This is a genomic window from Kitasatospora sp. NPDC096077 (assembly GCF_040303245.1).
In the GTDB taxonomy this organism is placed as follows: domain Bacteria; phylum Actinomycetota; class Actinomycetes; order Streptomycetales; family Streptomycetaceae; genus Kitasatospora.
The window spans coordinates 56,909-111,922 of the sequence record NZ_JBEOSV010000021.1; the positions used below are offsets into that span (position 1 = coordinate 56,909).

At 70.9% G+C, this 55,014-nt stretch carries 53 protein-coding genes and 1 pseudogene (2 of these 54 only partly in view); 34 read left to right on the top strand and 20 right to left on the bottom strand.

Annotation, left to right across the window (positions count from 1 at the left end; all coding sequences use genetic code 11):
- Positions 1 to 945, top strand: partial view of a hypothetical protein gene (locus ABTZ03_RS19780; protein ID WP_350514300.1) — the 3' portion only. 516 nt of this gene lie to the left of the window's left edge; 945 of the gene's 1,461 nt are visible here — the last part of the coding sequence; its start codon lies off the left edge, out of view; it ends in the stop codon at positions 943 to 945.
- Positions 946 to 1,214: 269 nt separating this feature from the next.
- Positions 1,215 to 2,117 (top strand): NADP-dependent oxidoreductase, encoded by a 903-nt coding sequence (locus ABTZ03_RS19785; protein WP_350514301.1) that lies wholly within the window; start codon positions 1,215 to 1,217, stop codon positions 2,115 to 2,117.
- A 154-nt stretch (positions 2,118 to 2,271) separates the two neighbouring features.
- Here ABTZ03_RS19785 and ABTZ03_RS19790 read toward each other — a convergent pair whose 3' ends face one another.
- The gene (locus ABTZ03_RS19790; protein ID WP_350514302.1) at positions 2,272 to 3,561 is read right to left on the bottom strand and encodes a wax ester/triacylglycerol synthase domain-containing protein; all 1,290 of its coding nucleotides are present in this window, start codon (positions 3,559 to 3,561) and stop codon (positions 2,272 to 2,274) included.
- Positions 3,562 to 3,616: 55 nt separating this feature from the next.
- Complete coding sequence (locus ABTZ03_RS19795) at positions 3,617 to 4,843, bottom strand: macrolide family glycosyltransferase (protein ID WP_502894518.1); 1,227 nt, start codon at positions 4,841 to 4,843, stop codon at positions 3,617 to 3,619.
- Positions 4,844 to 5,057: 214 nt separating this feature from the next.
- Here ABTZ03_RS19795 and ABTZ03_RS19800 point away from each other — a divergent pair, with 214 nt between their 5' ends.
- The 5 genes from ABTZ03_RS19800 to ABTZ03_RS19820 all read left to right on the top strand — a co-directional run bounded on the left by ABTZ03_RS19800 (position 5,058) and on the right by ABTZ03_RS19820 (position 9,289).
- Entirely contained in the window at positions 5,058 to 6,044 is a 987-nt protein-coding gene (locus ABTZ03_RS19800; protein ID WP_350514304.1) for an alpha/beta fold hydrolase, read from the top strand.
- A gap of 534 nt (positions 6,045 to 6,578) precedes the next feature.
- Positions 6,579 to 7,955, top strand: a complete 1,377-nt coding sequence (locus tag ABTZ03_RS19805) for an NUDIX hydrolase (protein WP_350514305.1) — start codon at positions 6,579 to 6,581, stop codon at positions 7,953 to 7,955.
- Entirely contained in the window at positions 7,952 to 8,452 is a 501-nt protein-coding gene (locus tag ABTZ03_RS19810) for an NUDIX hydrolase (RefSeq protein ID WP_350514306.1), read from the top strand. Before ABTZ03_RS19805 ends, ABTZ03_RS19810 begins: the two co-directional genes overlap by 4 nt.
- Before the next feature lie 92 nt (positions 8,453 to 8,544).
- Positions 8,545 to 9,030: an NUDIX domain-containing protein gene (locus tag ABTZ03_RS19815; RefSeq protein ID WP_350514307.1), complete on the top strand. Its 486-nt coding sequence runs from the start codon at positions 8,545 to 8,547 to the stop codon at positions 9,028 to 9,030.
- Position 9,031: 1 nt separating this feature from the next.
- Positions 9,032 to 9,289, top strand: a complete 258-nt coding sequence (locus tag ABTZ03_RS19820; protein WP_350514308.1) for a hypothetical protein — start codon at positions 9,032 to 9,034, stop codon at positions 9,287 to 9,289.
- A gap of 47 nt (positions 9,290 to 9,336) precedes the next feature.
- On the opposite strand, the gene ABTZ03_RS19825 is transcribed toward ABTZ03_RS19820, so the two are convergent.
- Positions 9,337 to 10,326, bottom strand: a complete 990-nt coding sequence (locus ABTZ03_RS19825) for a helix-turn-helix domain-containing protein (protein ID WP_350514309.1) — start codon at positions 10,324 to 10,326, stop codon at positions 9,337 to 9,339.
- Between the two features lie 168 nt (positions 10,327 to 10,494).
- Between ABTZ03_RS19825 and ABTZ03_RS19830 the strand changes: the two genes are divergently transcribed.
- The 6 genes from ABTZ03_RS19830 (at position 10,495) to ABTZ03_RS19855 (ending at position 13,550) form a co-directional block, all read left to right on the top strand.
- A complete protein-coding gene (locus ABTZ03_RS19830; protein ID WP_350514310.1) occupies positions 10,495 to 10,881 on the top strand; it encodes a hypothetical protein in 387 nt (128 codons plus the stop codon).
- 136 nt (positions 10,882 to 11,017) lie between these two features.
- Entirely contained in the window at positions 11,018 to 11,221 is a 204-nt protein-coding gene (locus tag ABTZ03_RS19835) for a hypothetical protein (protein ID WP_350514311.1), read from the top strand.
- A gap of 185 nt (positions 11,222 to 11,406) precedes the next feature.
- Complete coding sequence (locus ABTZ03_RS19840; RefSeq protein WP_350514312.1) at positions 11,407 to 11,622, top strand: hypothetical protein; 216 nt, start codon at positions 11,407 to 11,409, stop codon at positions 11,620 to 11,622.
- A 552-nt stretch (positions 11,623 to 12,174) separates the two neighbouring features.
- Entirely contained in the window at positions 12,175 to 12,438 is a 264-nt protein-coding gene (locus ABTZ03_RS19845; RefSeq protein WP_350514313.1) for a transposase, read from the top strand.
- A 72-nt stretch (positions 12,439 to 12,510) separates the two neighbouring features.
- Entirely contained in the window at positions 12,511 to 12,816 is a 306-nt protein-coding gene (locus ABTZ03_RS19850) for a hypothetical protein (RefSeq protein WP_350514314.1), read from the top strand.
- A gap of 449 nt (positions 12,817 to 13,265) precedes the next feature.
- Positions 13,266 to 13,550, top strand: coding sequence for a LuxR C-terminal-related transcriptional regulator (locus ABTZ03_RS19855; RefSeq protein ID WP_350514315.1), 285 nt, complete (start codon positions 13,266 to 13,268; stop codon positions 13,548 to 13,550).
- Positions 13,551 to 13,702: 152 nt separating this feature from the next.
- On the opposite strand, the gene ABTZ03_RS19860 is transcribed toward ABTZ03_RS19855, so the two are convergent.
- Together ABTZ03_RS19860 and ispH are read right to left on the bottom strand one after the other, a co-directional pair.
- Entirely contained in the window at positions 13,703 to 15,526 is a 1,824-nt protein-coding gene (locus ABTZ03_RS19860) for a 1-deoxy-D-xylulose-5-phosphate synthase (protein WP_350514316.1), read from the bottom strand.
- Positions 15,527 to 15,638: 112 nt separating this feature from the next.
- Entirely contained in the window at positions 15,639 to 16,589 is a 951-nt protein-coding gene (gene ispH / locus ABTZ03_RS19865; RefSeq protein WP_350514317.1) for a 4-hydroxy-3-methylbut-2-enyl diphosphate reductase, read from the bottom strand.
- 513 nt (positions 16,590 to 17,102) lie between these two features.
- Between ispH and ABTZ03_RS19870 the strand changes: the two genes are divergently transcribed.
- Entirely contained in the window at positions 17,103 to 18,014 is a 912-nt protein-coding gene (locus tag ABTZ03_RS19870) for an SAM-dependent methyltransferase (RefSeq protein WP_350514318.1), read from the top strand.
- A 308-nt stretch (positions 18,015 to 18,322) separates the two neighbouring features.
- Positions 18,323 to 19,153 (top strand): methyltransferase domain-containing protein, encoded by an 831-nt coding sequence (locus tag ABTZ03_RS19875; protein ID WP_350514319.1) that lies wholly within the window; start codon positions 18,323 to 18,325, stop codon positions 19,151 to 19,153.
- A gap of 360 nt (positions 19,154 to 19,513) precedes the next feature.
- Here ABTZ03_RS19875 and ABTZ03_RS19880 read toward each other — a convergent pair whose 3' ends face one another.
- Positions 19,514 to 20,761 (bottom strand): cytochrome P450, encoded by a 1,248-nt coding sequence (locus ABTZ03_RS19880; protein ID WP_350514320.1) that lies wholly within the window; start codon positions 20,759 to 20,761, stop codon positions 19,514 to 19,516.
- A gap of 747 nt (positions 20,762 to 21,508) precedes the next feature.
- Here ABTZ03_RS19880 and ABTZ03_RS19885 point away from each other — a divergent pair.
- The 10 genes and pseudogenes from ABTZ03_RS19885 (at position 21,509) to ABTZ03_RS19930 (ending at position 34,830) form a co-directional block, all read left to right on the top strand.
- Positions 21,509 to 22,465 (top strand): polyprenyl synthetase family protein, encoded by a 957-nt coding sequence (locus ABTZ03_RS19885; protein WP_350514321.1) that lies wholly within the window; start codon positions 21,509 to 21,511, stop codon positions 22,463 to 22,465.
- A 78-nt stretch (positions 22,466 to 22,543) separates the two neighbouring features.
- On the top strand, positions 22,544 to 23,698 hold the full coding sequence (locus ABTZ03_RS19890) for a cytochrome P450 (protein ID WP_350514322.1): 1,155 nt from the start codon (positions 22,544 to 22,546) through the stop codon (positions 23,696 to 23,698).
- Positions 23,699 to 23,708: 10 nt separating this feature from the next.
- The gene (locus ABTZ03_RS19895; protein ID WP_350514323.1) at positions 23,709 to 24,605 is read left to right on the top strand and encodes a UbiA family prenyltransferase; all 897 of its coding nucleotides are present in this window, start codon (positions 23,709 to 23,711) and stop codon (positions 24,603 to 24,605) included.
- Between the two features lie 14 nt (positions 24,606 to 24,619).
- A complete protein-coding gene (locus ABTZ03_RS19900; protein ID WP_350514324.1) occupies positions 24,620 to 25,450 on the top strand; it encodes an arylamine N-acetyltransferase family protein in 831 nt (276 codons plus the stop codon).
- Positions 25,450 to 27,594 carry an aminodeoxychorismate synthase component I gene (gene pabB, locus ABTZ03_RS19905; protein ID WP_350514325.1) on the top strand — a complete coding sequence of 715 codons (2,145 nt, stop codon included), beginning with the start codon at positions 25,450 to 25,452 and terminating at the stop codon, positions 27,592 to 27,594. The genes ABTZ03_RS19900 and pabB overlap by 1 nt, the downstream gene beginning before the upstream one ends.
- Positions 27,595 to 27,757: 163 nt before the next feature.
- Positions 27,758 to 28,687, top strand: coding sequence for an AurF N-oxygenase family protein (locus tag ABTZ03_RS19910; RefSeq protein ID WP_350514326.1), 930 nt, complete (start codon positions 27,758 to 27,760; stop codon positions 28,685 to 28,687).
- A 40-nt stretch (positions 28,688 to 28,727) separates the two neighbouring features.
- Positions 28,728 to 30,050 (top strand): annotated as a pseudogene (locus ABTZ03_RS19915) (class II 3-deoxy-7-phosphoheptulonate synthase); the annotation flags it as partial.
- 202 nt (positions 30,051 to 30,252) lie between these two features.
- A complete protein-coding gene (locus ABTZ03_RS19920; protein ID WP_350514327.1) occupies positions 30,253 to 31,845 on the top strand; it encodes a class I adenylate-forming enzyme family protein in 1,593 nt (530 codons plus the stop codon).
- A 95-nt stretch (positions 31,846 to 31,940) separates the two neighbouring features.
- Entirely contained in the window at positions 31,941 to 33,155 is a 1,215-nt protein-coding gene (hemA, locus tag ABTZ03_RS19925) for a 5-aminolevulinate synthase (protein ID WP_350514328.1), read from the top strand.
- Between the two features lie 82 nt (positions 33,156 to 33,237).
- The gene (locus ABTZ03_RS19930; protein ID WP_350514329.1) at positions 33,238 to 34,830 is read left to right on the top strand and encodes a long-chain-fatty-acid--CoA ligase; all 1,593 of its coding nucleotides are present in this window, start codon (positions 33,238 to 33,240) and stop codon (positions 34,828 to 34,830) included.
- Positions 34,831 to 35,217: 387 nt separating this feature from the next.
- Here the strand turns inward: ABTZ03_RS19930 and ABTZ03_RS19935 are convergent, their stop codons facing one another.
- Complete coding sequence (locus ABTZ03_RS19935) at positions 35,218 to 36,570, bottom strand: MATE family efflux transporter (RefSeq protein WP_350514330.1); 1,353 nt, start codon at positions 36,568 to 36,570, stop codon at positions 35,218 to 35,220.
- Between the two features lie 212 nt (positions 36,571 to 36,782).
- On the bottom strand, positions 36,783 to 36,968 hold the full coding sequence (locus ABTZ03_RS19940) for a hypothetical protein (RefSeq protein ID WP_350514331.1): 186 nt from the start codon (positions 36,966 to 36,968) through the stop codon (positions 36,783 to 36,785).
- Positions 36,969 to 37,077: 109 nt separating this feature from the next.
- Here ABTZ03_RS19940 and ABTZ03_RS19945 point away from each other — a divergent pair, with 109 nt between their 5' ends.
- A complete protein-coding gene (locus tag ABTZ03_RS19945; protein WP_350514332.1) occupies positions 37,078 to 37,629 on the top strand; it encodes a hypothetical protein in 552 nt (183 codons plus the stop codon).
- Positions 37,630 to 37,681: 52 nt separating this feature from the next.
- Here ABTZ03_RS19945 and ABTZ03_RS19950 read toward each other — a convergent pair whose 3' ends face one another.
- The 4 genes from ABTZ03_RS19950 to ABTZ03_RS19965 form a co-directional block, all read right to left on the bottom strand.
- Positions 37,682 to 38,443, bottom strand: coding sequence for a hypothetical protein (locus ABTZ03_RS19950; RefSeq protein ID WP_350514333.1), 762 nt, complete (start codon positions 38,441 to 38,443; stop codon positions 37,682 to 37,684).
- Between the two features lie 109 nt (positions 38,444 to 38,552).
- Positions 38,553 to 39,386 carry an SCO4651 family lipoprotein gene (locus ABTZ03_RS19955; protein ID WP_350514334.1) on the bottom strand — a complete coding sequence of 278 codons (834 nt, stop codon included), beginning with the start codon at positions 39,384 to 39,386 and terminating at the stop codon, positions 38,553 to 38,555.
- Between the two features lie 107 nt (positions 39,387 to 39,493).
- Complete coding sequence (locus ABTZ03_RS19960) at positions 39,494 to 40,144, bottom strand: response regulator (protein ID WP_502894519.1); 651 nt, start codon at positions 40,142 to 40,144, stop codon at positions 39,494 to 39,496.
- 5 nt (positions 40,145 to 40,149) lie between these two features.
- Positions 40,150 to 41,448 (bottom strand): sensor histidine kinase, encoded by a 1,299-nt coding sequence (locus tag ABTZ03_RS19965; RefSeq protein ID WP_350514336.1) that lies wholly within the window; start codon positions 41,446 to 41,448, stop codon positions 40,150 to 40,152.
- Between the two features lie 220 nt (positions 41,449 to 41,668).
- Between ABTZ03_RS19965 and ABTZ03_RS19970 the strand changes: the two genes are divergently transcribed.
- The 3 genes from ABTZ03_RS19970 to ABTZ03_RS19980 all read left to right on the top strand — a co-directional run bounded on the left by ABTZ03_RS19970 (position 41,669) and on the right by ABTZ03_RS19980 (position 45,180).
- On the top strand, positions 41,669 to 44,215 hold the full coding sequence (locus tag ABTZ03_RS19970) for an ABC transporter permease (protein WP_350514337.1): 2,547 nt from the start codon (positions 41,669 to 41,671) through the stop codon (positions 44,213 to 44,215).
- Positions 44,216 to 44,380: 165 nt separating this feature from the next.
- A complete protein-coding gene (gene def / locus ABTZ03_RS19975; RefSeq protein ID WP_350514338.1) occupies positions 44,381 to 44,965 on the top strand; it encodes a peptide deformylase in 585 nt (194 codons plus the stop codon).
- Positions 44,966 to 45,000: 35 nt separating this feature from the next.
- The gene (locus ABTZ03_RS19980) at positions 45,001 to 45,180 is read left to right on the top strand and encodes a hypothetical protein (RefSeq protein WP_350514339.1); all 180 of its coding nucleotides are present in this window, start codon (positions 45,001 to 45,003) and stop codon (positions 45,178 to 45,180) included.
- 80 nt (positions 45,181 to 45,260) lie between these two features.
- Here the strand turns inward: ABTZ03_RS19980 and ABTZ03_RS19985 are convergent, their stop codons facing one another.
- Positions 45,261 to 45,893: a helix-turn-helix domain-containing protein gene (locus ABTZ03_RS19985; protein WP_350514376.1), complete on the bottom strand. Its 633-nt coding sequence runs from the start codon at positions 45,891 to 45,893 to the stop codon at positions 45,261 to 45,263.
- A 173-nt stretch (positions 45,894 to 46,066) separates the two neighbouring features.
- Between ABTZ03_RS19985 and ABTZ03_RS19990 the strand changes: the two genes are divergently transcribed.
- Complete coding sequence (locus ABTZ03_RS19990; RefSeq protein ID WP_350514340.1) at positions 46,067 to 47,056, top strand: alpha/beta fold hydrolase; 990 nt, start codon at positions 46,067 to 46,069, stop codon at positions 47,054 to 47,056.
- A 258-nt stretch (positions 47,057 to 47,314) separates the two neighbouring features.
- On the top strand, positions 47,315 to 48,061 hold the full coding sequence (locus ABTZ03_RS19995; RefSeq protein WP_350514341.1) for an acetate uptake transporter: 747 nt from the start codon (positions 47,315 to 47,317) through the stop codon (positions 48,059 to 48,061).
- Between the two features lie 60 nt (positions 48,062 to 48,121).
- On the opposite strand, the gene ABTZ03_RS20000 is transcribed toward ABTZ03_RS19995, so the two are convergent.
- Positions 48,122 to 48,376 (bottom strand): hypothetical protein, encoded by a 255-nt coding sequence (locus tag ABTZ03_RS20000; protein WP_350514342.1) that lies wholly within the window; start codon positions 48,374 to 48,376, stop codon positions 48,122 to 48,124.
- Between the two features lie 198 nt (positions 48,377 to 48,574).
- Here ABTZ03_RS20000 and ABTZ03_RS20005 point away from each other — a divergent pair, with 198 nt between their 5' ends.
- Positions 48,575 to 49,084 carry a hypothetical protein gene (locus tag ABTZ03_RS20005; protein ID WP_350514343.1) on the top strand — a complete coding sequence of 170 codons (510 nt, stop codon included), beginning with the start codon at positions 48,575 to 48,577 and terminating at the stop codon, positions 49,082 to 49,084.
- Positions 49,085 to 49,204: 120 nt separating this feature from the next.
- On the opposite strand, the gene ABTZ03_RS20010 is transcribed toward ABTZ03_RS20005, so the two are convergent.
- The gene (locus ABTZ03_RS20010) at positions 49,205 to 50,110 is read right to left on the bottom strand and encodes an NADP-dependent oxidoreductase (RefSeq protein ID WP_350514344.1); all 906 of its coding nucleotides are present in this window, start codon (positions 50,108 to 50,110) and stop codon (positions 49,205 to 49,207) included.
- A gap of 145 nt (positions 50,111 to 50,255) precedes the next feature.
- Here ABTZ03_RS20010 and ABTZ03_RS20015 point away from each other — a divergent pair, with 145 nt between their 5' ends.
- Positions 50,256 to 50,621, top strand: coding sequence for a winged helix-turn-helix transcriptional regulator (locus ABTZ03_RS20015; protein ID WP_350514345.1), 366 nt, complete (start codon positions 50,256 to 50,258; stop codon positions 50,619 to 50,621).
- Positions 50,622 to 50,725: 104 nt separating this feature from the next.
- On the opposite strand, the gene ABTZ03_RS20020 is transcribed toward ABTZ03_RS20015, so the two are convergent.
- The 5 genes from ABTZ03_RS20020 to ABTZ03_RS20040 all read right to left on the bottom strand — a co-directional run bounded on the left by ABTZ03_RS20020 (position 50,726) and on the right by ABTZ03_RS20040 (position 54,385).
- Positions 50,726 to 51,607 carry a JmjC domain-containing protein gene (locus ABTZ03_RS20020; protein ID WP_350514346.1) on the bottom strand — a complete coding sequence of 294 codons (882 nt, stop codon included), beginning with the start codon at positions 51,605 to 51,607 and terminating at the stop codon, positions 50,726 to 50,728.
- Positions 51,608 to 51,618: 11 nt separating this feature from the next.
- On the bottom strand, positions 51,619 to 52,047 hold the full coding sequence (locus ABTZ03_RS20025) for a hypothetical protein (protein ID WP_350514347.1): 429 nt from the start codon (positions 52,045 to 52,047) through the stop codon (positions 51,619 to 51,621).
- A gap of 162 nt (positions 52,048 to 52,209) precedes the next feature.
- A complete protein-coding gene (locus tag ABTZ03_RS20030; RefSeq protein ID WP_350514348.1) occupies positions 52,210 to 52,443 on the bottom strand; it encodes a DUF397 domain-containing protein in 234 nt (77 codons plus the stop codon).
- Between the two features lie 159 nt (positions 52,444 to 52,602).
- Entirely contained in the window at positions 52,603 to 53,568 is a 966-nt protein-coding gene (locus tag ABTZ03_RS20035; protein ID WP_350514349.1) for a serine/threonine dehydratase, read from the bottom strand.
- 52 nt (positions 53,569 to 53,620) lie between these two features.
- On the bottom strand, positions 53,621 to 54,385 hold the full coding sequence (locus ABTZ03_RS20040; protein ID WP_350514350.1) for a proline hydroxylase: 765 nt from the start codon (positions 54,383 to 54,385) through the stop codon (positions 53,621 to 53,623).
- Positions 54,386 to 54,452: 67 nt separating this feature from the next.
- Between ABTZ03_RS20040 and ABTZ03_RS20045 the strand changes: the two genes are divergently transcribed.
- Positions 54,453 to 55,014 carry the 5' portion of a TetR/AcrR family transcriptional regulator C-terminal domain-containing protein gene (locus tag ABTZ03_RS20045; RefSeq protein WP_350514351.1) on the top strand. 95 nt of this gene lie beyond the right edge of the window, so 562 of the gene's 657 nt are visible here — the first part of the coding sequence; it begins with the start codon at positions 54,453 to 54,455; the stop codon falls past the right edge of the window.

The following is a 55,014-nucleotide window of genomic DNA, read 5'->3' on the forward strand; positions in this document are numbered from 1 at the left end:
GATTCCACCGACCCGATCGCCATGGTCGCGGCCTTCGGGCCGGTGTCCTTCGCCCCGTACTTCACGGACAAGTACCTCTACCTCGAGAACGGGAAGCCCGAGATCGTGAGCCTCACCGTGCTCGCGGCCAGGCACAGCTACGACTACGTCATCACGGTCGAGGGCACGGTCGACGGCAGGCACCGCACGTGGGAGCTGAAGGACGGTGACCGCCCGTTCCACATCTCCGGGGTTCGGATGGAACGCGGCACCTTTCTGAACACGCTCGGCAGGGGCTGGGAGACCGACTACGGCAAGGGGGAGGGTGAACGCGCCCGGTGCAACCCGTGCTACGACGAGAACGAGCTGGAGATCCCGGGAACGACGGTCGCCACCGCACCACCCGGTTCCTCCTTCTCCTCCGCGCCGGGCGTCGACCTCATGGCGCCACAGGTCCCGCCGAAGGAGCGACCGGCCTCGCCGACACCTCCCCTGACGGTCGACCGGCATGACGCGGAGTCCGTCGCGATCGGCTGGGCCGTCACCTCGGGCAGCTTCGACGTGTCCCGCGGCGACACCGGGCCGGCGGCCGTCCTGAACCGGGTCCGCAGATACCTGACGCCCGAACTCGCCGCTTCCGGCGGAGGACTCAACGCGTGCGTGGCCGACGCTGCGGCCTGGCCGGCCGAGGTGACGGCGCGGCAGGGCTGGTCGGTCGTCATGCACGCACTGGCGAGGCCCCAGGAGGGCCACGATCCGCACGAACTCACCGGTGACGTGGTCGGGTTGGAGGCCGACATCAGCTGCGCCTACGCGGCGGCGGGCGGCTGGTACCAGACCCGAAGGGGATCGGTCATCGCGCGGCTACAGCTGAAGCGCCAGCCCGACGGCGGCTACCTGATCTCCGACGTGGAGAAGGTGGAGTACACCTCCCCGGCACCCACCGACCCGATCCCGCAACCCTGAAACACCGGTACCGAGCCACCAGTGCCGGAGGTGGCTCTCCGCCTCCCCGGGCAGGATCATTCGGATGGCCCGACGACGGCCTCGCCCGAACGGACACGGGTCCTGTGTCGAGGCGGCCCCGGAGTAGCTTTCCACCTACGCGTGGCCATGGCGTAAGGTCTGGGCATCGGAGTAGAAACGTGCTCCGGCGCCGAGCGGACAGCCGGACCGGAGCACGCGCACACGCGGTACCGGACGGTCCGCCACTCCTTCCACGGAAGGAATGCCTCATGAAGGCAGTGCGGTTCAGCCGGTTCGGCGGTCCGGAGGTTCTTGAGCTGGTCGAGCTCCCCGATCCCCGTCCCGGTGCCGGAGAGATCCGGATCAGGGTCCGGGCTGCGGGGATCAACGCCAGCGACTGGAAGAAGCGCCGGGGCCTGATGGACCAGGAGCTGCCGCAGACCCTGGGCTACGAGGCCGCGGGGATCGTCGACGAGGTCGGCGACGGCGTCCCGGGCGTCGTACCCGGCGACCGGGTCTTCGGCTTCTCGCCGTACGGCGCCGCCCAGGCGGAGCTGGCCGTGCTCTCCCACTGGGCCCCGGTCCCGGAGCCGCTCGGCTTCGCCGGGTCCGCGGCGATCCCCTCGGCCGCCGAGACGGCGGCACGCTCGCTCGACCAGCTCGGTGTCACGGCGGGCAGCACGGTGCTCGTCAACGGGGCGTCCGGCAGCGTCGGGGGCGCCGCCGTCCAGCTCGCCGCGGAGCGCGGCGCACGCGTCATCGGCACGGGCAGTCCGGGCACGCACGACGCCCTGCGCGCCCTCGGGGCCGAGCCGGTGGCCTACGGGGACGGGATGGCGCAGCGGGTCCGGGCGATCGCGCCGACCGGCGTCGACTTCGCGCTGGACGTCGCCGGCAGCGGCGTCCTGCCCGAGCTCGTCGAGCTGGCGGGCACGCCCGAGCACGTGATCACGGTCGCCGATCTCCGCGGCGCGCAGCAGACCGGCGTCCGCTTCAGCCGCGGCGACGGCGGCCGCGCCACCTACGTGCTCGCCCAGGTCGCGGAAATGGCCGAAGCCGGCCGCTTCGCCGTCCGGGTCGGCCGGACCTTCCCGCTGGCCGAGGTGGCCGCGGCGCACCGCGTCGGCGAGGCCGGAACCGTGCGCGGCAAGCTCGTGCTGCTCGTGGACTGACCGGACGCCGGGGCCGGCTCAGGGGTCCGTCCCGTGCCTGGCGGCGAACGCGGCCGAGCACCTGGTCCCGGCCCGTCGGGCCTGGTCGGCGTCCCGACGGGCCGGTCGACCCGTTGCCAACGACTGGCACCGTCCGACGGCCGGCGGTGACGGATCAAGGTGCGCCGTGGGCCGCGGGAGCGAGGGCGGGGGCCGCCAGCAGGTGGAGTTCGCGCAGCAGCGTGTCGGCCAGCAGGCGGGCGTCGCCCGAGCACGAGTTGGTCGCCACGTTGAGGGTGTATCCCGCGGCGCAGCCCAGGAGCACGAAGGTCGCCGTTCCGTGGGGTGGCACCATGGGAAATCCCCGGAACCGACGGAGCGGGCGGCCGTCGAAGGCGAGGCCCTCCCCCGGCAGGGGAAGTGAGGAGCAGCAGGCCGCGGAGTAGGCGGGGGCGTAGGACGGGGCGAGTACAGCGCTGACCAGGCGGGGTCCCACGGCGGTGAGGGCGTGCAGCAGCGCGTCGGCGAATCGCAGGGTCGCCTGGTGTTCGGTGGGTTTGATCAGGCCCCGGCAGGCGGCGAGCCGTGCGAGGGGATCGTCCGTGCCCGCCGGGACGGCGACGCGGATGGCGCCGAACTCGTTGCCGAGCCGGTGACCGTGCCCTGCGGGACGGGTGTCCATGGGCACCGTGACGAACACGGGGCGCTCGCCGCCACCGGAGGAGGAGCAGGACGGCCAGGGGTCGAGGCCGGCGCGCAGGGTTCCGGCCGCCGCCGCCAGGAAGACCTCGGTCACGGTCGTGGCCCGGCCGGGCAGGGCCGTGCGGGCGCGGCCGAAGACCTCGGTGGGGACCGGGCGGCACGCGTAGGCGGGGGCCGTCACGCCCTGGTCGGGCATCGGGACGGCGGTGCCCGGGACGGACGAGGCGCGCAGCGCCCGCACCACGCTCGTGAACCGCTGCAGCGCCCGCTGTTCGGCAGGGGCCGTGCGGGGCGCGGGTGGCTGCGCCGCAGCGTCCAGGAGGGTCCGCAGGAGTGTGACGAGGGACCGGCCGTCGAGCAGGCTGTGGTGGGTGCGCAGCAGCAGGGTGAACTCGGAGCCGTCCGGCTCGGGGAGCGTGTGGAGGCGCCAGGGCGGCAGGTCCTGGTCGAACGACTCGGTCATCAGCCGGGAGACCAGTTGTTCGAAGGTTTCCGTACCGGACTCGTGGACGATCTGCTGTGCGGCGTCGAAGTCCCGGTGGTGCACCCAGGCGTGCCGGCGGGCCGGGCGGGGCCTGCCGCGCGGGGTCAGGGCCCAGCTGAGGCGCGGGATCGCTCCCCAGCGTTCGCGGACCAGGGCGGTGATCCGCGCCGGGGTGGGGGCGGGCCCCTGGCAGGTGATCGCGAGGCCGGCCGCGCCGGGGCTGAACGGCCAGCGGGTCATGAGTTCGTCGAGGGGGGTCAGCGGCGTGCTGTGGAGCATGGTCCGGTCTCCCACGGGGGTGGCGAGGGTGCGGTGCGGCGGATCGGCTCGGTGGTCAGCTGACGGTGGCGAGGTGGTCCGTGGGTGTCCGCTTGGAACGGGCGGCGGACTCGACGACGTCGGCGGCCGCGGTCGCGCCGCCGCTGGCGCGTACGTCGGCCTGCATCGTGGCCACGGCGGCGGCCACCGCCGGGTCGCAGGACACCTGCCGGACGGCCTCAACCAGGGCGGTGGCATCGGCTCGTTCGCGGGGCAGGTGCACGCCGAGGCCGAGCTGTGCCAGCCTCGCGGCGTTGACGCGCTGCTCGGCCATCTGCGGGACGGCGACCATCGGCACGCCGAAGTGCAGGGCCTCCAGGACGCTGCCCATTCCGGCGTGGGTGACGAAGGCCGATGCGGCCGCGAGGACGTCGAGTTGGGGGACGCTCACGTGGACCTCGACGTGCTCGGGCAGTCGGCCGAGCGTCGCCGGGTCGATGTGGCGGCCGATCGCGATGACGGTGTGCCGGTCGAGCCGGGCGGCCGCGTCCAGGCAGGAGCGGAAGAACTCCGGCTGGTCGGTGAAGACCGAGCCGAGTGAGACCAGCAGGACCGGCCGGCCGGAGGCCGGGGGCTGCCAGGCGCCCTGGAAGGCGGAGCGGTCGCCCAGGGCCGGTCCGACGAAGGCGTGCTCGGGGCCCATCCGGTCGGCGTGGATCTGGAAGGCTCTGGGGACGAAGACCACCTTCGCCTGCGAGTGCTGGATGAAGTCACCGAGTGCGGAGTCGACGCCGTTGACGTCGAGGAACCGCTGGAACCGCGGCGCGCAGGGCATTTCGCTCGCGTCGTCCAGACCGAGGAAGGCCTGCTCCCAGCCCGGGAACAGCGCGTGCGTGGGCGACAGTTCGACCCCCGGGATGCCCCACTTGCGGGCCAGCACCTTGCCGGCGAAGGCTTCGAGGTCGTGCAGCACCACGTCCGGTCGGTCGTCGGTGAAGGCGGCTTCGAGGGCGGGCAGCGCCGTCTCCGCCTCGCCGAGGAACATGTCGACGCCGTCGCTCACGTCCTCGGGGGAGGGCCCGGCGGCGCGCTCCGGGACCGGCACGGCGACCGGGACCGCACCGGCCGCGCGGACCTGCGGCGCGAACTGCTCCGCGACCGCGTAGCTCACCCGCCATCCGCGCGCGACGAGTTCGGTGACCAGGGCGAGGGTCGGGTTCACGTGTCCGTGCTCGGGCACGTTCACCACGAGCGCATGAGGACGCTCCCGTTCCACTGAAATCTCCTGAACCACTTCATTCATGACCAATGAACGACATAACGGTCGCAAAGGTCACAGCGGCGACCGGTGGCCGTGCGACGTCCGCCGGTGTGCCAGCCGGGCGTTACGACCGGATTGCTCTAGATTGCCCGGCATGACGTGCCTCCCACGGTCGGCACCCCGCGCCGCGAACGGCGGTTCGAACCCTGCGGCCCCGCGAACCCACATCAGTCCGGTCCCGAGAGGGAGAGAAACCGTGTCCCAGTCGACCGAGTCACCGGCCGCCACGACGACGGACGGGTTCCCGCCCGTCCTGACCGCCCACACCTGGCACGGCTACCACTACGAGTCCCGCCGGTCGCGCTCGACCACTCCGCGGATCGCACCGGTGGTGCTGGTCGGCGGAGCGTTCCAGACCAAGGAGAACTGGGGCCGGATCGAAACGGAATTCCTCGCGCACGCCGACGTGATCACCGTGGACCTGCCCGGCTGGGGCAAGGCCGACGTCCTCCCCGACCACCACGGTGTGGACTTCCTGGCCGACGCCCTGTGCCGCGTACTGGACGACACCGGACTCACCACCGTCAACCTGGTGGGCAGCTCCTACGGCTCCGCCGTCACCCACGCCCTGGCCCGGCGCCACCCCACCCGCGTCCGGAGAATGGCACTCACCGGCGCCATGACCGCCGTCCCCGAGCAAGCCCGCTCCCACTTCCGACGCGGCATCGACTTCCTCGTCGCCCGGCGGATGGAGGAGTTCACCGAGGTGACCCTCGGACAGCTGATGAACCGCGAGGCACTGGAGCTAACCGTCGACGGCCACCGGATCCACCGCCTGCTGCACCGCCGCCTGACCGGCCTGGGCCCCCTGGAAGCCGAGCAGTTGATGACCAACACCCAGCGCCTCATGGCCCACCAGGACCTCCCCAAGGGCGCCGCACCGGCCATGCCCGTGCTGGTGACAACCGGCGAGCACGACCACTTCACCAGCCCCGCACACTGCCGGGACCTGGCGGCCACCTGCGCGGACGGCTGGTTCACCACCATCACCGGCGCCGACCACATGCTGCCGCTCGAACGCGGCCCGGAGGTCTCCGACCTGTTCATCCGCTTCTTCACCGGCCGGCCCCTGACCGGTCTCGCCTACTGCCTCGACGCCGAACACCTCTCCCGGCACACCCCGACCATGGTCGCGCCACGAACGGGCGGGGAGCCCGCCGAGCGCCGAGGAGGCCACCGGTAGCCCGGCCTGCACCGAGCCGGACACCCCCGACACCCGAAACCTCCTCGCCCAGCCGACCAGCCGAACGAGTGAACTCGGCGACGGCTGCGCGCTGCGTGGCCTCCTCGCCCACGAGGGCGTGCGCCAACTCCTCACCCCGGCCCGGAGGGCGGCACTCGAACGGGCTCCCGCCGCCTGCGCACCGGGCTCCGCGGCCCTGCCGGACACCCTCCGCAACCGCCCGGAGGAGGCGCTGACCGTTGCCCGGAAGGTGCTCGAAACGTCCCCGTTCGACCCGGGCTCGCCCGGTGGGAATCCACTTGAACGCCGGATTCGAACAGCGCCATCATCAGTCGCCTCCACCCCCGCACAGCGGGCCAACTCAGCTGGTTGAAGGCCTACTTGTCGGCTCCTGAGGTTCCTGTGCGGTTCCGTGTGCTCGAACACCACCAGAGTCTGGAGGGTCCCCGTGGAACGCCCCGCCGCCTCGGCCGCCGGCACCGCGCCTCCCGGCCGACCAGCTGGTCCCGCCCGCGAAACCGAGGAGCCCGCCCAGTGATCGACTTCGACGTACTCACGGACCTCGCCGCGCGTGAAGGCATTGAGCGGATCGGCGTCGGCGTCGTGGTCCGCGACGCCTCGGGCCGGATCCTGATGATCCGCAGGTCCCCGCACGACGTCCTTCCAGGTCTGTGGGAGTACCCGGGCGGCGCCCGGGAGGACGACGAGTCGGTGCCCGCCGGCGCGGCCCGTGAGCTGGCCGAGGAGACCGGGCTCATCGGCCTGCCTCTGGAGTACGCGCGGCATCTAGACTTCACCGACCAGCGAGGACGGCGCGTCCGCCAGTTCGTCTTCACCACCGTCGTCCCGGACGCCACCGAGGTTGTGCTCTCACCGGATCACGACGGACACCAGTGGGCGGCCCCGGACGTCCTGCCGCCGACCGGCGACGGGCAGCGCACCGTGATCGAGTGGCTGACCCGGCGCCTGCGGATCCCGCACTGGCGGCCCGTCGGCGGCTACCTCACCACCATCGCCCGGCCCACCTCCTACGGCTGCTTCCTGGTCACGGACCCCCAGGGCCGTGTCCTCGGGATGCGTTCGGCCGTCAACCCGGCCGTGTGGAACTTCCCCGGCGGAAACATGGAGCACGGCGAGACGCCCTTCACCACCGCCCTGCGCGAGGCCCAGGAGGAGTTGGGCCTCGACCTCGCCGCCGAGAACCCCGAGGTGATCGCCCGGCGCCGCCTGGTCGCCGTCATCCACGAGCAGGCCGGCACCAGCTACCCCGTCCCGGTGTGCGGCTACGTCTTCGACGGCGGCGTACTGACGCCCGAGCAGCAGGCCCGGATCGACCTCGATCCGGACGAGCACACCGAGTGGCGGTTCGAGAGCGCCCACGACTGGCGGCGGCTCATGGAGCCGGCCGGCTACCAGCGGCTGCGGCAGGTGCTGCGCGCCCAGCGCTCCGGCGTCCCGCTCTACCTGGAGCGCCCCGCTGCGGACGGCGACGACTTCGAGGGCGTCCTGGTCTTCGTCACCGACCCCGCGGGTCGACTGCTGCTGCACCTGCGCGAGGACGGACCGGGCATGGCCTGGCCCGGCTACTGGACCCCGATCGGCGGCTGGCGCGAGGGGGACGAGACCGCCCTGGAGACCGCGGTGCGGGAGGTCCGCGAGGAGGCCGGCATCCAGATCAGCGGACTGCGGTCCCTGCCCGCCCCGCACGACGACCTCGGCCTCCCGCTCACCCGCGTCCTGCACGCCGTCCGGGACGGAGACGAGAGCGACCTGCGGCTCGGCGACGAGGGCCTGGCCGTCCGCATGGTCCCCCTGACGGAAGCGCTCGACCTGAAGGTCCCGCCCTACCTGCGGCACTACCTGCCGCTGCTCTGCGACGCGGCCGGCCTGCCCTGCGGGAGGACCGTGTGAATCCGCTCGACGACGCCGACCAGGCAGCCGCCATCGTGCCCCGTCGGCCCGGGGCGGACCCGCTGACCCTGGTCGTCGGCGTTCACCTCGTCCTCCTCGACCAGAACGCCGTCCTCCTCGGCCGACGACACAACACCGCCTACGCGAACGGCATGTGGCACCTGCCCTCCGGTCACATGGAGCCCGGCGAACCGGTCACCCGCTCGATGACGCGAGAGGCCGAGGAGGAACTCGGCGTCCTGATCGCCGAGGACGACCTCGAACTCGTCCACACCCTGCACCACCTCGACGCCGACGACGGCCGCAGCCGCCTCCAGCTGTTCTTCCGCCCCACCCGCTACGACGGCCGGGTCCGCAACGCCGAACCGCACAAGTGCGACGCCCTGCACTGGTGGCCGCTGGACGGTCTCCCGAGCAGTACCGTGCCCTACACCGTCCAGGCACTCGCCGAGATCGGCCGCGGCAACGCCCTGTCCACCGTAGGGTGGGCCGCGTGAGCGCCGCAGCCCTCCCGCAGGACGTCGACCTGCTGCGCACCCCGCACATTCCCGAGTGAACTCCCCTTTCCCCAGCACCTGTTGGAGGATTCATGCTGTCCCTGCGTCAGGCCGTGTGCGTCATCGTCCACGACGAGCAGGCGGGCAGGGTCGTCGGCGTCCACTACGCCAACGACTCCTGGTCCACGGTTCCCGCCTGGACCGTCCCCGGCGGAAAGGCCGAGGAGGGCGAGCGCCTCGACGAGGCCGCCGCCCGCGAACTGCGCGAGGAGACCGGGCTCGTCGTCGACCCCGGGGAGCTGCGACTGGTCCACACCATCCAGGTCAAGGACGGGTGGGACGGCCAGGGACCCTTCCTGCTCTCGGCGTTCGCCGCGACGTCCTGGCGGGGCACACCGACGAACACCGAACCCACCAAGCACCTCGCCGTCCGCTGGGTCGACGCCAACGCCCTGCCCACCCCGATGTTCCCCACCTCGCACGCCGCCCTCACCGCCTACCTCGCCGGCGACGGGCGGGGGTTCTCCACCTACGGTTGGGGCGCCTCGGAGGACCTGCGCGCCCTGGTCGGGGCCTGAGATGGCCGGCCGCCACCGCCGCCCGCCCACCGGTGAGCAGGCGGCGCTGCCCGCCGACATCGACCTGCGGCTGCTCGCCATCACCCAGGGCCGCACCGTCGTCGACGAAGGCGTCACCACGTTCCCCGGCGCCGCGCACCCCTACGCCTACCGCACCCTGTACCGGCCCGACGGCAGAGTCGACCAGTTGCTGGAACGCCTGGCCCCCGGCCCGCTGCAGCCGCCCGGCCTGCCGCACGACATCCCGCCCGCCGACTGACCGGCGGGCAGAACGACGGGCCCGACTCACGGCTCACGGGTCACGGGTCACGGGTTCAGCCAGCCCGCCTGGGCGGCCCGTACACCTGCCTGGAATCGGCTGCGGGCGTCCAGACGCTCCATCAGTTCGGTGGCGGTGCGACGGGCGGTGCGGGGCGAGACGCCCAGCCGCTTGGCGATGGCATCGTCGGTGTGGCCCTCCGCGAGCAGCGCGACGGTCGCCCGTTCCTGGGCGGTGAGCCCGTGCTCGTCGAGGCGGGCGGCGGCGCCGAGCGGCTGCGCGCCCGCCCAGACGGTCTCGAACAGCGCGCACAGCGCGGTCAGGATCCCCTGGCCGGTCAGGACCACGGCGCCGGCGGCGGTGTCGTCGCTGAGGGTGGGGATGACGGCGGCGGCGCGGTCGACCACGATCATCCGGGTCGGCAGCGCGGACACGGTGCGGACCCGACCGCCCCGGTCGGTGAGCCAGGTGAGGTATTCGACGGTGTGCGGGCTGTTGCGGACGCTGTCCAGGTAGACGGTTCGCATCCGTACGCCCCGCCGCAGCAGATCGAGGTCGAGGGGCTTGGCCGCCTCGATGTTCTCGGGCCGCTGCCCGCCGTCGGGTGCGAAGGTCATGACCTCCTCCCGCACGTCCCGGGTGAGCGTGGCGAGCCGGTCGCGGATCTGGTCCAGGCCGATCAGCTGCTCGACGCCGGGGTGCCCGGCGCCCGGCCGCAGGTCGGCGAACTCGGCGATGAGCTGGGCGGCCGCGGCCCGGGAGGACTCGATGCGCAGCTGCTGGGCGGCGAGTTCGGCCTGCTGGCGGGCCATCAGGAGTTCCATTCCGACCTCGGGCGGGACGGCCCGCAGTTCGCCCGCGCGCTCCGCGGACGGGCGCAGCAGCGCCAGTTCGCTGAGCGTGTCCAGAGCCTGCCTGACCTGCTGCTCGGTCAGGTCGAGGCGCACCCCCAGGGCGACCACGCCCTCATGCGGGTGGACGAGCATCGCCCGGTAGACCGACTCCGAGACGCTGTCCAGCCCCAGTGCCGTCAGCATGTGTGTTCTCCCCCGTGATGAACCTGTGTTCGATACGTGCGCGATCATTCCACGGCCCGGCGGAGGACCGCCACCGGTCCCTCCTCCTCCGGGCCGGTTCCGGCCAGGGACTGAACCGTCCCGGATCGTCCCCTTCACCCCGATCCTCCGGAACGGCAGGCTCGGTGCATGTACCTCGTCCATGCCGCGCTGCGGCCTCTTTCCCCCGGTCTGCACCTACCGCCGGACGTCCGGGGGCTGCTGTGGGACGCGGTGCGGCCCACGGACCGGATCGAGCACCTGGTGGTGCACCGGGCGGCGCAGCCGCACCCGCTCCTGGGGGTGTTCGTGCTCACGGACTCCCTCCTCGACGCGGAGGAGCGGGTGGCGGCGTTCTGTCGACGGGCCGCGGCGGAGCCGGTGCTGGCGGGGTGGAGCCCGGCGCGGGCGGCGGCGCCACTGGTCGTGCCGTACTACGAGCGGCTGCTGTCCACGCCGGGCGGGCCGGGCGACGCCGGGGTGCCTGGCCGAAACGGTCCAGGGACGATTCCGTCCAGCGGAGAGCCCTTCCGGTAGCCCTGACCAGCGACGAAGCTGGTGATCGCCGGAAGGGGACACCACCTGGACGGCAGACCGGACACGGCGTCACCGCGGGACGCCGACACCGGGACCACCCGCTTCCGTCACGTTCGCACCCACAGAGGACACCGTCATGGTTCGCACCACCACCATCGCCAAGGCCGCCGCGGTCGCCGCTCTCGCCCTGGCCGCCCTGACCCCGGCCGCCGCGGCGGTGGCCGCCGACGCGAACGACACCGCCCGGCCGACGGGCAGCGTCGCCCGGGCCGCCGCGGACCCGAGCACCACCGCCCAGCCGGCCGGCACCGTCGTGGCCTACAACATGATCTGGGGCTGACCTCCCGCCCGGCCGCGGCATCCGCCGCCCGTTCCGCCGGGCCCGCCCCGATCTCTCCGCCCCACCCGATCCCTCCGCCTGACCCGCTCCTCCCGGCGCCCGTCGCCTCCCGCCCCGCCGCCCGCGGATGCCGTGCGAAGCAGCCTCGCCACAGTCTTGCCATGTCCATGCCTAAATCCGGGCCCATGCCCGCCCAGGGAGCGGGCCCGGACGACTCCGCCCAGGTCGTCGCGATCGGCGGCGACGGCGCCGCATACCACACCGTCCGTACGCCCGAAGGCAGTTGGAGCGACTTCGCCCCGATCACCGACAACGTCGGCAACTCGGTCCAGGTCGCCGACGTCTCGATCGCCGCTAACCGCGACGACTCCGCCCAGATCCTGGTCACCGGCCGCCGCTGACCCGCGCCCGACCCCGCCGCCCGTCCAGAGCCCCCCGGCACCCGCCGGGGGCTCTGCCCGTTCCCGGGGCCCGGCCGGACGACTCCCCCGCGCGGGCGTCAGGCTCTGGGCAATGTCGCGACACGCGCACCACGAGGCCGACGGTGCTACCCCCGGCCAGCAGAAGGTGCGTTGCCCGGTTTGGGCGAGCTATATGACGATACGTCAACTCTGCGTGCGAGTTGGCCCGCGATTCCCTCGATCGTGTTGCAACTGCTGCACCACTGTTGCGCGCTACGTCGGCGCAGTGCACTGGAAGATGCTCGCCGACAGCGTGAAGGATGCAAGTCACCGCGTCAGCCGCCCTGGTGGCCCATGAAGGTCCGGTAGCAGTACTCGCCGATCGGCAGGTGTGGCTGGGTGAACTCCTTTTCGACAGACGTGAGTTGAGCTTGCGTCACGCAAGACGGCTTATCGGCCAGGACCCGCTGCGAGGGCGAATACCGCAGATCGATCACAATCCGATACGCGCCCGAGGGCTTTCCTTCGGATCGTCTGATCGCTGGTCGATGTGTGTTGTTGACTGACGCGCAGTGGGCGCGGCCCGAGCCGCTGCCGCCGGAACGAACGCCCGAGCGAGGTCGGCGGTGGCGTGATCATCGGCAGGTTATCGACGCGATCGCATTCAAGTACCGCACCGGGACTGCGTGGACCGACCCGCCAGGACGGTTCGGATCCTGGAAGGGGGGTCTACAACTGGCTACGGACCTGGGCGCGCACGGGCGCCAGGCCGGTGTTCCGGCAATCACCCGCGGCGCCGACTGCCCGCCAGGATGAACCGCCGGACCCGGGTTCTACGTTCTCTCCGGTAGTGGTCAACAGGGATGAGACGTACGGAAAGTGGTGCGCATGACCCAGCTGGAGCAGAACTGCCCAACGGCCCTGCCGCTACTCGGGGGGCCGGTCACCGACACCGCCGCCGTGCTCGCCGCGGCCCGCGGCCTGCACGCCTGGGACCCGCGGCGGCCGGCGGTCGGACAGCTGCCGGAACACCTACTGGACCACGGCGACGACGCCCGGGCCAGGTCTCCGCACCAGGGCCGGAACCAGCTCGCACCGTTCGACGACTCGAACGTCATCCCCGTCCCGACGGCCCGCATCGAACGCCGCCAAGCCGTCACCGGCCTCATCAACGAGTGCCACCGGGCAAGCTGACCATCCGACAAACCCTCGGCTCACAGTCGGTGAAGCCATTGTGAAGCACTACGGGCCACTCGGCCTGGATGATCTTGCAGTGTTAGAATTTTCAGGTCGAAGCAACTCGCCACAGGCCCCAATGCACCCTCGTCAGATATGAACGGAGAGTGTCGTGCCGAAAACCCACACTACTCCGGCGAGAGAATTTTCGCCGACGTTATTATCAGTAGCTTTGACCGGTCCTCACGGCGTCGAATCGATTTGCCCTTCCTGGCCGGAAGCCCAGCTGATACGCGAACGCCACGAGATCCGTTCGAGCGATGACGTCCTTTTGTTCTACGGACCCGGCATACCCCGGGAAGTGAGGCGGTTCTCGATCGAGTCGGACGTCGAGCCGCCGCCTCTCTCGACTCCGGGCTCCGCTTACGGTCCCGGCCCAGCCGGGCCGTACAGAACGGACGAGTGCCATGGACAGTGACCGGAACGGCCGCGAAGTGTCCCAGCCGGTCGGCGACTGCGCTCTCAGCTCGGTCCAGGTCAGGATCCTGGAGGGCGTTGCGGCCGGCTTCTCCAGCGGGCGGCTTTCGAGAGAGTTATACCTCAGCTCGAAGACCATCGACTATCACGTCCGCGTCATGTCCGAAAAGCTGCAGGCGCCGAATCGTGTCGCGTTGGTTTCGAGGGCGTTCGTCCTCCAGATCCTGCGAACGGATTCATGGCCCCCGCGCATTGCGTATGAAGCTGTGGATTAATGCCCGGCGGTTCACGGTGGTCACGACTGCACCGGCTCGACGCCGCCAACCGGCACCTCGTGCCCACCATGATCTGGCGGGAGGTCCGCCGCGTGGCCACCGAGAGGGGAACTCGTCCTTGTGTGGCAAGGGCATTCCCGAATCGATGGTCCTCAGCGTTCCTCCCCTGAATGAACCGGCCAGGTGCCGGGGTCGTCGATGTCTGCTGACGCCGGTGCGGCGTCGAGGCCGGTCAGCAGCCCCACCACGACCCTGGTGATGTTCTGCGCGGTCAGCCCGCAGGCGGCGAGCACCTCGGCCCTGGTGCCGTGGCTGAGGAACCGCCTCGGGATGCCGAACTCGCGCAGCGGGGTGTGCACGTCCGCGTCCCGCAGCGCCTGCGCGATCGCGGAACCGACACCACCCGCGCGGCTGTTGTCCTCGACCGTGATCACGAGCCGGTGGCGGCGGGCCAGGTCGGCCAGCGCGGGGTTGACCGGGGTGACCCATCTCGGGTCCACCACCGTCACCCCGATGCCCTGTGCCCGCCCACCGTCGGCGACGGTGAGCGCGAGCCCGGCCAGCGCACCTACGGCGATGATCAGCACGTCCAGCCGGCCGAAACGGCGCAGCACGTCAATCCCGTTGAACGTGGCAGTGGCGGGCAGGTCCTCACCGGCGGGGCCTTTGGGGAACCGCAGCAGTGTCGGACCTTCGTGCCACGCCACCGCCTCGGCCAGCAGTTCGGCCAGCCTGGTGCCGTCGCGCGGCGCCGCGATCCGCAGCCCCGGCACCACCTGCAGCACCGACAGGTCCCACATGCCGTTGTGGCTCGGCCCGTCGTCGCCGGTCACCCCGGACCGGTCGAGGACGAACGTCACCGGGCGGCGGTGCAGCGCGACGTCCATGAGCAGTTGGTCGAGCGCGCGGTTGACGAACGTGGAGTAGATGGCCACCACCGGGTGCACACCGCCCATGGACAACCCGGCGGCCATCGTGACCGCGTGCTGCTCGGCGATGCCGACGTCGATCACCCGGTGCGGAAACCTGCGCTGCAGCGGCAGGAGCCCGGTCGGCTCGGTCATCGCGGCCGTGATCGCCACGAGGTCGTCGCGCTGCTCGGCCAGTTCGACCAGCTTCTCGCCGAACACCGACGTGAACGACGGGGGCGATGCCTTCAGTGCCTGCCCGGTGTACGGGTCCATCGGTTTGACGGCGTGGCCGAGATCGAGGTCGTTGGTCTCGGTGTGCCGGTATCCCTTGCCCTTGGCGGTGATCACGTGCACCACCACCGGCCGGCCCAGTGCGACCGCGCGGCGCAGGGAGTCCTGGACGGCGGGGAGGTCGTGACCGTCGACGGGGCCGAGGTAACCGAGCCCGAGTTGTTCGAACACGCCCGGCCCGCGCCCGGCGCGCAGGTCGGCCAGGTGCTCGGCCAGCCCGCCGACGGTCGGCGCGTAGGAGCGTTGGTTGTCGTTGAGCACGATGACGAGCGGCCGCTCCGGCCCGCCGGCGATGTTGTTGAGCGCCTCCCAGGCCATGCCGCCGGTCATCGCGCCGTCGCCGATGACCGCGACGGTCGCGCGGTCGCGTCGGCCGAGGTGGGCGTCCGCCCTGGCCAGCCCGTCCGCGTAGGACAGCGCGGTGGACGCGTGCGAGTTCTCCACCAGGTCGTGCTCGGACTCCTCCCGGCTCGGGTAGCCGGCGAGCCCGCCCGACTTGCGCAGCCGGTCGAACCCGTCCTGGCGGCCCGTGAGGATCTTGTGCACGTAGGACTGGTGCCCGGTGTCCCACAGCAGCCGGTCCCGCGGGGACTCGAACACCGTGTGCAACGCGATGGTCAGCTCGACCACACCCAGGTTGGGCCCGAGGTGTCCCCCGGTCGCGGAGACCCGCTCGATCAGGAACGCGCGGATCTCCCCGGCGAGGTCGCGCAGCTCCCCGGCGGTCAACTCACGCAGCCGCGCCGGGTCGCGCACGGTTTCCAGCAGCGCCATGTCGAACAATGCTCCTCACCGGGCGTGGTGGGCGGCCGCGGCCGCCCACTCGGTCAGTTCGGGCCGACTGCCCGGCGCGATGCCGGTTCGGCCGACGATCGGTCCCGACCGGTCACGGCGCGTCCGCCGCTCCGGTCAGCCGCGTGGGCGGGGAGAACACGATGTCCTCGGTCGCCACCCGTTCCACGGACGTGTCCGCGTACCCCAGTTCGGCGAGCCGGTCGAGCAGCTCGTCGACGAGGATCTCCGGCGCGCTCGCCCCGGCGCTCACGCCGACCGTGCTCACGCCGGCCAGCCAGGTGGGGTCGAAGTGCGTCACGTCCGGCACCAGTTCAGCCCTGCCGCCGAGCCTGCGCGCCACCTCGACCATCCGGATCGAGTTGCTGGAGTTGGTCGAACCGACCACCAGCACCAGGTCGCAGCGGTCCACGATGGCCCGGATGCCGTCCTGGCGGTTCTGGCTGGCGTAACAGATGTCGTCCGTGGCGGGCCCGCGCAGGTCGGTGAACCTGCGCTGGAGCACGGCGATGATGTCCCTGGTCTCGTCCACCGAGAGCGTGGTCTGGGTGAGGTAGGCGACTGCCGCGTCGGAGGGAAGGTCCAGTGCCTCCGCGTCGGCAACCGTCTCGACGATGATCGTCTGGTCGGGGGCGTGCCCGTAGGTGCCCTCGACCTCCTCGTGCTCCGCATGCCCGACCAGCAGCAACGTCCGCCCATCGCGGGCGAACCGGCGGGCCTCCTGGTGCACCTTGGCCACCAGGGGGCAGGTCGCGTCGAGCACGTCCAGCCCGCGTGCCTCCGCGTTCTGCCGCACCTGCGGGGAGACGCCGTGCGCGGAGAAGACACACACCGCGCCCTCCGGTACCTCCTGCTCGGAATCGACGAACCGGACTCCCCGGCGCTGGAACTCGCGCACCACGTAGTGGTTATGCACGATCTCCTTGCGGACGTAGATCGGCGCGCCGTGCTGTTCCAGCGCGAGGTCGATGATGGCTATCGCCCGGCGTACACCGGCACACAAACTCCGTGGCTCGGCCAGCAGGACCCGCTTACCGTCACTCATCCCACTCCGTTCCGTGCCATGACGTTTGCGTCGAAACGCCTGGCCTGCGTTGCCGAACAGGGCATCCACGCCGGTCGGTAGAAACCGGGTCATTCCGGGGAAGTCTTGTCTGCCGTTTGGTGCCGGCTTAATAGCCGGACTCGAAGCACGGCCTTGGGTGCCGCCCAGCAGCTACCAATCTGCACAGTACTCCAATCCAGTCCTCACACCGTCTCCGTTTGGGGTTTTTCCTAAAGCCGAAGCTGCGCACGCCGCGTCGTTGACACGAACAGGACTGTCCTCCAGGATGACATCCAATAGCCGCCGCTCAATTTTGGGCGACTCAGGATTCCGGATCGTGAGAGCGGCCCTGCATTTCGAACGAGGCGCTGCTCGTGCCGCAGGCCACGGAATCCGGTCCGGCGATCCTCGTTAAACCACGCATCCTCGCCAAAATTCATGACGAGCGCAGCGCAACGACCGAAGCAGGACATTCGCCAACGTCGCCGGCATCAGAGCCCTGGAGGAGTGACCGTGTCAAATCTGCTGGATGAACTTTCGAGTTCGCCTCAGGCAGCGCTGGAGCCTCAGGACGAGGTAAGAATCGTTGGCCAGTACTACGACGACAAAACAGCCAGGCTTGTCCGCAAATACGGGCCCGGCCCCAAAATTCACTACCACGTGGGTCACTACCCTTCGGCTGAAACCCCGCTGCATCCCGACGATGTGACGCCGGATGCCATTCGCCGCAGCATCCGGGACCACCAAGAGGGCCTGCTGCGGTACGCGGCCAAGATCTGGGGCGCCGAACACCGGCTGTCGGGGCGGATCCTGGACGTCGGCTGCGGCCTCGGCGGGGGCTCGCTCTTCTGGGCGCAGGAGTACGGCGCCGACGTCACGGCGGTCACCAATGCGCCGGAACACGCGCCGATCGTCAACAAGTTCGCGCGGGAATGCGGCGTGGACGAGCGGGTCCGGACCCTGGTCTGCGATGCGATGCATCTCCCCCTGGACGGCCCCTACGACGCGGCCGTGGCGATCGAGAGCAGCGGATACTTCAACCGTCCGCAGTGGTTCGAGCGTCTGGCGCAGGTGCTTCGTCCGGGCGCGAGTGTGTGCATCGAGGAAGTGTTCACTACACGCCCGCACGGGGCCGATGTGTGGGCCGAATACTTCTACACGAAGCCGACCACGGTGCTCGACTACGCGGAAGCCGCGCAGGCTGCGGGCTTCGAGCTGGTCGATGAGGTCGACGCCACGTCAGAGACCCTGCCGTTCTGGGAGGAGAGTGTCGCCTGGACGAAGGCGGTACTGGACACCGACAGCAGCCTCTCCGCAGTTGACCGCAGGAACCTGAGGATATCTCTGCTGGCGAACCAGGCGCTCTGCGCTGAATGGCAAGCAGGAGGCATGCAGCTGGGCTTCTTGCGCTTCGAGCGCAAGTAAGCGCGAAAAGTAGCAGACAGCCGGTTCGTTGACCCGGCAGCACTGGTTACCAGTGGTTTGTCAGTAGATCACGCAGGCGCTGGGCTGGGGTCGCCCAGCCCAGCGCAGCGGGTTTCCGCCGCTTTTCGCTGTGACTGCCGCCTTAGGCGTGTCTGACAATTCTCCTCGACGCGTTCCCCGGCTTGTGGCTCGCGGTCGACCCGCAGGATCTGCGGTGGCGTACCAACACGATCATTCGCGGGCTCACCGCCGGTACGGCTGAACCGCCGCCGACTTCCCGCCACCTTCACGACGATACGGAGTTCCTCATGACGCTCGGACAGTCTCCCGCTCACAGCGACGTCCGCAATGTGTACGACGGGTTCGGTCGGATCTACGGTTCCGTCTGGGGCCCCAATATCCACTACGGCTACTGGGAGAACGAGGCCGACGACAGCTCCGTCGAGGTGGCCACGGACCGCCTGACCGACCTGATGATCTCTGGTCTCGCCGCACAGGCCGGCCAGCGGGTCCTGGACATCGGCTGCGGCATCGGCTACCCCGCGCAGCGGCTCGTCCGCACGTGTGACGTGAACGTGGTGGGCATCTCCGTCAGCCACATCCAGGTGGAGGAGGCCACGGAACTCGCCGCCGAGGCCGGGCTCGCCGACCGGGCCACGTTCCAGTTCGCGGACGCGATGGACATGCCCTTCCCCGACGGCTCGTTCGACGCGGCCTGGGCGTTCGAGTCGATGTGGCACATGCCCGACCGGGCCCAGGTGCTCTCCGAGGCCGCCCGCGTGCTGCGCCCCGGCGGCCGCCTCGCCATCGCCGACGTCATCCAGCGCGACCCGGTCAGCCCTGAGGGACGCGTGGTCCTGGACCACATCTCCGAGAACTACGCGGTGCGCTCCCTGGGCACGGTGGACGAATACCGGGTGGCGTTGGCCGCCAACGGTTTCGTCGACGTGGAGATCCGTGACATCACCGACAACGTCATCCGTACCCTCGGGCTCATGGCCGACGCCTTCGACACCGTCCGCGACAAGCTCGCCGACCTGGTCGGCGAGGAGCACGCCGAGTCGCTCATCCACAACGTGCGCAGGTTCGGGGCCATCCCGGAGAGCGGCTACCTCTTCCTGACCGCGGTCCGCGCCTGACCGCGGGCGCCGTCCCCGGTTCTCGGCTCGGCGTCTCATGGCGCAAGGCCGGGGTCGAGGTACTTCCTGAGGCTTCCTGAACAGGGCCCTCCGGCGGTTGAGCGAGATGTCCGACATCTCGACTCGACGTCCGGAGGGCCTCGTCGTCTGTCCGTCCTGCATCACCGGACCTGCCGCACGGCCCATCAGCGGTCCGAGCGGTCCGAGCGGTCCGACAAGCCGAAACGGCCCGCCAGTTCAACTGGCGGGCCGTCATTCCGTGCTGGGGCTAGCCGGCATCCGGAACTGTGGAACCCAGGGTCCGCACCGCAGGGGTCGGCGTGTCGTCCAGATCCCCGACGGCCGCCCGGATGCCCGTCCTCACTGCCGTACCCGCAACTCGGTCAACGCCCGAAGCGGAAACACCGGCCGGTGATGCGGCGGCTGCCCTGGCGCCAGGGTCAGACCCGGCATCCTGGTGGCGATGGCCTCTACCGCGATCTCCAGTTCCGCGCGGGCGAATCCGGCTCCGAGGCAGAAATGGATGCCGTGCCCGAACGCGAGATGCGTGGCGGACCGGCTGTCCGGACTGAACGCGGCCGGACATGCGCGAGAGCGGCTGTCCCGGCCGGCCGCTCCGTACAGCAGAAGCAGCCGGCTCCCCGCGGCCAGGTGGACGCCACCGACCACTACGTCACGGACCGCGGTCCGGTACATGCCCGCCAGCGGGCTGTCGAACCGCAGCCCCTCCTCGACGAGGTCCCGTACGGCGATCGTCCCGTCGACGACCTCGGCCCAGCCGCCGGGTGACTGGAGCTGCTGGTAGAGGATCGTGCCGAGCGCCTCGGCACAGGTCATGTGCCCCGCGAAGATCAGGGTGGGGACCTGGACGGAGACCTCGTCAGCGGTGAGCGTGCGGCCCGCCTTGCCGTCGTGGAGCAGCTCACTGATCAGGTCGTCCTGCGGTGCGGCCAGCCGCTCCTGCACGAGTGAACGGGCGAACGCTCCGAAGTCCATCAGCCCGCGGGCGAATTCACGCAGCCGCTCGGGATCGGCGTTGCTCTGCGACATCATGAGCTCGATGCGCTGCTCGGACCACGTGCGGCAGCGGTCGTAGTAGTCCTCCGGGACCCCGAGGCGCCGGCAGATCACCTCAAGGGCGTACGGAACGGCGAACGCCGAGATGAAGTCGAACTCCGTCAGGACCGCGGCACGCTCGACGAGGTCGGTGGCGATCGCACGGATCGTGGGTTCGAACGCTCTGACCCTGGCCGGCGTGAACCCGGCGTTGAGCACTTCCCTGACCCTGGCGTGCTCGGGCGGGTCGAGTGAGCCGACGGCCACCGCATCAGCGCCGCGCCAGGTGCGGAACATCCGGCTCACGTCCTCGGGCAGTGCGGCCGCGGGACGAGGGTTGTGGTCACGCGCCGAGAAGCTCTGGTCGTCCCGCAGCACGGCAACCATGTCCTCGCGCCGGGTGACGCACCACGCGCCGAGCAAAGGGGCGTAGAACACCGGTTCCGTCTCTCCGATGTCGGCCAGAAATGAATACGGGTCGTCGCGATGTGCGCCGTACGGGTCGAACGACCTGACTTCATGCAATTGCTCAGAATCAACTGGCATAGCCATTCAGCCTCTCAAGCTTTCAGTGAACCATTCCCGGCGATGATCAGTGACGTCGTGTGATACTGCTCGGCCCGCCGGGGCGACCCAGGGTCGCAACGTCCGCCCGTCGCGGGCGAACCGGCGGGCCTCCTGGTGCACCTCGGCCACCAGGGGGCAGGTCGAGCACGTCCAGCGCGCGCCGTGCTGTTCCAGCGCGAGGTCGATGACGGCTATCGCCAGGCGTACACCGGCACAGAAACCGAGCCCTTCTCAGGAAGTCCTGTCTGCCGTTTGGTGCCGGCTTAATAGCCGGACTCGAATTACGGCCTCGGGTGCCGCCCAGCAGCTACCAATCTGCACAGTACTCCAATCCAGTCCCCGCACCGTCTCCGTTTGGGGTTTTTCCTAAAGTCGAAGCCGCCCACGCCGCGTCGTTGACACGACGGGAGAGGTCGTTCAGGATGACAGGCGGAACGATCACGCAAATTCCGGTGCATCACTCCGGGTCCGGATTTCGCGTAGCTGCGGCAGCCGCCTACGCATTGACCTGCAGTGAGATCGGGTGATCATGAGCTTTGCGCAATCATTTGTCCATCCAGCGCAGCGATTTCCCGTGGTGCAATTCGCGAACGCCGTGCGCGTAGGCTCTGACCACGAATTGGGAAGGCGCGCGACCGAAGGAGAATCCCGATCAGCGCACTCGACACCTCGTCGACCGGGCTCCAAGCCTTCCTGTCGCCGAAGATGGTGCAATCCACGGTACTGCCCGTGATGCGGCAGCAGACTTCCGCACTGCAGCCGGTCCTGGCCCGGATCTGCTCCTACCACCTCGGCTTCATCGACGAACACGGTGACCCCAGCGGTGCGGAGGGCGGCAAGCTGACCCGCGCCGCCCTCATGCTGGCGGCGGCCGATGGCGTCGGCCTACGGCCGGAGGACGTGCGGTGCCAGGCGGCAGCACTGGAGTTGCTGCACAACTCGACCCTGATCCACGACGACATCATCGACGCGGACGAACTGCGTCGCGGCCGCCCGGCCGCGTGGAAGGTGTTCGGCACCAGTCTGGCCATCCTGGCCGGGGACGCGTTGCAGGCTCTCGGGCTGCAGCTGGTCGTCGCCGACCCCGGCCCCGGCCGTGCGGAGATCTCCAACCTGTTCACCGAAGCCCTCGGTCTGGTTCTCGCGGGCCAGGCTCGCGAGCTCACCGTCCGGCTGGGTCCGGGCACCGGCATCGCGGAGTACGACCGGATCGTGGAGGAGAAGACGTCCGCGCTGCTGGAGTGCGCGCTGGTGACGCCCGCATTGCGGGCGGGCAGACCGGAGCACGTCCTGACGGCCCTGCGCAGCGCAGGCCGGCATCTGGGCCTGGCTTTTCAGATCCTCAACGACGTCGAGGACATCTGGGGCGACCCCGCCGTGACCGGCAAGCCCGTCCGGAGCGACATCCTGCGGCGCAACCCTTCTTTCCCCGTGCTGGCGGCCCTGTCCACCGACAGCCCGGCCGGCGAACGACTGCGCCGGCTGTGGCACGCCGACGGCAGCACGGCAGCGGACCTCCAGGAGATGGCCGACCTCGTCGAGGAATCCGGCAGCCGGCACGCGGCCGAGCAGCTGTCCCGCAGCCATCTGGACTCGGCTCTGGAGCACCTCGGACGAGCCGAGCTGTCCCCGGCCGCGTCCGCCGAACTGACCGCCTTGTTCGACCGCATCGTCAATCGCACGCCATGACGTACATCGTGATCATCCTCGACAAGGTGGTCCGAACCTCGATTCCGGCGGAGGCCGTCAGTGAGTACCCCAGCTCAATTGCCTTTCGAGCAGACGAATGTGCTGCAACTCGCGCCAGGACTGCGCACCCTCCGATCCCAGGGCGCGGTCCATCGGGTTCGTACTGCCGAGGACGTCGAGGCGTGGCTGGTCACCGGTCATGCCCAGGTGGCGCAGCTGCTCGACGATGACCGGCTCAGCCGCTCCAATCCCGATCCGGAGGCCGCGGCCAAGGACAGCGGGTCGGCGTTCCTCGCCGGCCTGCTGGGCGACTTCGCCACCGACCACGCTCGGTTGCGTGCGCTACTGGAGCCGCACTTCTCGCCCGAGCGGATGCTGGCGCTGCGGCCCCACGTCGAAGAACTGACCGGGCGGCTCCTGGACGAACTGGCCGGGCAGCAGTCACCGGTGGACCTGCGCCAGCTGTTGGCGCTGCCGCTGCCGCTTCAGGTGATGTGCCAGTGGTTGGGCGTACCCCGGGAGGACAAGGACCGGTTCGGCAGCTGGATCCAGGACGCCGCCAACGTCGGCGACCCGGTCAGGTCCCAGCAGGGACTGGGCGCGTTGTTCGGCTACTGCAGGCAACTCGTCGCGGACAAACGGCGGAATCCCGGCGATGACGTGGTCTCCCGGATCTGCGCGACCGAGGGGATCAGCGACAGCGAGGTCCTCGGGCTGACGGCGTTGTTGCTGTTCGGTGGCTATGAGACCACGGTGGCCCGGATCGGCACCTGCGTGACGCTGCTGCTGGCCAACCCCGAGCAGTGGCAGGCGTTGCTGGACGACCCGGGCCTCGTCCCCGGCGCGGTCGAGGAAACCCTGCGGATGTCGATGCCGAACCCGCACAACGGCGGCATGCCCCGTTATGCGCTGACGGACTTCGAGATCGACGGAGTCACCATCCGGGCCGGCGACTTCGTGCTGCTGAACATCATCGCGGCCAACCACGACGAGACGGCCTTCGCCGACCCCGGCCGGATCGATGTCGCTCGCAACACCGCGGACAGCCTCGTGTTCGGGCGCGGCGCCTACTCCTGCGTCGGCGCGACGCTGGCCCGGATGCAGCTGCAGGTGTTGCTCACCCAGCTCGTCGCGCGATTCCCCGCCATGCGTCTGGCTGTCGGTGTAGAGGAGCTGGGGCTGCGCCACGACACGCTGATCGGCGGGTTGGTCCAGCTTCCGGTGACCTGGTGATTGGATCCTGATGCTGCACAAGATATCTACCGGCGTAGTCACGAAGAGCCCGGATTCAGTCCGCGCATATCTCCTGTTGATGCGACTGGACCGGCCTACGGGGTACGTGCTGTACCTGCTTCCAGGGCTGTGGGCCGTCGTCCTCGCCTCCGGGCGACGACCGGACCTGCAGGCGGTGGTGCTCGTCGCTGTCGCGGCGGTGCTGGTGCGCGGCGCGGCCTGCGCGGTCAACGACGTGGTCGACAGGGACGTCGACGCCCGGGTCGCCCGCACCGTGTCGCGTCCTGTCGCGTCGGGGACGATCAGCGTCGGGAACGCACTCCTGTTCGCCGCCGCACAGGCCGTGGCCGCGCTGCTGGTCCTGGCGGTGGCGAACGTGGGGACGGCCCTGGTCGTCGGGGCCTCGTACCCGTTGATCGTCGCGTACCCCTTCATGAAGCGCATCTTCTTCTGGCCCTCGGCGTTCCTGGCGCTGGTGATGAGCGTCTACGTGCTGATCGGCTGGACGGCGGTGACCGGGAGCGCCGACTACCCGCTCGCGGTGTACGGCCTGTACGCCGGCGGGGCCTTCTGGACCCTGATTCACGACACGATCTACTCCCATCAGGACAAGGAGTACGACCGGAACATCGGTGTCAGGTCTTCCGCCCTGCTGTTCGGCAAGGCCACCAAGGCATGGCTGGCGATCTTCGTCGTGCTCAGCGTCGGCGGCGTGCTGTGGGCCGGTTCCCAGACACCGATGGGGTGGGCGTTCTACCTGATCGTCGTGCTCGCGGGAATCTTCTTGTCCTATCTGGTCGTACATGTGGACCTGGATGATCCGCAATCGTGCTGGGCCGCCTTCGTCGCCAACACGTACTTCGGCTGGATCGTTCTCGTGGCCGCGGTCGCCGGGCAGTTCACATGAAGGATGAGCTACGTATGACGGATTCGATGTGGCAGGGCAGTGGCGTCGACCTGGACGCCTACCTGACCCGCGTGGGCTACCAGGGCGACGTGGCTGCGGACCTCTCCACACTGCGGGGTCTGCACGCCGCCCACGTCGACGCGATCGCCTTCGACAACCTCGACGCGGTGCTCGGGCGGCCGACGGTGCCGTTGGACCTGGACAGCGTCCAGGAGAAGATCGTGCGACAGGGCCGCGGCGGCTGGTGCCTGGAACAGGTCGTCCTGATGGCGGCGGTGCTGGACCGGATCGGCTTCACGTTCTCGGCGTTCGCGGGCAGGACCCGGATCCGCACCGGGAACACGTTCGGTCCGGCACTCCACGTAGCCCTGTGCGTGCAACTCGACGACGAACGCTGGATCTTCGACGTGGGTTTCGGCGCATACGGGCCGCACGTCCCCATCCGCCTCGCCGAGAACTCGCGGCTGGACGGCGACTGGCCCTTCGACGTGGTGCGGGAACCGAGCGGTGAACACGTGCTGCGGTTCCTTCGACCTGAGGGTCCCGCAGAGCTCTACGGCTTCACCACCGACGCGCGCTATCCGTCGGACTTCGAGCTCCTCAACCATTTCTGCCTGACCCACCCGCGCTCGCCGTTCAACCACCGGATGGTCCTCCAGCGCACGCAGCCCGACGTGAGGCACCTCCTCGTCGGCAGCACTCTCACGGAGATACGTCCCGCAGAGCCGGCGACCTTCCGGGAACTCGACAGGGACGAGACGCTCTCCGCTCCCGAGGAGATCTTCGGGATCACCTTGGAACCGGGCGACGTCCAAACGCTCCGGAAGATCTTGGACGGCCCGTGATGCGTACCCTGCTGCTGGACAACTACGACTCGTACACCTTCAACCTGTACCAGTTGATCGCCGAGATCAACGGCCAGGAGCCCGTCGTCATGGTCAACGACGATCCGACGTTGTCCAGCCTGCGGCTGGAGGACTTCGACAACATCGTCGTCTCGCCCGGCCCTGGACGGCCGCAGAGCCCGCGCGACGTCGGCCTCCTCGGCGACCTGCTGCGTCGCGCCACGCTGCCCGTGCTGGGCGTCTGCCTCGGCCATCAGATGATCGCGCACCTGGCCGGAGCGTCGGTGGTCGCCGCGCCCGAACCCAGACACGGGCAGCTCGCCAAGGTCTCCCACGAGGGAGATCCGCTGTTCGCCGGCATTCCGCGGGAATTCGTCGCGGTTCGCTACCACTCGCTGTGTGTGCAGGAGCCCCTGCCCGAGGAGCTCATCGCCACCGCGCGGGCGGACGACGGTGTACTCATGGCGCTGCGTCACCGCGATCTGCCGCAGTGGGGCGTGCAGTTCCACCCCGAGTCGATAGCTTCCCAGTACGGGCGTGAGATCCTGCGGAACTTCGCCGATCTGACCCGCCGGACGCAGCACAGGCGACGGCCCTCCGTCACCGACACCGGAACGGACACCGACACCGGCACCAGCACCGGCACCAGCACCGGCACCGGCACCGCACTGGCCGGCGAGACGCCCGGCGCGGTCGAGGAACTGGGAATCATCAGCACGGCCGTGCCGACCGCCGCCGATTCCGAGGCCATCTTTCTGAAGCTCTTCGACAACACCCCGTACTGCTTCTGGCTGGACAGCAGCCGGGTGGAGGAGGGCCTGTCCCGGTTCTCGTTCCTCGGCGACACGTCAGGTCCGCTCAGCGAGGTCCTGACCTACCGCACCGGCAGCGGGACGGTGGAAGTGCGCGACGCGAACGGCGTCGGCATCGTCACCGGCAGCGTGTTCGACGTCCTCGAACAGCGGCTGCGCGACCGGCGCATCCCCGACTCGGACCTGCCGTTCGACCTGACCGGCGGCTACGTCGGCTACTTCGGCTACGAACTCAAGGCCGAATGCGGGGCCACGGCCGGCCACACCGCCGAAACGCCGGACGCCGTCTGGATGTTCGCCGACCGCGTCATCGCGGTCGACCACCAGGAGGGACTGACCTACCTGGTGGCCGTCCACGACGAGAGGACCCGGCGTGACGCGCAGGAGTGGGTGGAACGGACGTCCGCGCTCCTGACGGGCCTGAACCCGGCCGATGTCGAGCCGCCGCGCGAACCCGCCGCCGGCCCGCCGCCGAATGCCGAGGAGTACCTCGGCCGTGGCCGGAGCCAGTACCTGGCGGACATCACAGAGTGCCAGCGGCAGCTGAACCGGGGCGAGAGCTACGAGATCTGCCTGACCGACAAGTTGCACATGCCGTTCCATGACGACGACACGTCCTTCTACCGGCGGCTGCGCCGGGCGAACCCGGCACCGTACGCCGCGCTCCTGCGCCTGGGCGACGTCACGGTCTTCAGCTCCTCGCCGGAGCGGTTCCTGCGCATCGAGAGGGACCGCACGGTCACCAGCAAGCCGATCAAGGGCACGGCCCCACGCGACGCCGACCCGGTGCGCGACGCCGAACTGGCCGCCGTCCTCGCCTCCAGCGCCAAGACTCAGGCCGAGAACCTGATGATCGTCGACCTGTTGCGCAACGACCTGGGCCGGGTGTGCGAGGTGGGCAGCATCGAGGTCGACCCGTACCTGGCCGTCGAGAGCTACGAGACCGTGCACCAACTGGTCTCCACCGTTCGCGGACGGCTCAGTGACGGGGTCAGCGCGATGGACTGCGCCCGGCAGTGCTTCCCGGGCGGGTCGATGACCGGAGCGCCGAAGCTGCGCACCATGGAGATCATCGACCGCTTGGAGACGGAGGCCCGGGGTGTCTACTCCGGCGCCCTCGGCTACTTCGGCCTCTCCGGCGGCACGGAACTGAACATCGTGATCCGCACGGCGGTCCGTGTCGGTGACCGGTTGACCATCGGAGCCGGCGGGGCGATAGTGCTCGACTCCGACCCGCACGAGGAATACGAGGAGATGCTGCTCAAGGCGGCGGCGTCGCTCCGCGCCTGGCGTGCGCCGGCACTGTCGGACGTGGGCGGCCCCCGACGATGAACACGGCGAAGAGCACGGCCACCGAACGGACGAACCGGTTCCTGCGGGCGGTCGCCGAGTCGCCGCCCGCGCAAGGCCGATGGTCTCCTCGCGTCGAACTCGTGGAGACCGGGTCGGGACGCCTCACTGATTCCTGCGGTGAACCCTTGAAGGAGGTTTCCCGATGACCTCGGCACGTGAAGAGCCCACGTTCGAGCGCGACTTGCTGGTGCAGCTGACGCGCCGCTGGGGGAAGCGAGTGGCCGTCAAGAAGGACGAGCTCGACCTCGACGGTCACTTCGACGCGGCGATGCCGGACTTCCCCGAACGCCTCGTCCCGGTGCTGGGACTGCCGGGTGCCGACCGGCTCGACCAGGACGCTCGCGAGCGCATCCTGTCCGCGGCGTGGATCTCCTACAACGCCAAGACCGCGGCCATCGAGGACGAGATCATCCTGCCGGCCTGCCGGTTGATGCTCCAGGAACGGATCCCCGTCCGCCACAACGACGTCGCCGTCGACGCGCTGCACCAGACGATCATCGATGAGCACTACCACATCCTGATGTGCCACAACGCCGTCGGCGTGACCCGCAGGCGGCGCGACCTGGCGGACCTGCGGTTCGCGCCGGGCGTCTGGTCGGTCGTCCGGGAGCTGAGAGCCACCCGCGCCGGGCTGTCCGGGTTCGACCGCGACATCGTCGACATCGCGTTCTCCCTGGCCGCCGAGACGACGATCAACGGGTTCCTCTCCGCACTCGCCACCGCCCAGGAGATCCAGCCGATGAACCGGATCACCACCGATCTGCACCGGCGGGACGAGAGCGGACACGCGGTGGTGTTCCGTGAGTTGTGCGGCTCGCTCTACCGGAACCTGGACGGCGCACTGCAGCGGACGTTCCGCGAAGCGCTCGTCGCCGGGCTGACCGCGTTCCGCTCCGCGGACCTGGACCCCTGGGTGACCGTGGCGGCCCAGGGCGGCTTCGAGATCGACACCGATCAGCTGAGCGAGTGGGCCGCCTCCCGTCCCGTGCCCGCGCGGGACACCGGACCGTTGCAGCTGCTGCTCGACGACCTGGGCATCGGCCACGATCTCGTCGAGATGGTCCAGCCATGACCGCCCCGCACCGTTGAGCCGTGAGAAGCGGACGGAGATCATGTTGACCCGCACCGGCGAAGCCGCCGCGCACTGGCGCACACGTGTCGCCCATCAGCGGCCGGAGTGGCCCAGCCCGGCTGAACTCGGCGACGTGGTGGATCGGCTGGCAGCCGTGCCCCCGTTGGTCACGCCGCAGGAGTGCGACACGCTCACCGCACGACTCGCCCAGGCGGCAGAGGGCAAAGCGTTCCTGCTGCAGGGTGGCGACTGCGCCGAACGCTTCGACCGCCTCTCCACGCAGGCGATTCACGGCAAACTACGCCTCCTGCAGCAGATGGCCGTGCTCCTGGCGTACGCGTCGGCGGTGCCGGTGGTCACGGTGGGCCGGATGGCCGGGCAGTACGCGAAGCCCCGATCCCGGCCGACCGAGACCGTCGACGGGCGCACGCTGCCGGTCTACCGGGGCGACGCGGTGAACGGCGTCGGCTTCAGCCAGGCCGAACGACGGCCGGACCCGTCCCGGCTGCTTCGGATGTACGACGCTTCGCGCTACACCCTGGACGCCATGCGCGCATTCGCCCGTGTCGGCACCGATCCACGCCAACTGCACGAGGAGAACCAGGACTTCGTCGCACGCTCGGCTGCCGGTGAACGCTACGGCGAACTCGCCGGTCGAATCGGCCGGGCACTGTCCTCCAAGGACGCGCGCGGCGGCGATCCGTCGCGCACCACAGAGTTGTTCGCCAGCCACGAGGGACTGCTGCTCGACTACGAGGCCGCGCTGACCCGTTACGAGCCGCGGTCCGGCCGAAGGTACGCGGGCAGCGGCCACATGCTGTGGATCGGCGACCGCACCAGACAGCTCGACGGCGCCCACGTCGCCTACTTCGCGACCATCGACAACCCGATCGCCGTGAAGCTCGGCCCTGCCACCACGCCCGAACAGGCGCTGGCCCTGATCGACCGCCTCGACCCCGACCGGCGGCCGGGCCGGCTGACGTTCATCGTGCGCATGGGCGCACACCGCGTGCGGCACCTGCTGCCGGAACTCGTGGAGAAGGTCACGGCTTCCGGCGCGCCGGTGGTGTGGGTGTGCGATCCGATGCACGGCAACACCTTCGAGGCGCCCAGCGGGCACAAGACCAGGCGGTTCGACGACATCCTCGCCGAGGTCGCCGGCTTCTTCGAGGTGCACCGGGCGCTCGGCACCCACGCCGGCGGCCTGCACGTGGAGCTGACCGGCGAGGACGTGACCGAGTGCGTCGGCGGCGGCGCAGATCTGGGTTTCGACGACCTGCACCGCAGGTACGAGTCGGCGTGCGACCCGCGCCTCAACGGAGGCCAGGCGCTCGACCTGGCCTTCCTGGTAGCCGAGATGTTCAACCCGGGAGCACCCGGCGTCGTGGCACCGGAGGCACCGGAGACACCGGAGGCAGCCGTGAACGCCGCGGCCCAGGGCGCAGGTCACGGCGACTCTCCGCCTGGTTCGCCGCGTGAAACCGGCAACGTCTTCGAGTGCCCACCCTCTCGCGATCATGTAGTCCTACACCGATCAATCAACGGGTCGGCGGAATGGAGTTCCGATGCCTTCGAAGGAGAATTACGCCCGCCGGGTGCTTGAGGCGCTGTCGTCCGATCCTGACCGGATCGCCCTGTGGCGGGAAGGCGAGGAGTTCACCGCAGGCCGGTTCTCCAAGGCCGTTCTCACCGCGGCGGAAATCCTGCGGCGGCACTTCGCGGAACACCGAGCTCCGATTGCGGAAGGCAAGGGTCCGGTGGTGGCGGTGCTAACCGTCACCAACACCCCGGCGACCGTCATCTTCCGCTACGCGGCCAACCTCGCCGGGGCCACCCTGGTCCACCTGCACTCCACGAACGCGGTGGATCCCACCGATCAGCTGGCCGCCGCCGCCCGGCAGGAGATGCTCAGCAGGACCGGGGCGACCTTCCTCGCCATCGACGAGGAGAACCTCGACGCGGCCCGCGAGCTGTGCGACCGGCTGCCTGAGCCACCGCGTCTCGCCGCTCTCGGCCCCCTCGGTCCCGATGTCCTGGACCTCTCGTCGGGCGACCCGTACGCCTTCGACCTCGACGCCGTCGAGGCCGACCCCGAACAACCGGCCGTGGTGATCTGCACCAGCGGTACCAGCGGCAGCCCCAAGGCCGTCACAATGCCGTACCGCGTCCGCAGCCTCTACCTACAGGTGGGCCCCCGGGTGGGCTTCCAGTCCCCGGAACCCATCGTGTACCTGTCGACCCTTCCGGTGAGCAGCTCCAGCGGTACCGTCGTCGACCTCGCGCTCGCCTCCGGCGGAACGGTCGTCCTGCACGACGGGTTCGAGGCGGGCGAAGTGCTGCGGGCCGTGGAACAGCACCGCATCTCCACGCTGGCGATCACCCCGCCGCAGCTGTACATGCTGGTCGACCACCCCGACATCGCCACCACCGACCGGTCGAGCATCAGGAACATCACCTACGTCGGCTCCCCCGCAGCTCCCACCCGCCTGGCCGAGGCGGTCGAGGTGTTCGGCCCGGTGCTGACCCAGATCTACGGAACCACGGAGACCAGCCCCATCAGCATCCTGACCCCGCCGGACCACTCCGACCCGGCGCTCCGCCTGACCGTCGGGCGTCCGACCGCGGAGGTACGCATCCGCGGCCTGGCCGACGACCGTGACGTCCCACCCGGCGAGATCGGTGAGGTGTGCGTACGGAGCCCGTCCACCATGCTCGGCTACTGGGGCGAACCGGAGCTGACCGCCGTGACCATCCGCGACGGCTGGGTGCACACCGGCGACCTCGGTTCCCTCGACGAGAGCGGCTTTCTGCGCCTGCACGGCCGGATGGGCGAGGTGATGAAGACCAACGGCATCAAGGTCCGTCCCACAGATGTGGAGAACGCGCTGCTGACCCATCAGGAGGTCGCCCAGGCCGCGGTGTACTGCGTGGTCGACGACGACCGCGTGGAGCACATCCACGCCGCCGTCGTGCTGCGGCCGGGCAGCACCGCCGACTCCGGGACGCTGATCGGTCACGTCGCCGCCGAGCTGTCCCCGAGTCACGTACCGGCCGTGGTGACGTTCTACGACGCACTGCCCCTCACCGGTGCCGGCAAGCCGGACAAGCCGACGCTGGTCGCACTGGCCGGCACTCTCGCCGATAAGCCGTTGTCCTAATCGAGTCCCAGGCCGGATCCACCTTCCCGAATTCCGTTCGATCGACAGCCTCGTGATCGATATGACGGCGGCTTCTTCAGAGAGCGAGTGACACAATGACCGCACACCTGGATTTCTTCACTCATGAAATGAAGGAATTCGCCGACCACAGCCGTCAGTTCCTGGAGATCGGTCGGCGTGCCGGACGGTACCCGAGTGCCACTGCCCGGGAGGGGCAGGCAGGCGCCGAGCTGGAGATCAGCGTCTGGTGCAGCAACGACTACCTCGGCATGGGGCAGAACCCGGCCGTGCTGGCCGCCATGAAGGAGGCCGTCGACGCGTTCGGCGCCGGCTCCGGCGGCTCCCGCAACATCGGTGGCACCAACTACTACCACGTCCTGCTGGAGCAGGAGCTCGCCGCGCTGCACGGCAAGGAGGCGGCGCTGCTGTTCAGTTCGGGCTACACCGCCAACGACGCCGCGCTGTCGGTGCTGGCGGGCCGGATGCCCGGCACCGTGGTCTACTCGGACCAGCTGAACCACGCATCGATCATCGACGGGCTGCGGCACAGCGGTTGCGAGAAGCGGATCTTCCGGCACAACGACGTCGCGCACCTCGAGGAGCTGATCCGCGCCGACGGTGACCGCCCGAAGCTGATCGTCCTGGAGTCGGTGTACTCGATGTCCGGTGACATCGCGCCGCTCGCCGAGATAGCCGCCGTCGCCGAGAAGTACGGCGCCACCACGTACATCGACGAGGTGCACGCGGTCGGCATGTACGGCCCGCGCGGTGCCGGGATCGCCGCCCGGGAGGGCATCGCCGACGAATTCACCGTCGTGATGGGCACCCTGGCGAAGGGCTTCGGCACCGCCGGCGGCTACATCGCCGGGCCCGCCGCGATGGTGGACGCGGTGCGCAGCTTCGCCCGCGGCTTCATCTTCACCACCTCGCTGCCGCCGGCCATCGCCGCCGGCGCGCTCGCGGCGGTCCACCACCTCGTCGCCTCCGACGAGGAGCGCGAGCGGCTGCGGAACAACGCGCAGCTGCTGCACCGGCTGCTCGACGAGCAGCGCATCCCGTTCGTCTCGCCGATGTCGCACATCGTCTCGGCGTTCGTCGGCGAGGACGCCACCTGCCGTAAGGCGTCGACGCTGCTGCTGGACCGGTACGGCATCTATGTGCAATCCATCAACGCCCCCAGCGTGCGGGAGGGCGAGGAGATTCTGCGCGTCGCGCCGTCCGCGACGCACACCACGGCCGATGTCGAGAGGTTCGCGAAGGCGCTGGACGCCATCTGGCAGGAGCTCGACATCCCGCGTACCCAGGCGTGAGGCGGGGACGGCGGTCGGGGGCCCTGGCGCGCCCGGCCGCCTTCGTCGCTGCTTTCGACCGCAATCGATCAGCGGAGGTTCGGTGACTCTCTCCTTGGCAGCCGTTCTCGCCGAGTCGGCGGTACGACGTCCGGACCACCCGGCGATCGAGTTCGCCGGAGCTCGCCTGACGTACCGTGAACTATGGTTCCGTGCCCGGCAGTACGCCGCGGTGTTGGACGAACGGGGCACTCGCCCCGGTGACCGGGTGGCGCTGCTGCTGCCGAACGGCCTGGAGTTCCCGGCGGCCTACTTCGCCGTGCTGGCGCTCGGCGCGGTCGTGGTGCCGATGCACGCACTGCTCAAGGCGACCGAGATCGAGTACGTGCTGCGCGACAGCGGGGCCCACGTGCTGATCTGCGCCGGGTCGTTGCTCGCCGAGGGGCGCAAGGGCGCGGCTGTCGCGGAGGTGCCGCTGCTCGCGGTGCGGGCCGACGCGGAGTGCGAAGCGCCGCGGCTGGACGTGCTCGCCGAGCACGCCGAACCGATCGCCGCCCACCGGCCGTGCGCGCCCGGCGACCTCGCGGTGATCCTCTACACCTCCGGCACCACGGGTCGGCCCAAGGGCGCGATGCTGACCCAGCTGAGCATCACCATGAACGTCACCGTCGGGATGCTCTCCCCGTTCGACTTCCGGGCCGAGGACGTGCTGTTCGGTTGCCTGCCGCTGTTCCACACCTTCGGGCAGATCTGCGGCATGCTGACCTGCTTCCGGGCGGGCGCCACCATGGTGCTGACGGACCGCTTCGACGCCGCGGGCGCGCTCGACCTCATGGTCGCGCACAGGTGCACGGTGTTCATGGGCGTCCCGACGATGTACCTGGCGCTGCTCGACGCGGCCGCCGCCACCCCGCTCCGCCCGCCCCTGGACCGCGCGTTCTCCGGCGGCTCGGCGCTGCCGGTCAAGGTGCTGGAGGAGTTCCAGGCCACCTTCGGCTGCACGATCTACGAGGGGTACGGGCTGACCGAGACCTCACCGGTGGTCGCGTACAACCAGCGGGCCTGGCCGTGCAAGCCGGGCACCGTGGGCCGCCCGATCTGGGGCGTCGAGGTGGAGATCGCCAGGGCCGACCTGGAGGGCCGGATCGAGCTGCTGCGGGCGGGCGAGGTCGGCGAGATCGTCATCCGGGGCCACAATGTGATGGTCGGCTACCTGGGCCGGCCCGAGGCGACCGCCGAGGTGCTGGTGGACGGCTGGTTCCGCTCGGGCGACCTCGGGGTGAAGGACGCGGACGGCTATCTGTCGATCATCGACCGCAAGAAGGACCTGGTGCTTCGCGGCGGGTACAACGTGTACCCGCGCGAGCTCGAGGAGATGCTGGTGCACCACCCGGCGATCGCGCAGGTCGCGGTCATCGGCGTCCCGCACGAGCGGCACGGCGAGGAGGTGTGCGCGGTGGTGATCCCGCGCGCGGACCGGACGCCGGACGAGGCGCTCGGCGCGGAGATCGTCGCCTGGAGCCGGGAACGGATGGCCGCGTACAAGTACCCGCGCCTGGTGGAGTTCGTCGACGCGTTCCCGCTCGGCCCCAGCGGCAAGGTGCTCAAGCGGGAGTTGGCACAGTGGTTCGGCGCCGAGCGCCGAATTCGACCGCCAGCGGCCCGCGGTACCTGTCAAGGCGATCAAGGCAGGTGATGTTGCGCCTGATTCCGGGTCTGAAATTCCTGCATCCAGCGGACCACCGGGCTGGGCCGGTTTTTCCGGGACACGCCGCCTGGCAGTGGGACGACGTCCCCGGCCACGGCCTCATCGGTCCCGGTAACTCACCGAAGTCACCCTTCAAGGTGCCCCGCTTCATCCCGGACGACGAGCTCCACCGGCTGATGCCGGCCGTCGAGCGGATCGCCTGCCCCTTCCAGCGCGCCGCCCTGCTGGTCGCCCGCTGGCCCGGCGCCCGCCGGGACGAGATCCGCCGTCCACCCCCTCCGCGCCCCCGGAGCGGACGACCTCGGCCAGCCTCTCGAAGATCCCACCGCCACACCGGAAGAGCGAGACGTGACCCTCGGGGAGGTCCGCTGTAACTCAGCCGGTCGTGGCAGCTGTCCGCGCGTTGCCCCCGGCTGACAGTTTTCGTATGTGCCGTGAGGCGATGAGCGGCACGCTCACACCGATCAGATTGCAGTACGCCACCGCTTCGTAGAAGCCTTCCGCGCTGCCGGCGGCGTGTGCCGCCGCGGTGCTGACCGCGACGATCAGGCCGAAGTAGACGGTGTTGAGCACGATGGCCCGGAAGCCGCCGCCGGTCTCCTCCATGACGGTCAGCGAGGTGAGCACGGGGCCCTGGACGGCGTAGGTGAGCGCCACGGCGCCCAGGTAGCTGCCGGCGGCCGCGGCCACCCCGGCGTTGCCACCGATCAGCCGCGCCAGTGGGTCGTGCACCAGCCACACCAGCACCGCGATCGCCGTGTAGGTCATGACGGTGACCTCGATGCCGCCGCGCATCAACGCACGCATACGCTGCCAATCGCCTTTCCCGCGTTGCTGGTTGATGGTGATCGCGATGGCCGTGCCCAGGACCGTTCCCGGCAGCAGTACGACGTTCTGCAGGGTGGACGCGACCGTGAACCCGGCCACGGCGTCCTGCCCGTAGTTCCCGAGGACGCCGATGACCGCGAGGTTGTACGCGGAGATCAGGAGGAGCGACAGGGCGATGGGCACGCCGATGCGGCGCAGGTCGGTGAAGACTTCGCGCCGCCAGATCAGGACGGCCGGCGGATGCCACAGCTCGGTGCGGCGCAGCAGCACCAGGCCCATGGTCAGGTCGGTCAGAGCCGCGGTCGCCTCGGCGACGGGCACCGCCGCGATCCCGGCGTCGGTGCCGAGCCCGAGGCCGGCCACGAGGCCGATCCGTACGCTCGCCGTACAGACGACCAGGAGGGTGGCGTGCCGCACGTACCCGTAGCCGCGCAGGCTGGAGGCGCAGAGCTCCGACCCGACGGCCAGCAGACCGGCGGCACTGGTCCAACGCAGGAAGGAGACGAACGTGTCCCGCTGCTCGGCGTCCACATGGATGAGACCGGTCAGCAGGGGAGCCGCGATCGCGAGGACCAGGTACAGGGCCGCGCCGAACCCGAGCCAGACCCTGGCCAGGCTGGCGGCGTTCGCCATGACGTCCCGGGGACGCCCGGCCCCCTTGCTGATGGCGGCGGCGACCTGGTTGGAGACCGCAAAGCCTACGGTCACGGCGATGACGACGAGGCTGACAGGTTGATACAGGGAGCGAATGTAGATGGCGTCGCCCCCCATGTGCCCCAGAATGGCGACGATGCCGAGCTGGACGGCGAAATTGAGGGACTCGGCGACAAGAAGCGGAACGGCGAGGCCCGATATGGTGCGCCACACGTCCCTTCGTTCATGCGTGGTCAGGGATAACATACGGGCCTCCGGGAGCGGGACGGCTGGGTGTGAAGGGGGAGGAGTCGCGGGACGCTATCGACATTCACCGACGAATGTCCACAGGAGGCCGGCCGGTTCAGGCCGCTGCCGTGTCGAACCGGCACACGCTCAACTGGCTTCCGGCGAGGGCTGGCCCGGGGTACTGCTCTTCACCGTGGAGACCGCGGTCTTCGCGGGCGGCACCTTCGCCTTTAGGCGTGCAGCTTGTGGACCGTCACGCGGTCGTTCGCCCAGGCGCGCCAGAACCCGTCGTCACGCGGCAGTGCGTCCAGGGCCGACAGACCGTCACCCAGTGCCCGCACCATGCGTTCGGCGAACCCGGCACGGCCGGTGTCGGCCCCGGACCGGCGCAGGTGCTCGCTCTCGGCCTGGTCCACCCGACCGTCATGGAGGGTCCCGGGACGGTGCCGGCCCGACGACGACGTAGAGTGGCGCGCGGCTCCGTTCCGGGGCCGCCGGGAGGACGGAGCGGGGGGCTCGACGGGCATGAAGAAAGCAGCCAGGACGGAGTGGTGGGAGGGCCTGCCGGCCGGGATCCGCGACGAGATCGACGGATACGTCCTCCAGGGCTCCCTGCTCGGGGCGACGCGGGTCATCGTCGCCGTCGGCCTCGTCCCCCACGGCATCGGGGTCGGCACCGCTCAGCTGATCGCCCATGACCGCTACCTGCACTACGGGGACCGGGTCGCCCGCGCGCCGGAGAGCCCCCTCGACCTGGAGTCGCTGGCCTGTCGGGCCGCCGGGTGCACCGGTCGCGTCGTGGCGATCGAGGCGGTCTGGGACGGTGACACCGTCCACGACTGGTTCGTTCGGCTGCTGGCCATCACCGCCGACCCCGTGGGAGAGGCCCCGATCGCCACCGTCCACCGGTCGACGGCCGAGCGGTACCTCGGCGAGGACGAGGACTGCGCCCCGCGCCACTCCGCCGCGGTGGCCGCCGAGCGGGCCGGCCGCGCCCTCGCCGCCCACCTCGCGGTCCCCTTCCACTTCGCCAGCCCGGACACCCCCGACGACGAGGCCCCGCGCTGGCGGTCCTGAAGAACGGGCGGGGGCCGGCCGGAGCGGGCGCCCCCCGCCCGGGACCTCTCCGCTAGGGCCTAATCCGGTAGCGCTCCGCGAGGTCGCCGTAGCCGCCCGCCGTCCAGATCGTCCGGCGGAAGTCCGTGAGGCTCAGCGCCCCGGTGTCCTGGCCGGCGGCGGGCGGGAAGTACGCGGTGCCGCAGCGGTCGCAGTACCAGGCCTGGTTCCACAGGCGTTCGGCCCGGGGCCGGCCCGTCAGCCGTCGGCGCCTAGTGACGAACAGCGTGACCGCACCCGCCACCAGGCCGAGGAGGAGGGCCATGAGCAGGAACGACACCACCAGCACGGTCGGCGTGCCGCCCGCGTCGGCGAGCGGGGCCGCCGCCTGGGTGGCCGCGGGGCCGGGCCCGGCGCCCGCGACGATCTCGTCGTAGCTGGTGGGGAGGCTGTTCGGGAACTCCGAGTGACCGGACGTCCACCAGGACGGCGGTGAGAAGTCGGGCTTGTGCTCACCGGCGGCGCCGCGCTCCCCCATGCCTACGCTGAAGGTCACGATGGTCGCGACCAGCGCCGGGAAGGCCAGCGCCAGCAGTGTCACGAACGCCGTGGTGACGGTCGGTGGCGCGGGCGCCAGGGCCTTGCCGAGCGCCGAGACCTCCTCACGGGTCTCGGTGCGGCCGTCGCTGCCGGAGCCTCGGACGGTGACGCTGCGCCGTTCGGCCAGCGCGACCGCCGGTACGCCGCGGATCCGGTCGGTGAGCGCGCAGCTCGGGCAGGGTGTCAGGGAGCCGTGCGGCGGTGGTGGTGCGGGCACGGCGTCATTGATCGACATGTGTGGAAATCCCCCCAGTGGTGCGGCGGTCGGGCGACCGTTCGCATCCGGTGGGACGCTGGCGCCCGGCGTCCGGTTGCGGCCCGCTCGACTACAGCTACAACTACGGCTACGGCTTCGCCTTGCCGGCGACGAACTCGTCCCAGGTGGCGACGGTGTCGGCCGGGGGCGCCGTGATGGCCGGGACGGCGCCGAAGTCGGAGTACTCCTCGACGACTTGGTCCTGGCCCTTGCTGCCGGTGGTGACCTGCTGCGACTTCAGGACGAGGTCGTCCTTGCCGACCCACATGTCGAGGTCCGCGGAGGTCTCGCCCCGTCGCTTCGCCAACTTGACGTAGTAGTCGCGTACATCGTCCTTGATGGCGGGCCCGGTGTATTGGGCCAGTTCCTCGAAGACCACCGTGCCGCGGTAGTGGTCGGCCGGTCGGCCGCCCACCTGCTCCTCACCGACCCAGGCGGTGGAGCCGGTCGCGGCGAGCGAACCGGCGACCTCGTCGACGAAGCCCGCCGCCCGAGGCCTGCCGTGGTCTGAGCCCCCGCTCAGGTCCGTGCGGTACCAGCTCTTGCCCGGGACGTGATCCGACTTCGTGTAGATCGTGTTGCCCACGGAGATCATGTGGTTGAAGCCGCTGAGATTGTCGTCGGTCTTCTCCCCCCACGACTGGATGTCCGAGGCGTTCGGCTCCTGCTGGAAGAACATCTCGGAGCGGTCGGATCCGCCCGTTCCGGTCTGGACCGTCTTGTACGAGGCCTGTTCCGCGGTCTTCCTGGCCGCGGCGACCAGGACGGTCGAAGCGTCGGTCCGCTGCTTCGCCTTAGCCGCCGTCGTGCTCTCGACCGGGCTCGCACCGCTGCTGCTGTGGGACTGCCCCCCGCCACAGCCTGCCAGGGCCACTGTGAGCGCCGCCCCCGCAGCCGCCGCCGCGATGCCCCTCTTCCTCACCCGCACAGCTTTGATTCCTTCTCAGTTGTTTCGCGAATTACACGACGATCATAATTGTTCGCCCACGTCGAACCGCCACAGGTTTTCCCCGCCTGACGACGACCCGCTCAGGCCAGCCCGTTCTGCCAGGCGCGGGCGGCGACCTCGACGCGGTTGCGGGCGCCGAGCTTGCGCTGGCTGTTGGCGAGGTGGGTCTTCACCGTCGAGAGGGTCACATGAAGGGCGGTGGCGACCTCGTCGTTGGTGAGGCCCTTCGCGACCATCGCGACCACGTCCTGTTCGCGCGGGGTGAGCGGTTCGAAGGGAAGGGGCGCCGCGGGCCGGGTCGGCAGTCCGGCCATGTGCCGCAGGAGGCGGACGGTGACGGACGGGGAGATCAGCGAGTCGCCGACGGCGGCGGCGCGGACGGCCTCGATGAGCAGGGCGGGCGAGCAGTCCTTGAGGACGAATCCGCACGCACCGTTGGTCAGCGCGCCGTGGACGTACTCGTCCAGGTCGAAGGTCGTGGCGATGACCACCTTGAGCGGCTGTGCGACGTCGGGGCCCGCGAGCAGGCGGGTGGCTTCGAGTCCGTCCGTGCCCGGCATCCGGATGTCGAGCAGGCACACGTCGGGGCGGAGCCTGCGGGCCTCGGCGACCGCGGCCGTGCCGTCCGCGGCCTCGGCGACGACCTCGATGTCGGGCTGCGAGTCGAGGATCATCCGGTACGCGGCGCGCAGGGTGGACTGGTCGTCGGCGAGGAGCACGCGGATGGTCATGCCGGTCATCCTGCCAGGCGCGCCGAAGGGCTCACCGGGGGCCGATCGGGCACACCGCCGCGGCCGAGCGGGATGTCCGCGGTGACCTGCCAGCCGCCGATCGGCCCGGGCCCCGCGGTGAGTCGTCCACCGAGTGCGTGGACGCGTTCGTGCACCCCGAGGAGGCCGAAGCCGCCGCGCCGGTCCTCCGACGGGGTGGCCGGGGTCTGGGTGGCCGGGGTCTGGGCGGCCGGACGCGGGGCGGCATCGTCCTGGACGCAGACGGTGAGCACGCCGGGGTCGTCGGCGGACAGGCGCACGTCGACGGTCACGGCACCGGCCCGGTCGGCGTGCTTGCGGACGTTGGTGAGCGCCTCCCGCACGAGGTGGTGGACGGTGGCGGCGACATGGTCCGCCGGGGGCTCCGCTTCGAGCCGGGGGTCGATGGTGAGTCCGACGGCGGGGCCGGCCGCGCCGAGGGAGCGGAGGGAGTCGGCCAGGGCGTGGAGTCCCTGCAGACCCCCGGGGGCGTGGAGCGGGGGCCGGCGATCCGGCCGGCGCAGCAGGTCGACCATGGCCCGCATGGAGCCGGTGGCCTGCGCTGCGGCGTCCTCGATGTTCGCCAGGGCCTGGTCCAGCACCTCCGGCGTCGGGGGTTGCCCGGCAGCGGTGATGAAGCGCACCGCTTTCACCTGCGCGGTGATCGCCGTGACGTGGTGCCCGACGAAGTCGTGCAACTCACGGGCGAACTCCAGGCGTTGGTCGTTCAGGCGGGCGTTCTTCTGCTGTTCCCGGGTGCTGTCGAGCAGACGCAGGTACAGGCCGAGGACGGCCACCACGGGTGCGGCGAGCAGCAGGACCGGGCCGAGGTAGCCGGCCACGCGGGTCAGCTCGGACCCGGGCAACCGCAGCAGCAGAAGCGGTGCCGCGAGCCAGGCCGCGGCGGCCAGCGGGAGCATGCGGGTGGGCGGGCCGTACCGGACGGCGCGGGTGACGAGGAGCAGCAGCAGGCACAGCTCGACGATGCCGAAGGTGTGCTCGGGGCGGTGCCGCAGCTGCGCCGTCGCGAGCGAGAGGGCGGCGGAGGCCGTCACCGCGGCGCCCCCGATGCGCAGCAGGCGGCCGGGCGGCGCGAGCAGGGCGGCGAGGCACAGCAGTCCGGCGACGGTCGTGGCGGCGGCGGTCGGCGGGAAGCCGGTGTCGAACGCCTCGGCGACGATCACGGCCACGGCGAGGACGACGGCACCGACGGTGGCACCGAGGGCCGGTCCGCTGCGGGCGGAGGCCCACGAGGCGAGATCGGCGCGCGTCGGGAGGGGGATCATGACGGCCAACCGTACGCGGCCACGGGGGCACGGCACCTCCACCGTTCGGCCGAGGCGGACGCCGTGGTGGTCGGCCGGACGGCTGTTACGGGCGGGTGGTCGGCGCGGACAGGATCGGTGACGTCGATCCGCCGCCCGCCGTCCGCCGTCCACCACCCGGGGGTCCCGCCCAGCCATGCCCCGCACACCCACGACCCGCGTACCCACGACCCGCGTACCCATGGTCCGCACCGCTTGGCGCACCGTCCGCGCCCACAAGTCCCGCATGGCGCTGACCACGCTGGCCGTCGCGGTCGGCGTCGCCTTCGTGACGGGGATCCTGCTGGTCACCGCCACCGTGTCCGACGCCCTCACCGGGGCCTCTCGGCAGACGTACGCGCACACCGACGTCATCGTCCGCCCGGACGTCAGGGGCGCTGGGAGCGCCGGGAGCGCCGGTGCGGCGGCCGGCCTGGGCGAGGCCGAACTGCGGCGGGTCGAGGGCCTGCCCGAGACGGGCCGGGTCATCGCGGCCGTCTCCGGGTACACGGCGCTCGGCTGCCCGGACGGGCGCTCCGCCGACCGCGGCGGCCCGGCCGTCGGGAGCGGGTACGACGGGAGCGGATACGACGGGCCGGACCCGCGGTACGCGTTCACCTCCGGCCGTCCGCCCACCGGCAGCGGCGAGGTAGCCGTCGACGGGGCGAGCGCCGAGCGCTGCGGCTACCAGGTGGGGGACACCGCCCGGATCTCGGTGGACGGCCCCGGCCTCACCGTACGCATCAGCGGCGTCTTCACCACCCGGGCCGAGCCCGCCGTCACCGGGGGCGGCAGCGTCGTGCTGTTCGACACCGCGACGGCCCAGCAGCACTTCACCGGCCCCGGCCGCTTCACCGAGTTCCAGCTCAAGGCCGCACCCGGCGTCAGCCCGGAACGGCTGCGCCGGGCGGCGGAGCAGGCCGCCCCGGGCGGCACCGTCCTGACGGCGGACCAACTCGCCCACGACCTGGCGCTGCACGCCGAGAACCAGGTCGCCTCGCTGCGCACCACGCTGCTGTCGTTCGCCGCCGTCGCGCTGTTCGTCTCCTGCTTCCTGATCGCGAACACCTTCGGCCTGCTCGTGACCCAACGGACCCGCGAGGTCGGCCTGTTGCGGACCGTCGGGGCCTCCCGCCGACAGGTCGGGCGGCTGGTGCTGGCCGAGGCGTTCCTGGTCGGGCTGGCCGGCTCGCTGCCGGGCGTCGCGGCGGGCGTCGGTGTCGGTGAACTCCTGCGCCCGGTCGCCGGCAACCTGGGCAAGGGCGGTCCGCTGCCGACCGGGCAGGCGCTCGGCCTGCCCGCGTACGCGCTGCTCGTCCCCCTGGTCGTCGGGGTGCTGACCACGATGGCCGCCGCCTGGCTGCCGGCCCGACGGGCCGCGCGGATCGCGCCGCTGGCCGCGCTGCGCGACGCGCAGGCCCCTGCGCCGGAGGGAGTCGGCAGGCGCCGCGTGCTGACCGGAGTGGTGCTGGCCGGGGCCGGTGCGGCCGTCCTGCTGGCCGGGGCGGGGAGCGAGCGCATCCAGGAGGGCGCGCCCACGCTGGCGCTGGGCGCCGTGGCGACCGCCTGCGGCCTGCTCGCGCTGATGCCGACGCTGGTCGGGCCGGTGCTGGCGGTGGCCCGACCGCTCCTCGCCCACGCGGGGATCGGCGCACGGCTCGCGGAGCGCAACAGCGCCCGGAACCCGCGCCGGGTCAGTGCCCCGGCCGCGTCGCTGGTCGTCGGCGTGAGCCTGGTGACCGCCCTCACCGTCGTCGCCGCCGGCGGCCTCGCGGCGGCGGACGCGGCGGGCGCGCACGTGCTCACGGCGGACTACGTGGTATCGATGCGGAACCTCGACGCCCAATCCGCCACGGTGGAACGGGCGTTGGCGGCCAGCCCCGAGGTCACCGCGGTCGCGGCACTGCGGGACGTGGAGCTGACGGTCGACGGGGCACCGGAGTTCGGCCTCGCGCTGCCGCCGGGCACCGTCCGGGACATGCTGCGGCTGCGCATCCGCGCCGGAGCCGCCGAGGTGGGCGCGGGACGGGTGCTGGTGCCGACCGGTGCCGGCCTGACGGTCGGCAGTACCGTGCACGCGCGCCTGGCCGGCGGTCGGGCCGCCGAGCTGACGGTGGCGGGGGTGTACGAGCCCAACGCCCTGGTGAGCGGCTTCCTGGTCGACGCCGCCGTCCTTCCTGGCGACGCTTCGGCGGGCGCCGGCACCGTCCGAAGCGTGCTCGTCGGCACCCGGGACCGCCCGAGCGCCGAACTGCGCCGCACCCTCGCCCACGCCCTGGGTGACAGCCCCGCCCTGCGCATCGACAGCAGCGACGACCTCGCCCGCGCCGCCGCCGACGACACCGACCGCATGCTCGACCTGCTCTACGCCCTGCTCGGCCTCTCCATCGGCGTCGCGCTCCTGGGCATCCTCAACACCCTGGCCCTGTCCGTCACCGAACGCCGCCGCGAGATCGGCATGCTGCGGGCGATCGGCCTGACCCGGGCGGGCGTGCGCGCCATGGTGCGCGCCGAGGCGCTCGTCATCGCCGTGATCGGCGGCGCCCTCGGCCTGGCCCTCGGCCTCCTCGTCGGCTGGGCGAGCGGCCAACCCATCGCCCGCCACACGCCCGGCTTCCGCCACAGCGTGCCCGTGCTGCGGCTCACCGTCCTGCTGGCCGCAGCGGCAGGAGCGGGCCTGCTGGCCTCCCTGTGGCCGGCCCGCCGGGCGGCCCGGACACCGGTCCTGGCGGCCATCGGGACGGAGTGACCCCGCTACTGCCGGGCCCGCCCGTCAAGTTCATCGAGTCCGTCAAGTTCATCGAGTCCGTCAAGTTCACCGTCACGTTCACCGACACATTCACCGACAGGAAAGCCTGCACCCCGCATGTCCAGAAGAGCACCCCGCACCCCCCTCCCCGCACGCCCGCTCCCCATGGAGACAGTCGGCGGAACCTACCGGCCCATCACGGAGATCGGCACCCCGGTCCTGCACCATCACAGCGCCGACGTCACCGAGTTCGGCACCGAGCGCCTCGCCCGGTTGCTCGCGGACATGTTCTTCACCATGCACGCGGCCAACGGCGTCGGCCTGGCCGCCAACCAGATAGGCCTCGACCTTCGCCTGTTCGTCTACGACTGCCCCGGTGACGACGGCACCCGTCACATCGGCCACGTCCTCAACCCCGAAGTCCGGCTCACCGGTACGGAGGAGATCACCCAGCCCGAGGGCTGCCTGTCCGTCCCCGGCGCCGTCCGGCACGTCACCCGGGCGGCGAACGCGACGGTGCGCGGCCAGGACTGGCAGGGGCGCCCCGTCACCGTCCACGGCACCGGCCTGTTCGCCCGCTGCCTCCAGCACGAGACGGACCACACGAACGGCACGCTCTACGTCGACCGCCTCACCCCCGAGGACCGCGCCGAGGCCCTGCGCCAGATGGACGCCGACCGCGCCACCGTCCTCGCCCAACGGGCAACCAGGGCAAGGCTCTTGGCCAGGCAGGCCGGCGCGGACCAGTGAACCGGCCCCATCACACCGAAAGGCACACCGAGCACATGCGCCGCCTCCGGCGAACCCCCGCCCTGCTGCTGGCCGACCTGGTGACGGCCGCCGCCGTGACCCTCCCCGTGCTGTGGTCGTACGGCTGGAACCGGCTACGGAAGCCGCCCCTGCCGCCGCTGGGCAGGATCGCACCCCCGGACCGCCGGACCAGCACCCGGACCGGCCGACCGTGACCTGAGCAGGCCGCCACCCGGGCACCACCGGGTGGCGGCCGGGCCCGGCCGGTGGACGGTCCCGGATGCGGTGCTCCGCGCTACCGGGGCCCGCGGCCGAGGGCCGGGGTGCGCGGCCGTAGGCGCTCTCCCTGCGGCCCGAACATGATCAGGTACTCGACCGGTCCGCCCGGGCCGGCGTTCGCGACTCCGTGGGCGGTGCGGGTGTCGAACTCGGCCACCTCCCCGGCGCTCAGGACGAGGTCCTGCTCGCCGAGCGCCAGCCACAGGCGCCCGTAGAGGACGCACAGCCATTCGTACCCGTCGTGGGAGACCTGCCGCGGCCGGGTCGGCGGCGCGTCGACGGCGGGCAGGACGTGCTTGTGGGCGTGCAGGCCCCCCACGTACCGGGTCAACGGCAGCACCACCTTGTCGCTGCCGGGACGCGGCGGCATCGGGACGCGCGGTTCGGGCGCGGCGGGTGCGGGTGCGGGCCCGGTGCCGGCCAGCTCGTCCAGGGAGGTGCCGTACGTCTTCGCCAGTTGCAGCAGCACCTCCAGGGTCGGCCGGCGCCGACCGGTCTCGATCCGCGACAGCGTGCTCAGCGAGATGCCGGTCGCGCGGCTGACACCGGTGAGCGTGGCGCCGCGCTGCTCGCGCGCGGTCCGCAGCCGAGGGCCCATGGCCGCCAGTGTGTCGGCTGTGCTGTCGTCCGTCGTGTCGTCGTCCGTCATGCCGTTGTCCGTCGTGCCGTCGTCCGTCACCATCGCCCCGCTCCCTCCGAACGTGCCGCCTCCACCACCCCGTCCTGGGAGTTTGCCACGATGGCAAGGGTGCTCGCGTCGGGCGGCCGCCGCGCCGGAAGATCGGTGGGTAGCCACGGCCGCCCGTGAACCGAGGAGTAGCGATGCACCAGTCCACCCCGTCCACCGACCTGCGCCACCGCACCGTCGAGGCACCCGCCGGGCGCCTGCACCTGGTGGAGCAGGGCACCGGGCCGCTGGTCCTGCTCGTCCACGGCTTCCCCGAGTCCTGGTACTCCTGGCGCCACCAGCTCCCCGCCCTCGCGGCGGCGGGGTACCGGGCCGTGGCGCTCGACGTGCGAGGCTACGGCCGCTCCTCCAAGCCGGCCGCGACGGACGCCTACCGGATGCTCGACCTGGTGGCGGACAACGTCGCCCTGGTGCACGCCCTGGGCGAGGAGCAGGCGGTGGTCGTCGGCCATGACTGGGGTTCCAACATCGCCGCCGCCTCCGCCCTGCTCCACCCCGAGGTGTTCCGTGCCGTCGCCCTGCTGAGCGTCCCCTACGCGCCGCCCGGCGGCCCCCGCCCCAGCGACGTCTTCGCGCAGATGGGCGGCGACCAGGAGTTCTACGTCTCGTACTTCCAGGAGCCCGGCCGGGCCGAAGCGGAGATCGAGCCCGACGTCCGGGGCTGGCTCGCGGGCTTCTACGCCGCCCTGTCCGCCGACACCATGCCCGGCCGGGACGAGCCCGACCCCCACTTCGCGGCCCGTTCCGGCGGCCGGCTGCGCGACCGCTTCCCCGGCGGCCGGCTGCCCAGCTGGCTGACCGAGGACGACCTCGACGTCTACGCCGGGGAGTTCGAGCGCACGGGTCTGACCGGGGCCCTCAACCGCTACCGCAGCATGGACCGCGACTGGGAGGACCTCGCCCCGTACGGCGGCGCTCCGATCAAGCAGCCGTCCCTGTTCATCGGCGGCACCCTGGACGCCTCCACCACCTGGATGTCCGACGCCATCGACGCCTTCCCCGCCACCCTCCCCGGCCTGACCGCCGCCCACCTCCTGGAGGGCTGCGGCCACTGGGTCCAGCAGGAACGCGCCGAGGAGACCAACCGGCTGTTGACCGGCTGGCTGAACACCCTCGCGGGCTGAGCCACCGGGCGGAACCGGACGGCGTCGTGCGGACGGTGCCGGAGTCCGGCCGGCGGATGCGCCGGGGGCCGTTTGGGGCGTCGCGGACGGGATATGCGTCGTGATGCGGGGGTTGTTCGCCGGGGAGTGGTCCCGGGTGGGCGGCTCCGTCGCCGTCGAGCGGGTGTCGAGGGCATGCCACGTCGGTCCCGTGCGCCGCGTCCGGAGCTGGACGCGGGCGGGCCGGGCGCGGTCGGCACGCCGCGGAGAGGAGTCATCGTGGCAGGTTCCAACCGGACCGACGCCGGGCCCGTACTCCCCCCGAAGCCACCGCCGTCGCCACCGGCACCCGCGTCGGCGCCCGGCGCGATCGCCGATCCCGGCGCCCTGGGCCTGGCGGCCTTCGCGATGACCACCTTCGTCCTGAGCTGGTTCAACGCCGGCCTGGTCAACGAGTCGGTGGCCGCAGTGGTGCTGCCGCTGGCACTGTTCTACGGCGGCATCGTGCAGCTGCTCGCCGGGATGTGGGAGTTCCGGCGCGGCAATACCTTCGCCGCCACCGCGTTCGCCTCGTACGGCGCCTTCTGGCTGGCCTACTGGGGCTTCGTGCGGGCCGTGGTCCCGCACCTGCTCCACTCCCCCCAGCTCTACCAGGCGACCGGCCTGTTCCTGCTCGCCTGGACGATCTTCACCGCGTACATGATGATCGCGGCCACGCGCACGACCGGGGCGGTCCTGGCCGTGTTCGTCACCCTCACCCTGACCTTCCTGCTCCTGACCGTCGGCGCGTTCGCCCAGTCGGACACCTGGACCAAGGTCGGCGGCTGGGCGGGACTGGTGACGGCCGTGGTCGCCTGGTACGCGTCGTTCGCCGCCGTCACCAACAGCACCTTCCGACGGACGGTCCTGCCGGTGTGGCCGCTCAGCCCTCCGGCGGGCCGTGACGGACCCGCCGGACCCACCGGACCCGTGGCTCCCGGCCTCGGGGAAGGCGCGCAGGACGAGGGGCTCCCGGGGCCTACCTGAGAAACAGTGCCGGACAACCAGAAACCACCTGAATCGCCACCGGCCCGCGCGCCGGGGCGGTCAGCCGAAGTGGCGGACGAAGACCTGCGACTTGCCGTTGGCGTCGCCGGGCACGATGCCGCCGGCCGAGGACTGGAAGACCACGTCCCGTCCGTCGGCGTTGAACGCCGGCTGGTCGCAGCTGTAGCTGCAGCCGGCGGAGACCGCTCGTCCGGTGGCCAGTTGGTGCTGGGTGATCCGCACGTCCCTGATCCACTTCACCGGATAGGCGGCGTACTGCCCGTCACCGCTGATCGTTCTCCTCTGCTCCGCCATCCGGGAGCCAGCACAATGCAGTCCCAACTACGGTGCGGGAAGCGGGGTTTCGGTCATCCGGGACGGTCCGGCCGGCTGCCCCGGCCGCGATCCTCGCCCACCCGTGCATCCGGACCGGGACCAAAACCTCGCAAACCGCACCGATCCCCCCAGGAGAGCGGTACGTTGACACCGCCGACCATGAGGAGAAGCGCCGACGTGACCACCGACAAGACCGCCCTCGCCAACGCCGTGAAGGCGATCGCCGCCGCCGCACACGCCGACGACCTGGCCGGGCTCTACCGGGCCGTGATGCCGCCGGCCGGCACGGACACGCCCCCCGCCGAGGTCACCGCCTGGTTCGGGACGCTCCTCGTCCACCTGGCGCTCACCGCCTCGGCCGCCTCGAAACTGGAACAGGGCTCCTCCCGCGAGACCGTGTCACAGTGGATCGGGCAGACCCTGGGGCCGGCGCCCACCCCGGCACTGCTGCGCGCCCAGGACCCCGGCCGCATCGACCACACCGAAGCGGTCAACGCCGCGGCGAACTACGCCCGTTACCACGAGTACACCGTCGACCTCGTCCGGATCGGCCTCACCGACCCGAACCAGGACCCCGACGCCCGCGGCGTCGACGCCCACTGCGCGGTGACCAACGACAAGGACGCCCGGATCACCGTGATGGCCATGCTCGGCCGCCTCGCCGACGACCCCGCCAGGCAGGGCTGACACCGCCGCGCGACCACCCCCGGGCACCGCGCCGAGGCCGCAGCCAGCCCCGGCCCAAGCCCCAGTCCCAGTCCCGGCCCAAGCGCCGCTGGTTCGGATGCTCCTGACCGGGGCCCTTCGTCAGAGCCGGATCACGATCTTGCCGCGCGTGTGTCCGCGTTCGGCGTGCAGGTGGGCGTCGGCGATCCGGTCCAGGGGGTAGGCCTGTTCGACATAGGGGGCGTAGCGGCCCTGCCGGCCCAGGTCGGCGGCCTCGGCGAGCAGCGTGGAGTCGTTCTCCGCGTCGACCACATGGGTCCCGAGGCGCTCCCCCCGCGCGTGGTCGGCGACCGTCGCGACGCGGGTCGGGTCGCCCGTGATCGCGACCAGGTCGTCCAGGGAGCCGGAGGCCGCGGTGTCGAGCGCGAGGTCGACGCCGTACGGGGCGAGGACCGACAGGCGCCGGGCGAGGCCGGGGCCGTAGGTGGTGGGGATGGCGCCGAGCGAGGTGAGGAACCCGTGGTTGCGTTCGCCGCCCGTCCCGATCACGGTGGCGCCCCGGGCCACGGCGATCTCGACCGCCGCGCCGCCCACCCCTCCGGCGGCGCCCTCGACGAGCAGGGTGCGCCCCCCGAGGGGGCCGAGTGCGTTCAGGCCGCGCATCGCCGTCACCGACGCGAGGCCGGCGCCTGCGGCCTGCTCGTCGGTCCACTCGTCGGGCGCGAGGGCCCAGGCCGAGAGGACTGCCAGCTCGGCGGTCGCGCCGGTGACACCGCCCAGCCCGAAGACCCGGTCGCCGATGCTCACCCCTCGCACCCCGTCGCCGATCTCGTCGACGAGACCGGCGGCGTCCCGTCCGGGGACGGCGGGCAGCTCCACGGGGATCAGCTGCCGCAGGGCTCCGGCGCGCAGCTTCCAGTCGATGGGGTTGACGCCGGCCGCCGCGACGCGGACCCGGATCTCACCCGGTCCGGGGTGGGGATCGGGAGCCTGCTCGATCACCAGGTTCTCCGCTGCGCCGTAGGCGTGGAAGCGGGCTGCGCGCATGGTGTTCCGTCCTTCCGGTGGGGGCCGAGGGGTCGCCGGTGGTCGGAATACCCTCCGCCGGTTCGACGCTCCGGAAGGTATCCGGAGGGTCGGTCACCAACTGGATACCGATGGACATGCCGAGGCCCGCGACAGGAGCACTGCGATGACCCAACGTCCGCCGCTGCCAACGGACTTGTTCGACGAACTGTGTCCGTCCGCGCTGCTGCCCTTCCGCTTCGGCGACAAGTGGGCGCCCATGGTGCTGCGTTGCCTGGAGGGCGGCCCGCGCAGGTTCTCCGAACTGCGCGTACCACTGGGCCGGATCAGCCCGAAGGCGCTCACCCAGTCGCTCCGCGGGCTGGAGCGGGACGGGTTCGTGTCCCGCACGGTGCACGCCGACCCGAAGCTGCGGGTCGAGTACGCGCTGACACCGCTGGGCCGCAGCCTGCTGGAACCGCTGGCGGCCGCATGCCGCTGGGCGACCGAACACTGGGACGAACTGATCGACGCCCGCGAGGGTCCGAGCTGAAAGGAAGGGTGCTGCGCCGGGGCCGGTGCCGACAGGTGCCGAGCTTGACCACCCGGCCCCTCCCCCGATCGCGGAGGAGGGGCCTTTTGTGTTTCCGGCCGACCTCAGAACCTGTTGGCCAGTCGGGCGCCGACGCGGTCAACCAGCTGATCCATGTCAAGCCCGTCCAGGTAGGTAGTGACCATCTCGCGGACCTCATTCAGGGTGTCGCCGAGGCTTTCACGGCGGAGTTGCGCCGGGGCGAGGCCTCGGCGGAAGGCTTCGCAGTCGACGGCAGAGGCGATCAGCTCGTGGGCGAGATCGAGCGGGGTTCGCTCGCGTAGCGCGAAGGTCAGGTGGAAGCTCGGCTCGTCGCCGGTACACGTGGGGGCGTGGACCCAGCCCCGGGGAACCACGAGGGTGTCACCGGGTTCCAGGGTGAAGGTGGTGAACGGCTCGGTGTTGTCCCAGATCTCTTGGATCTTCTCGGTCCACTCCGTGGGTGAGTCGAGGTAGTTGTCCATCGGATGTCGCACAACGGGCGCCCACAGCGGCCAGTGTTTCCGGCCGGCCATCTGGGCGACCAGGACGGTGGTCTGGTCCCAGTGGTGGGTGAGGCCGGTTTCTCCTGCGGGGGTGATGATCGCGGAGACGTAGAGGGTGTAGCCGGTCTCCACCTGGATCTCAGCCCAGAATTCGGCCAGTTGGGGCATGACGGTCTGGATCTTCCGGAGGTTGACGGTGTGTCCGTCGTCGATGAGGCCACGCAGCTTGCCGGGGCTCATCCGGCCGTCTTCGGAGAAGCGGCCGGGGTGAACGGCCCGGCCGTTCCGGACTGCGGCAGTGAGGGCGGGGAGGGTGAGGCCGTGGTCGATGTAGGTGTTCATCAGGTCCAAGGTGATGACCTGGTCGAGCGTGGCCCGCTCGCGACGGTACAGGCGCGGTTCCGTGGGGCAGGTGTGGAGCAGGTCGCCGGCGCGGGCGCCCAGCAACTGGTGCAGAGACATCGTTGTCTCCTCTAGGACAGTGGGCACGTGATGCGGGGGTGGAACGGCAGCGACGGACAGCAGATGACCGCAGTGCTCATGAACCGTCTGTCGTTGAGGTAGTGGGACCAGACGACGTCGGTGCCGTGGAGGAGCGAGCTGTGTGCACGCTCCTGGTACCACTCCAGAGGCGCATAGCCCTGTTTTCCATCGGGCCGTCCCATGGGCGGGTGTTCCTTGTACACGCTGGTCAGCCAGTCGACCGCCGGGGAGACGGTGATCCAGGTGCGCTTTTCGAGACCGTCGGGCCGACGCAGGAGGTAGTGCCCGGTCATCATCGGCGGGACGGTGCGCTGAGCGAACGGCATGAACGTCTCCGGCGGATGCGCGTTCATACCGCTGGGAACCCGAAGTTGGCTTGTCTCGAAGGCCTCGGGACGGCGCAGGTACTCCAGGTCCATGAGCCTGCGTTGTCCGACCCATGGGCCGTAGCCGTGCCAATGTCCGCTGAGTTCGGCGAATGCCTCGGGAGTCACAGGTATCCTCCAAGGACTGGGTGGCTGCTCCCAATTTCGGTGGGAGCAGCCACTCAGCTGTGCTTTACGGTGTGGTCACCCTGTTGATCAGACGGTGAGGCCGCGGTCCGTGACCCACTTGGTGGCGAAGTTGTCCAGCTCCTGGCCGGTGAAGCAGAGCAGCTGGCCCTTGCCCTCCGGCTTGGTGTCGCCGACGGCGAACGCGTCGTCGGCCCCGGTCAGCGGCGCGACGCCGACGCAGCTCTCGGCGTCGCTGTTGAGGTTGCCGCCGCACTGGGCGACCAGCTCGCCGGTCAGCTGCAGCTCGTAGAGGTTGGTCATGGTTTCCTCCATGCCGCGGGTGTCCCCCGGAGGCCGGGTGGTCTCCGGGCCGTACCGGGAAGCCGGCAGGTTGGGCGTGGCTTCCCGCTGCCGGGCGGCTGAGGCTGCCCGGGAGTCGGTGGGTCGGTGGCCGCCGCTCGGGCGGCGGCCACCGGGGCGTCAGGTGGTGATGAGGTCGGACGGGTCGGTGTTCGCCCCGCAGAGCACCACGGCGACGCGCTCACCGTCGCCGGGCGTGTAGGCACCGGAGGTCAGCGCGGCCAGGGCGGTGGCGGCGCCGTGTTCGACGGCCAGGTGCCGGTGGTCCCACAGAAGGGAACGGGCACCGCGGATCGCCTCGTCGTTCACCAGGATCGAGCGCGCCTGAATCCGCTGGGCCCAGTACAGTGCGGTCTCGCTGGTGCGGCGAGCCCCGAGGGAGTCGGCGGCGATGGAATCGACCTCGACATCCACGACCCTCCCGGCCTCGATCGCGGCATTGAGCGCCCGGCAGGTCTCCGGTTCAACGGCGACGACCCGCACGCCGAGCGTGTCGGCCGCCATCGCGGTGCCCGCGAACAGGCCGCCACCGCCCACGGCCACGACGACGGTGTCGAGGCCGGGGACCTGGTCATGGATCTCGGGGAGCAGGGTTCCAGCACCGGCCGCGATGAGCGGATGGTCGTAGGCGTGGGAGGCCAGGGCCCCGGTGGTGGCGGCGTGTTCGGCGGCGGCCGCGGCGGCGTCGGCGTACTCGGTGCCGACCTGGTGCACGTCGGCCCCGAATGTGCGGAGCTTGGCGACCTTGACGGCCGGGGCGGTGGTCGGCAGGAAGACGCTCGCCTTGATGCCGTGGCGCTGGGCGGCCCAGGCGCAGGCCAGCCCCGCGTTTCCACCCGAGGCGATGACCACTCCGGCGTCGGGCATGGTGCCGGCCTCCAGGTGGTGGCTGATGAAGTTCGCGGCTCCCCTGTCCTTGAAGCTGCCGGAGAACTGCATGAAGTCGAGGGCGAGGAACACTCGCGCGGCACCGAAGCTGTTCCGGTCGATCTCGAAGACGGGTGCGGGACGGGTGATGCCGTGGATGCGGTCCTTGGCGGCTTTCACGTCGTCGTAGGTCGGGAACGTGTCGGCGGTGGTGGTCATGGTGGTTGTCTCTCCGGGGGTTAGGACCAGGCGATGAGGTTGCCTCGGGTGGTCAGTCCGAGGAAGAACGCGAGGGCGACGCGGCGTCCGACGGCGGGGCGATGGCGTGGTAGTTCGCGGGGGCGAACAGGAGGCCGTCCCCGGCCGAGGGGGTGAGTTCGAGGAGTTGGGCGCCGTCGGTGACGGGGGGCTGGTAGCCGTAGGAGTGGCGGTGCCGTTCGTCCTCGGGTTGCCAGCGGCGGCGCCAGAGCCGGGTTTCACCCCCGGCCTCGGGCGCCAGGATCCATGCATTGAAGGCAAGTTGGGCTGTCAGGTGCTGGTCGAAGAGGCCGGGGACCTCTCGCACGGCCTCGTCGTAGTGGATGAGCGCGCCACTGTTGATCTCCCGCACGGTGCCGCCGAACAGGGGGCGTCCATGGACCGTGGCGGGCTGGATGGCCTCGCCCCAGGCACAGCCGAGCAGCTTCAGTGCCGCGGCGACGGCATCGGGGCGCAGTCCGGCCCGCGTCCAGGCGGCACGGGCAGCATCGGCGGCCGGCCAGTACCGTTCGTGGTCGAGGCCGCCATCGGGGGTGCGGTAGTCGTTCAACGCGGGGCCGAACCTGACGATCGGATCGGCCACCCTGGCGGGGTCGTATACCGCGGTGGGCAGGCGGCCGAGGGCTCGGCCGATGGCCTGGCAGGTGGCATCCGAGAGGAAGTCGGGGACACGGACCGCTGCGGTCGTTCCGGCGACCAGGTCGGCGAGGTGGCGTTCGGTGAACGCTGTCGCCTCCGTGGCCGCGAAGAGCGGATCCCGTAAGCGCTGACTGGGCATGCTCGTCCTCCATGAGACCGCCGTGACGGTCTATCAGTCCGTTACGGTGTAAGTTACGCTGTCACACATGGCGAAGCAATCTGTTACCAGTGATCAACTCAACGCGACCACCATCGCCCGCGCCGCCATCGCGATGATCGACGCGGGCGGCCCCGAAGCTCTCAACTTCCGCGCCCTCGGGGACAGGCTCGGCGTCTCCCACACCACGGTCCACCGCCGGTGCGGCGAGTCCGTGACCGGGCTTCTCGACATGTGCATGGACTACCTGGCCGGGCAGCTCCCCGAGCCGCAGGCCGATGCCACCTGGCCCGAGCTGGCCGAACAGTCGTTCACGGCGTTGTACGAGCTGCTGGCCGCCCACCCCGGCCTGGTCGCGCTGCGCGGCGCCCGCCCCTGGATGGGCAGGCAGCTTCTCGCCCGCCTCACCGAACCCGTACTGGCGGCCGGCGAGCGTGCCGGTATGACGCCCACCAACTCGGTCACGGCCTACCGCAGGCTCTACCTGTTCACCCTCGGATGCGCCGCCTTCGTGAACCACGCCGATGCCGCAGCCACCCGGGAGACGACCCGGCAAGGCCTCGCGGTGCTGCCGCCCGACCAGTTCCCCTTCCTCGCCGGACACCTGGAAT

What these genes read in the sequence shown, in the direction of transcription:
- ABTZ03_RS19980 (WP_350514339.1), top strand. Translation starts at nt 45,001, where the DNA reads ATGCGCCGCCTCCGGCGAACCCCCGCCCTGCTGCTGGCCGACCTGGTG.
- ABTZ03_RS20010 (WP_350514344.1), bottom strand. Translation starts at nt 50,110, where the DNA reads ATGCGCGCAGCCCGCTTCCACGCCTACGGCGCAGCGGAGAACCTGGTG.
- ABTZ03_RS19855 (WP_350514315.1), top strand. Translation starts at nt 13,266, where the DNA reads ATGGACAGTGACCGGAACGGCCGCGAAGTGTCCCAGCCGGTCGGCGAC.
- ABTZ03_RS19835 (WP_350514311.1), top strand. Translation starts at nt 11,018, where the DNA reads ATGGTTCGCACCACCACCATCGCCAAGGCCGCCGCGGTCGCCGCTCTC.
- ABTZ03_RS20015 (WP_350514345.1), top strand. Translation starts at nt 50,256, where the DNA reads ATGACCCAACGTCCGCCGCTGCCAACGGACTTGTTCGACGAACTGTGT.
- ABTZ03_RS19830 (WP_350514310.1), top strand. Translation starts at nt 10,495, where the DNA reads ATGTACCTCGTCCATGCCGCGCTGCGGCCTCTTTCCCCCGGTCTGCAC.
- ABTZ03_RS19935 (WP_350514330.1), bottom strand. Translation starts at nt 36,570, where the DNA reads ATGTTATCCCTGACCACGCATGAACGAAGGGACGTGTGGCGCACCATA.
- ABTZ03_RS19910 (WP_350514326.1), top strand. Translation starts at nt 27,758, where the DNA reads ATGACCTCGGCACGTGAAGAGCCCACGTTCGAGCGCGACTTGCTGGTG.
- ABTZ03_RS19895 (WP_350514323.1), top strand. Translation starts at nt 23,709, where the DNA reads ATGCTGCACAAGATATCTACCGGCGTAGTCACGAAGAGCCCGGATTCA.
- ABTZ03_RS19785 (WP_350514301.1), top strand. Translation starts at nt 1,215, where the DNA reads ATGAAGGCAGTGCGGTTCAGCCGGTTCGGCGGTCCGGAGGTTCTTGAG.
- ABTZ03_RS19815 (WP_350514307.1), top strand. Translation starts at nt 8,545, where the DNA reads ATGCTGTCCCTGCGTCAGGCCGTGTGCGTCATCGTCCACGACGAGCAG.
- ABTZ03_RS19960 (WP_502894519.1), bottom strand. Translation starts at nt 40,144, where the DNA reads ATGACCATCCGCGTGCTCCTCGCCGACGACCAGTCCACCCTGCGCGCC.
- ABTZ03_RS19970 (WP_350514337.1), top strand. Translation starts at nt 41,669, where the DNA reads ATGGTCCGCACCGCTTGGCGCACCGTCCGCGCCCACAAGTCCCGCATG.
- def (WP_350514338.1), top strand. Translation starts at nt 44,381, where the DNA reads ATGGAGACAGTCGGCGGAACCTACCGGCCCATCACGGAGATCGGCACC.
- ABTZ03_RS20025 (WP_350514347.1), bottom strand. Translation starts at nt 52,047, where the DNA reads ATGGACCTGGAGTACCTGCGCCGTCCCGAGGCCTTCGAGACAAGCCAA.
- ABTZ03_RS19850 (WP_350514314.1), top strand. Translation starts at nt 12,511, where the DNA reads ATGACCCAGCTGGAGCAGAACTGCCCAACGGCCCTGCCGCTACTCGGG.
- ABTZ03_RS19875 (WP_350514319.1), top strand. Translation starts at nt 18,323, where the DNA reads ATGACGCTCGGACAGTCTCCCGCTCACAGCGACGTCCGCAATGTGTAC.
- ABTZ03_RS19840 (WP_350514312.1), top strand. Translation starts at nt 11,407, where the DNA reads ATGCCCGCCCAGGGAGCGGGCCCGGACGACTCCGCCCAGGTCGTCGCG.
- ispH (WP_350514317.1), bottom strand. Translation starts at nt 16,589, where the DNA reads ATGAGTGACGGTAAGCGGGTCCTGCTGGCCGAGCCACGGAGTTTGTGT.
- ABTZ03_RS19945 (WP_350514332.1), top strand. Translation starts at nt 37,078, where the DNA reads ATGAAGAAAGCAGCCAGGACGGAGTGGTGGGAGGGCCTGCCGGCCGGG.
- ABTZ03_RS19985 (WP_350514376.1), bottom strand. Translation starts at nt 45,893, where the DNA reads ATGACGGACGACGACACGACGGACGACAGCACAGCCGACACACTGGCG.
- ABTZ03_RS19950 (WP_350514333.1), bottom strand. Translation starts at nt 38,443, where the DNA reads ATGTCGATCAATGACGCCGTGCCCGCACCACCACCGCCGCACGGCTCC.
- ABTZ03_RS20020 (WP_350514346.1), bottom strand. Translation starts at nt 51,607, where the DNA reads ATGTCTCTGCACCAGTTGCTGGGCGCCCGCGCCGGCGACCTGCTCCAC.
- ABTZ03_RS19990 (WP_350514340.1), top strand. Translation starts at nt 46,067, where the DNA reads ATGCACCAGTCCACCCCGTCCACCGACCTGCGCCACCGCACCGTCGAG.
- ABTZ03_RS19965 (WP_350514336.1), bottom strand. Translation starts at nt 41,448, where the DNA reads ATGATCCCCCTCCCGACGCGCGCCGATCTCGCCTCGTGGGCCTCCGCC.
- ABTZ03_RS19860 (WP_350514316.1), bottom strand. Translation starts at nt 15,526, where the DNA reads ATGGCGCTGCTGGAAACCGTGCGCGACCCGGCGCGGCTGCGTGAGTTG.
- ABTZ03_RS19880 (WP_350514320.1), bottom strand. Translation starts at nt 20,761, where the DNA reads ATGGCTATGCCAGTTGATTCTGAGCAATTGCATGAAGTCAGGTCGTTC.
- ABTZ03_RS19920 (WP_350514327.1), top strand. Translation starts at nt 30,253, where the DNA reads ATGCCTTCGAAGGAGAATTACGCCCGCCGGGTGCTTGAGGCGCTGTCG.
- ABTZ03_RS19900 (WP_350514324.1), top strand. Translation starts at nt 24,620, where the DNA reads ATGACGGATTCGATGTGGCAGGGCAGTGGCGTCGACCTGGACGCCTAC.
- hemA (WP_350514328.1), top strand. Translation starts at nt 31,941, where the DNA reads ATGACCGCACACCTGGATTTCTTCACTCATGAAATGAAGGAATTCGCC.
- ABTZ03_RS19790 (WP_350514302.1), bottom strand. Translation starts at nt 3,561, where the DNA reads ATGCTCCACAGCACGCCGCTGACCCCCCTCGACGAACTCATGACCCGC.
- ABTZ03_RS20030 (WP_350514348.1), bottom strand. Translation starts at nt 52,443, where the DNA reads ATGACCAACCTCTACGAGCTGCAGCTGACCGGCGAGCTGGTCGCCCAG.
- ABTZ03_RS19825 (WP_350514309.1), bottom strand. Translation starts at nt 10,326, where the DNA reads ATGCTGACGGCACTGGGGCTGGACAGCGTCTCGGAGTCGGTCTACCGG.
- ABTZ03_RS19795 (WP_502894518.1), bottom strand. Translation starts at nt 4,843, where the DNA reads ATGAATGAAGTGGTTCAGGAGATTTCAGTGGAACGGGAGCGTCCTCAT.
- ABTZ03_RS20040 (WP_350514350.1), bottom strand. Translation starts at nt 54,385, where the DNA reads ATGCCCAGTCAGCGCTTACGGGATCCGCTCTTCGCGGCCACGGAGGCG.
- ABTZ03_RS20000 (WP_350514342.1), bottom strand. Translation starts at nt 48,376, where the DNA reads ATGGCGGAGCAGAGGAGAACGATCAGCGGTGACGGGCAGTACGCCGCC.
- ABTZ03_RS19820 (WP_350514308.1), top strand. Translation starts at nt 9,032, where the DNA reads ATGGCCGGCCGCCACCGCCGCCCGCCCACCGGTGAGCAGGCGGCGCTG.
- pabB (WP_350514325.1), top strand. Translation starts at nt 25,450, where the DNA reads ATGCGTACCCTGCTGCTGGACAACTACGACTCGTACACCTTCAACCTG.
- ABTZ03_RS19885 (WP_350514321.1), top strand. Translation starts at nt 21,509, where the DNA reads ATGCGGCAGCAGACTTCCGCACTGCAGCCGGTCCTGGCCCGGATCTGC.
- ABTZ03_RS20035 (WP_350514349.1), bottom strand. Translation starts at nt 53,568, where the DNA reads ATGACCACCACCGCCGACACGTTCCCGACCTACGACGACGTGAAAGCC.